This is a genomic window from Citrobacter sp. U14242 (genome assembly GCF_046555775.1).
Lineage (GTDB): Bacteria > Pseudomonadota > Gammaproteobacteria > Enterobacterales > Enterobacteriaceae > Citrobacter.
On record NZ_JBKGLW010000007.1, the window covers coordinates 1 to 57,671 of the forward strand.

Annotated in this window: 49 protein-coding genes (1 of these 49 running past the window's edge); 24 read left to right on the forward strand and 25 right to left on the reverse strand. The window is 51.7% G+C overall.

Annotated elements, in window-relative coordinates; translation table 11 throughout:
* Positions 1–77 precede the first annotated feature (77 nt).
* Entirely contained in the window at positions 78–527 is a 450-nt protein-coding gene (locus ACLJXE_RS12685; RefSeq protein ID WP_410751040.1) for an Hcp family type VI secretion system effector, read from the forward strand.
* Positions 528–584: 57 nt separating this feature from the next.
* Here ACLJXE_RS12685 and symE (ACLJXE_RS12690) read toward each other — a convergent pair whose 3' ends face one another.
* The gene (gene symE / locus ACLJXE_RS12690; RefSeq protein WP_410751041.1) at positions 585–947 is read right to left on the reverse strand and encodes an endoribonuclease SymE; all 363 of its coding nucleotides are present in this window, start codon (positions 945–947) and stop codon (positions 585–587) included.
* Positions 948–1,724: 777 nt separating this feature from the next.
* Here symE (ACLJXE_RS12690) and ACLJXE_RS12695 point away from each other — a divergent pair.
* The 3 genes from ACLJXE_RS12695 (at position 1,725) to pdxY (ending at position 5,419) form a co-directional block, all read left to right on the forward strand.
* Positions 1,725–3,095, forward strand: a complete 1,371-nt coding sequence (locus tag ACLJXE_RS12695; protein WP_016155590.1) for a tyrosine phenol-lyase — start codon at positions 1,725–1,727, stop codon at positions 3,093–3,095.
* Between the two features lie 189 nt (positions 3,096–3,284).
* Positions 3,285–4,550 carry an aromatic amino acid transporter gene (locus ACLJXE_RS12700; RefSeq protein ID WP_410751042.1) on the forward strand — a complete coding sequence of 422 codons (1,266 nt, stop codon included), beginning with the start codon at positions 3,285–3,287 and terminating at the stop codon, positions 4,548–4,550.
* A gap of 11 nt (positions 4,551–4,561) precedes the next feature.
* Positions 4,562–5,419 (forward strand): pyridoxal kinase PdxY, encoded by an 858-nt coding sequence (gene pdxY / locus ACLJXE_RS12705; protein WP_410751043.1) that lies wholly within the window; start codon positions 4,562–4,564, stop codon positions 5,417–5,419.
* Positions 5,420–5,876: 457 nt separating this feature from the next.
* Here the strand turns inward: pdxY and ACLJXE_RS12710 are convergent, their stop codons facing one another.
* Positions 5,877–7,430: an L-lactate permease gene (locus ACLJXE_RS12710; RefSeq protein ID WP_410751044.1), complete on the reverse strand. Its 1,554-nt coding sequence runs from the start codon at positions 7,428–7,430 to the stop codon at positions 5,877–5,879.
* A gap of 581 nt (positions 7,431–8,011) precedes the next feature.
* Here ACLJXE_RS12710 and ACLJXE_RS12715 point away from each other — a divergent pair.
* Genes ACLJXE_RS12715 through ACLJXE_RS12725 form a run of 3 tightly spaced genes read left to right on the forward strand, consistent with a single transcriptional unit; the run spans position 8,012 to position 10,857 of the window.
* A complete protein-coding gene (locus ACLJXE_RS12715; RefSeq protein ID WP_286630621.1) occupies positions 8,012–8,731 on the forward strand; it encodes a (Fe-S)-binding protein in 720 nt (239 codons plus the stop codon).
* Between the two features lie 10 nt (positions 8,732–8,741).
* Positions 8,742–10,169: a LutB/LldF family L-lactate oxidation iron-sulfur protein gene (locus tag ACLJXE_RS12720; RefSeq protein ID WP_286630622.1), complete on the forward strand. Its 1,428-nt coding sequence runs from the start codon at positions 8,742–8,744 to the stop codon at positions 10,167–10,169.
* A complete protein-coding gene (locus tag ACLJXE_RS12725) occupies positions 10,162–10,857 on the forward strand; it encodes a LutC/YkgG family protein (RefSeq protein ID WP_410751045.1) in 696 nt (231 codons plus the stop codon). Before ACLJXE_RS12720 ends, ACLJXE_RS12725 begins: the two co-directional genes overlap by 8 nt.
* A gap of 58 nt (positions 10,858–10,915) precedes the next feature.
* Here the strand turns inward: ACLJXE_RS12725 and gntP are convergent, their stop codons facing one another.
* Positions 10,916–12,259 carry a gluconate permease GntP gene (gntP, locus tag ACLJXE_RS12730; protein ID WP_410751046.1) on the reverse strand — a complete coding sequence of 448 codons (1,344 nt, stop codon included), beginning with the start codon at positions 12,257–12,259 and terminating at the stop codon, positions 10,916–10,918.
* 386 nt (positions 12,260–12,645) lie between these two features.
* On the opposite strand from gntP, the gene uxuA reads away from it, so the two are divergent.
* The 5 genes from uxuA (at position 12,646) to ACLJXE_RS12755 (ending at position 18,386) form a co-directional block, all read left to right on the forward strand.
* The gene (uxuA, locus tag ACLJXE_RS12735) at positions 12,646–13,830 is read left to right on the forward strand and encodes a mannonate dehydratase (RefSeq protein WP_286630624.1); all 1,185 of its coding nucleotides are present in this window, start codon (positions 12,646–12,648) and stop codon (positions 13,828–13,830) included.
* Between the two features lie 81 nt (positions 13,831–13,911).
* Complete coding sequence (locus tag ACLJXE_RS12740) at positions 13,912–15,387, forward strand: fructuronate reductase (protein WP_410751047.1); 1,476 nt, start codon at positions 13,912–13,914, stop codon at positions 15,385–15,387.
* Between the two features lie 177 nt (positions 15,388–15,564).
* On the forward strand, positions 15,565–16,338 hold the full coding sequence (gene uxuR, locus ACLJXE_RS12745) for a Uxu operon transcriptional regulator (protein ID WP_286630626.1): 774 nt from the start codon (positions 15,565–15,567) through the stop codon (positions 16,336–16,338).
* Between the two features lie 638 nt (positions 16,339–16,976).
* A complete protein-coding gene (locus ACLJXE_RS12750) occupies positions 16,977–17,186 on the forward strand; it encodes a hypothetical protein (protein WP_286630627.1) in 210 nt (69 codons plus the stop codon).
* A gap of 192 nt (positions 17,187–17,378) precedes the next feature.
* The gene (locus ACLJXE_RS12755; RefSeq protein ID WP_410751048.1) at positions 17,379–18,386 is read left to right on the forward strand and encodes a porin; all 1,008 of its coding nucleotides are present in this window, start codon (positions 17,379–17,381) and stop codon (positions 18,384–18,386) included.
* Positions 18,387–18,449: 63 nt separating this feature from the next.
* On the opposite strand, the gene ACLJXE_RS12760 is transcribed toward ACLJXE_RS12755, so the two are convergent.
* From ACLJXE_RS12760 to ACLJXE_RS12785, 6 genes are all read right to left on the reverse strand, one after another.
* Entirely contained in the window at positions 18,450–18,851 is a 402-nt protein-coding gene (locus tag ACLJXE_RS12760; RefSeq protein WP_410751049.1) for a hypothetical protein, read from the reverse strand.
* A 279-nt stretch (positions 18,852–19,130) separates the two neighbouring features.
* On the reverse strand, positions 19,131–19,382 hold the full coding sequence (locus tag ACLJXE_RS12765) for a DUF3343 domain-containing protein (RefSeq protein ID WP_271442259.1): 252 nt from the start codon (positions 19,380–19,382) through the stop codon (positions 19,131–19,133).
* The gene (gene yjiL, locus ACLJXE_RS12770) at positions 19,379–20,146 is read right to left on the reverse strand and encodes a putative 2-hydroxyacyl-CoA dehydratase activator YjiL (RefSeq protein WP_410751050.1); all 768 of its coding nucleotides are present in this window, start codon (positions 20,144–20,146) and stop codon (positions 19,379–19,381) included. The genes ACLJXE_RS12765 and yjiL overlap by 4 nt, the downstream gene beginning before the upstream one ends.
* A 9-nt stretch (positions 20,147–20,155) precedes the next feature.
* Complete coding sequence (yjiM, locus tag ACLJXE_RS12775; RefSeq protein WP_410751051.1) at positions 20,156–21,223, reverse strand: putative 2-hydroxyacyl-CoA dehydratase YjiM; 1,068 nt, start codon at positions 21,221–21,223, stop codon at positions 20,156–20,158.
* A gap of 144 nt (positions 21,224–21,367) precedes the next feature.
* Positions 21,368–22,648 carry a DUF445 domain-containing protein gene (locus tag ACLJXE_RS12780; RefSeq protein WP_410751052.1) on the reverse strand — a complete coding sequence of 427 codons (1,281 nt, stop codon included), beginning with the start codon at positions 22,646–22,648 and terminating at the stop codon, positions 21,368–21,370.
* A gap of 74 nt (positions 22,649–22,722) precedes the next feature.
* Positions 22,723–23,649, reverse strand: a complete 927-nt coding sequence (locus tag ACLJXE_RS12785) for a LysR family transcriptional regulator (RefSeq protein WP_271442254.1) — start codon at positions 23,647–23,649, stop codon at positions 22,723–22,725.
* A gap of 225 nt (positions 23,650–23,874) precedes the next feature.
* On the opposite strand from ACLJXE_RS12785, the gene ACLJXE_RS12790 reads away from it, so the two are divergent.
* Both ACLJXE_RS12790 and metC read left to right on the forward strand, forming a co-directional pair.
* Positions 23,875–25,107, forward strand: a complete 1,233-nt coding sequence (locus tag ACLJXE_RS12790) for a dicarboxylate/amino acid:cation symporter (protein WP_410751053.1) — start codon at positions 23,875–23,877, stop codon at positions 25,105–25,107.
* Between the two features lie 20 nt (positions 25,108–25,127).
* The gene (gene metC / locus ACLJXE_RS12795; protein ID WP_332669350.1) at positions 25,128–26,318 is read left to right on the forward strand and encodes a cystathionine beta-lyase; all 1,191 of its coding nucleotides are present in this window, start codon (positions 25,128–25,130) and stop codon (positions 26,316–26,318) included.
* A gap of 50 nt (positions 26,319–26,368) precedes the next feature.
* Here metC and mdtM read toward each other — a convergent pair whose 3' ends face one another.
* On the reverse strand, positions 26,369–27,610 hold the full coding sequence (mdtM, locus tag ACLJXE_RS12800) for a multidrug efflux MFS transporter MdtM (RefSeq protein ID WP_410751054.1): 1,242 nt from the start codon (positions 27,608–27,610) through the stop codon (positions 26,369–26,371).
* 499 nt (positions 27,611–28,109) lie between these two features.
* On the opposite strand from mdtM, the gene ACLJXE_RS12805 reads away from it, so the two are divergent.
* Complete coding sequence (locus ACLJXE_RS12805) at positions 28,110–29,060, forward strand: Rpn family recombination-promoting nuclease/putative transposase (protein ID WP_410751055.1); 951 nt, start codon at positions 28,110–28,112, stop codon at positions 29,058–29,060.
* Between the two features lie 43 nt (positions 29,061–29,103).
* Here ACLJXE_RS12805 and ACLJXE_RS12810 read toward each other — a convergent pair whose 3' ends face one another.
* Complete coding sequence (locus ACLJXE_RS12810) at positions 29,104–30,516, reverse strand: PLP-dependent aminotransferase family protein (RefSeq protein ID WP_410751056.1); 1,413 nt, start codon at positions 30,514–30,516, stop codon at positions 29,104–29,106.
* A 177-nt stretch (positions 30,517–30,693) separates the two neighbouring features.
* On the opposite strand from ACLJXE_RS12810, the gene ACLJXE_RS12815 reads away from it, so the two are divergent.
* The 4 genes from ACLJXE_RS12815 (at position 30,694) to ACLJXE_RS12830 (ending at position 33,598) form a co-directional block, all read left to right on the forward strand.
* Positions 30,694–30,858: a DUF1127 domain-containing protein gene (locus ACLJXE_RS12815; RefSeq protein ID WP_410751057.1), complete on the forward strand. Its 165-nt coding sequence runs from the start codon at positions 30,694–30,696 to the stop codon at positions 30,856–30,858.
* 147 nt (positions 30,859–31,005) lie between these two features.
* The gene (locus ACLJXE_RS12820; RefSeq protein WP_410751058.1) at positions 31,006–31,470 is read left to right on the forward strand and encodes a MarR family transcriptional regulator; all 465 of its coding nucleotides are present in this window, start codon (positions 31,006–31,008) and stop codon (positions 31,468–31,470) included.
* Between the two features lie 6 nt (positions 31,471–31,476).
* On the forward strand, positions 31,477–32,544 hold the full coding sequence (locus ACLJXE_RS12825; protein WP_410751059.1) for an HlyD family secretion protein: 1,068 nt from the start codon (positions 31,477–31,479) through the stop codon (positions 32,542–32,544).
* Positions 32,534–33,598, forward strand: a complete 1,065-nt coding sequence (locus tag ACLJXE_RS12830) for a DUF2955 domain-containing protein (RefSeq protein ID WP_410751060.1) — start codon at positions 32,534–32,536, stop codon at positions 33,596–33,598. Before ACLJXE_RS12825 ends, ACLJXE_RS12830 begins: the two co-directional genes overlap by 11 nt.
* 47 nt (positions 33,599–33,645) lie before the next feature.
* Here ACLJXE_RS12830 and symE (ACLJXE_RS12835) read toward each other — a convergent pair whose 3' ends face one another.
* The 5 genes from symE (ACLJXE_RS12835) to ACLJXE_RS12855 all read right to left on the reverse strand — a co-directional run bounded on the left by symE (ACLJXE_RS12835) (position 33,646) and on the right by ACLJXE_RS12855 (position 41,819).
* Positions 33,646–33,990, reverse strand: a complete 345-nt coding sequence (gene symE, locus ACLJXE_RS12835; protein ID WP_410751061.1) for an endoribonuclease SymE — start codon at positions 33,988–33,990, stop codon at positions 33,646–33,648.
* A gap of 222 nt (positions 33,991–34,212) precedes the next feature.
* Entirely contained in the window at positions 34,213–37,479 is a 3,267-nt protein-coding gene (locus ACLJXE_RS12840) for a type I restriction endonuclease subunit R (RefSeq protein WP_410751062.1), read from the reverse strand.
* Between the two features lie 94 nt (positions 37,480–37,573).
* Positions 37,574–38,980 carry a restriction endonuclease subunit S gene (locus ACLJXE_RS12845; protein ID WP_410751063.1) on the reverse strand — a complete coding sequence of 469 codons (1,407 nt, stop codon included), beginning with the start codon at positions 38,978–38,980 and terminating at the stop codon, positions 37,574–37,576.
* Entirely contained in the window at positions 38,970–40,589 is a 1,620-nt protein-coding gene (locus ACLJXE_RS12850; protein ID WP_410751064.1) for an N-6 DNA methylase, read from the reverse strand. Before ACLJXE_RS12850 ends, ACLJXE_RS12845 begins: the two co-directional genes overlap by 11 nt.
* 63 nt (positions 40,590–40,652) lie before the next feature.
* On the reverse strand, positions 40,653–41,819 hold the full coding sequence (locus tag ACLJXE_RS12855; protein WP_410751065.1) for a restriction endonuclease: 1,167 nt from the start codon (positions 41,817–41,819) through the stop codon (positions 40,653–40,655).
* A gap of 233 nt (positions 41,820–42,052) precedes the next feature.
* Between ACLJXE_RS12855 and ACLJXE_RS12860 the strand changes: the two genes are divergently transcribed.
* Positions 42,053–42,340 carry a BrnT family toxin gene (locus tag ACLJXE_RS12860; RefSeq protein WP_410751066.1) on the forward strand — a complete coding sequence of 96 codons (288 nt, stop codon included), beginning with the start codon at positions 42,053–42,055 and terminating at the stop codon, positions 42,338–42,340.
* Complete coding sequence (locus ACLJXE_RS12865) at positions 42,327–42,629, forward strand: BrnA antitoxin family protein (RefSeq protein WP_410751067.1); 303 nt, start codon at positions 42,327–42,329, stop codon at positions 42,627–42,629. Before ACLJXE_RS12860 ends, ACLJXE_RS12865 begins: the two co-directional genes overlap by 14 nt.
* 90 nt (positions 42,630–42,719) lie before the next feature.
* Here the strand turns inward: ACLJXE_RS12865 and yjiA are convergent, their stop codons facing one another.
* From yjiA to btsT, 3 genes are read right to left on the reverse strand one after another with little or no spacing between them, the layout of a single operon-like run.
* The gene (gene yjiA, locus ACLJXE_RS12870) at positions 42,720–43,676 is read right to left on the reverse strand and encodes a GTPase (RefSeq protein WP_410751068.1); all 957 of its coding nucleotides are present in this window, start codon (positions 43,674–43,676) and stop codon (positions 42,720–42,722) included.
* 12 nt (positions 43,677–43,688) lie between these two features.
* Positions 43,689–43,883 carry a YbdD/YjiX family protein gene (locus tag ACLJXE_RS12875; protein ID WP_003830038.1) on the reverse strand — a complete coding sequence of 65 codons (195 nt, stop codon included), beginning with the start codon at positions 43,881–43,883 and terminating at the stop codon, positions 43,689–43,691.
* A 50-nt stretch (positions 43,884–43,933) separates the two neighbouring features.
* On the reverse strand, positions 43,934–46,084 hold the full coding sequence (gene btsT, locus ACLJXE_RS12880; RefSeq protein WP_410751069.1) for a pyruvate/proton symporter BtsT: 2,151 nt from the start codon (positions 46,082–46,084) through the stop codon (positions 43,934–43,936).
* A gap of 366 nt (positions 46,085–46,450) precedes the next feature.
* Here btsT and tsr point away from each other — a divergent pair, with 366 nt between their 5' ends.
* Positions 46,451–48,115 carry a methyl-accepting chemotaxis protein gene (gene tsr, locus ACLJXE_RS12885; RefSeq protein ID WP_410751070.1) on the forward strand — a complete coding sequence of 555 codons (1,665 nt, stop codon included), beginning with the start codon at positions 46,451–46,453 and terminating at the stop codon, positions 48,113–48,115.
* A gap of 87 nt (positions 48,116–48,202) precedes the next feature.
* Here tsr and ACLJXE_RS12890 read toward each other — a convergent pair whose 3' ends face one another.
* The 3 genes from ACLJXE_RS12890 to ACLJXE_RS12900 all read right to left on the reverse strand — a co-directional run bounded on the left by ACLJXE_RS12890 (position 48,203) and on the right by ACLJXE_RS12900 (position 51,276).
* Positions 48,203–48,718, reverse strand: coding sequence for a GNAT family N-acetyltransferase (locus tag ACLJXE_RS12890; RefSeq protein WP_410751212.1), 516 nt, complete (start codon positions 48,716–48,718; stop codon positions 48,203–48,205).
* Positions 48,719–48,783: 65 nt separating this feature from the next.
* Positions 48,784–50,145: an MFS transporter gene (locus tag ACLJXE_RS12895; protein ID WP_286630649.1), complete on the reverse strand. Its 1,362-nt coding sequence runs from the start codon at positions 50,143–50,145 to the stop codon at positions 48,784–48,786.
* 216 nt (positions 50,146–50,361) lie between these two features.
* Entirely contained in the window at positions 50,362–51,276 is a 915-nt protein-coding gene (locus tag ACLJXE_RS12900) for a GntR family transcriptional regulator (RefSeq protein WP_286630650.1), read from the reverse strand.
* A 137-nt stretch (positions 51,277–51,413) separates the two neighbouring features.
* Here ACLJXE_RS12900 and ACLJXE_RS12905 point away from each other — a divergent pair, with 137 nt between their 5' ends.
* Complete coding sequence (locus tag ACLJXE_RS12905) at positions 51,414–52,436, forward strand: zinc-binding alcohol dehydrogenase family protein (RefSeq protein WP_286630651.1); 1,023 nt, start codon at positions 51,414–51,416, stop codon at positions 52,434–52,436.
* A 13-nt stretch (positions 52,437–52,449) separates the two neighbouring features.
* Complete coding sequence (locus ACLJXE_RS12910; RefSeq protein WP_410751071.1) at positions 52,450–53,895, forward strand: tagaturonate reductase; 1,446 nt, start codon at positions 52,450–52,452, stop codon at positions 53,893–53,895.
* 43 nt (positions 53,896–53,938) lie between these two features.
* On the opposite strand, the gene opgB is transcribed toward ACLJXE_RS12910, so the two are convergent.
* The 3 genes from opgB to dnaC form a co-directional block, all read right to left on the reverse strand.
* The gene (gene opgB, locus ACLJXE_RS12915) at positions 53,939–56,230 is read right to left on the reverse strand and encodes a phosphatidylglycerol--membrane-oligosaccharide glycerophosphotransferase (protein ID WP_410751072.1); all 2,292 of its coding nucleotides are present in this window, start codon (positions 56,228–56,230) and stop codon (positions 53,939–53,941) included.
* Positions 56,231–56,473: 243 nt separating this feature from the next.
* Positions 56,474–56,965, reverse strand: a complete 492-nt coding sequence (locus tag ACLJXE_RS12920) for a DUF2501 domain-containing protein (protein ID WP_410751073.1) — start codon at positions 56,963–56,965, stop codon at positions 56,474–56,476.
* Between the two features lie 70 nt (positions 56,966–57,035).
* On the reverse strand, positions 57,036–57,671 hold the 3' portion of the coding sequence (gene dnaC, locus ACLJXE_RS12925) for a DNA replication protein DnaC (protein ID WP_003019133.1). 102 nt of this gene lie beyond the right edge of the window; the window shows 636 of its 738 coding nt (coding positions 103–738); its start codon lies off the right edge, out of view; it ends in the stop codon at positions 57,036–57,038.

The window sequence follows — 57,671 nt, forward strand, 5'->3', positions numbered from 1 at the left end:
GCCACAGTCATCTCGGCGGGGTCAGTCCGGAGGCCTTTGAACAGGCCTCGTCGTGAGGTCAGGATATGTCTACAGTCATGGGGTCAGTCCACAGTGGAGGTTCAGATGTCCAGGGACGTGAAGGCAGTATTGAGCTACGTGGTCTAACATATAACCTTAGCATTCCAACAGATGGTGCCACCGGGAAGCTAACCGGTACACGCCAACATGGCCCATTTCTATTTGACAAAGAGAGCGATTCCTCCAGCCCATACCTTTACAAAGCAGTTGCGACAGGTCAGACACTTCAAAGTGCGGAACTTAAGTTCTATCACATAAACGACGCAGGCCAGGAAGTGGAATATTTTTATACCCTACTTGAAGGTGTAAAAGTTGTATCAGTGACACCAATCGTGCATGACACACGTACGGTAACGGGAACCGGGCATTTAGAAAGCGTACAACTGCGCTATGAAAAAATCACCTGGTGTATCGTAGATGGCAACATTCAATATACCGACGCCTGGAACGAACGTACTACGGCATAAAGCACAGATGGCGCAGTATCCCCTAAAAAAGCGCCTGCAGGCGCCTCAATCACACTCTCACCCCTTCACCGCTTTCCCCACGATTACCCCGATAAACTCCAGCACCTGCTTTTGCTTGCGTGCGGAGAGCTTTTCCACGGCGCGCAGGGATTTCATCAGTTCTGACTCTTCGGGTTCGACGGCGCGGGCGGTTAACACGATGCAGCCTTGCATTACGCGCACATCGACACTGGTGCCGGTGTCGAATCCGGCGGCTTTGAGCCACTGGCCTTTCATCACGATGGACGGAAACTGGACGTATTTTACCGGTGTGCGGCTGTAATCAGGATAACGACTCGCATAACCCACCTTCAGGCGACGGTTATCTGCGGCGTGCACTTCTGGATCAAATGAAACTGCAATACAATGCGTATCAGTCATGATGGCTATTCTCCGATAATAGTTACTGTGATTAGCGATGCGCAGGTGTTGGCGCACCTTCGCATCGCGCTAATAAAACCCCTGTAAATAACGCCAGTATCTTGGGTGAAGTCCAGATGTAAATAAGATGAAATAAGCGCGAATAGCACGCTTTCGGAATAAATAGAAAACTCCTTCACCCCAATAAATCCGGTATTATTCACCGTATAAATTCATTCCCCTTTGCACGCCTCAATATCGCCACGTTCCAGAAAACAACATCGGTTGGCATCTGGCAGAAATGAGATCTAACTCACTGAAGTAAATAGCAAACTCTGAAGCAACTACGTTTTGTACACTTTGCTTTACACTTTTAGTGATATGAATCACAAATATAAGTCCGTGAAGTGATCCGACTCTCACAAAATGGGGTGTACTCATTCACCAATACATAATGAGAACAGCCTGGAAAGTTAAGTTTTCAGTATTTCCCCTCTCCAGTGGCATGCAACGGTGAAGGGAAAATCAACACGCAGAAAAAAAGTTGTTGAATATGAATGGGTAAAAAAAAGCCATGTGATTTGTATCACTCACATTTACAGCTTTTTAAATTATTGCCAGTGATTAATGTTGACCGTGCTATTTCCATAATCAATCAAATCTTGCATAGTGCCTGCACATTATTTCTCCCCCTGGTTCAGGAGGCGAATAGTTATATTTCATCAAGGCTTACTGATGAACCCGATATGCTTTACTTCACATTAATACGTACATGACCACTGTTACTGGAGAAACAAAATGAATTATCCGGCAGAACCCTTCCGTATTAAAAGCGTTGAAACTGTATCTATGATCCCGCGTGATGAGCGCCTTAAGAAAATGCAGGAAGCGGGTTACAATACTTTCCTGTTAAACTCGAAAGATATTTATATTGACCTGCTGACCGACAGTGGCACCAACGCGATGAGCGATAAGCAGTGGGCCGGAATGATGATGGGTGATGAAGCCTACGCAGGTAGCGAAAACTTCTATCATCTGGAAAGAACTGTTCAGGAACTGTTTGGCTTTAAACATATTGTTCCTACTCACCAGGGCCGCGGTGCAGAAAACCTGTTATCGCAGTTGGCAATTAAACCGGGGCAATATGTTGCCGGTAATATGTATTTCACTACTACCCGTTATCACCAGGAAAAAAATGGTGCGGTGTTTGTCGATATCGTGCGTGACGAAGCACACGATGCCGGTCTGAATATTGCATTCAAAGGTGATATCGATCTTAAAAAATTACAAAAGCTGATTGATGAAAAAGGCGCAGAGAATATTGCCTATATCTGCCTGGCGGTCACGGTAAACCTCGCGGGTGGGCAGCCGGTCTCGATGGCGAACATGCGCGCGGTGCGTGAACTGACGGCAGCACACGGCATTAAAGTGTTCTACGACGCCACCCGCTGCGTAGAAAACGCCTACTTCATCAAAGAGCAAGAGCAGGGCTTTGAGAACAAGAGCATCGCAGAGATCGTGCACGAGATGTTCAGCTATGCCGACGGTTGTACCATGAGTGGTAAAAAAGACTGTCTGGTCAACATCGGCGGCTTCCTGTGCATGAACGATGACGAAATGTTCTCTTCTGCCAAAGAGTTAGTCGTGGTCTACGAGGGGATGCCATCCTACGGTGGTCTGGCCGGACGCGATATGGAAGCGATGGCGATTGGCCTGCGTGAAGCGATGCAGTACGAATATATCGAGCACCGTGTGAAGCAGGTTCGCTATCTGGGCGACAAGCTGAAAGCCGCTGGTGTACCGATTGTTGAACCGGTAGGCGGTCACGCGGTATTCCTCGATGCGCGTCGCTTCTGCGAGCATCTGACCCAGGACGAGTTCCCGGCGCAAAGCCTGGCGGCGAGCATCTATGTGGAAACCGGCGTACGCAGTATGGAGCGCGGTATTATCTCTGCGGGTCGTAATAATGTGACCGGTGAACACCACAGACCGAAACTGGAAACCGTGCGTCTGACTATTCCGCGCCGCGTTTATACCTACGCGCATATGGATGTCGTGGCTGACGGTATTATTAAACTTTACCAGCACAAAGAAGATATTCGCGGGCTGAAGTTTATTTACGAGCCGAAGCAGCTGCGCTTCTTTACTGCACGCTTTGATTATATCTAAATTATTTTTATGGCCCCATCACCTGATGGGGCTTTTTTGTTTTCTTTTTCCATGAACAGGAAGCCTTTGCGGTGCCCGTTACCGTGACATAACGAAAAGAAGCAAACCCTGACTCCGACATTTTTATTATCCGCATGATGTACAAATGACAGCTGTAATTATAACGAATAGTCTACAGGAACATTTATCATGGATATTAATGCCATTGAGCGACAGAGTAGTACCCCCGGACTGATTAGCGGAACCATGTTGGTTATCGCAACCGTTGTGGGTGGCGGGATGTTTTCCCTGCCGATTGCGATGGCCGGCGTATGGTTTCCCGGTGCCTCTGTTATTCTTCTTTTTATTGCTATCATGATGTTATTAACCGGTCTGATGCTGGTCGAAGTTAACCTGCATTATGGCGCTGGTGCCAGTTTTAATACCTTTACCCAGGATTTATTAGGCCGAAAGTGGAATATCGTGGTCGGTATCGCTTTCGGCTTTGTGCTGTATATTCTGACCTATGCCTATATTTCTGGTTCGTCGGCAGTGATGGCGCAAACCGTGTTCAAATACAGCGGCGTGCGCTTTCCGGCGAATATCTCGGTGGTGATTGTCAGTATGCTGGTCGGGGCGATTGCCTGGTACAGCTCACTGCTGGTCGGACGCATCACCACCGTGTTGATTATCGGTAAATTTATCGCGTTCTTTGCCACCTTCTCCGGGCTGGTAGGTCATATCGAAGTGGCGAAGCTCGTGGACAGCGTGGCGGTAGCGCTGCCGAATTCGCAGTACCTGCCGTACATTCTGATGACGCTGCCGTTCTGTATTATCTCGTTTGGTTTTCACGGTAACGTGCCGAGCCTGGTCAAACTGTATGGCAAGGGCGGTATCTCACATATTACGCGTTCTATTATCATCGGTACGCTGTTTGCCCTGCTGCTGTATATCTTCTGGCTGGGTGTCACGATGGGCAACATCAGCCGTTCCTCGTTCCCGCCGATTATCGCCAAAGGTGGCAATATTGACGTGTTTGTCGAGGCCATCAGCGGGTTGTTCACCAGCCGCTATATGGACCTGATCCTGACCTTCTTCGGCAACTTCGCCGTGGCCAGTTCCCTGCTGGCGGCAACCCTTGGTCTGTTCGATTACATCGCCGACCTGTTTCACTTCCCGGATAACGGCTTGGGCCGCCTGAAAACTGCGCTGGTGACCTACTTCCCGCCAGCCGCCGTGTGCTTCTTCTTCCCGAACGGTTTTGTGCACGCGATTGGCTACGCCGGTCTGGCCTTTACCATCTGGAGTGTGATCCTGCCGCCGTTCCTGGTGAAAGCCGCGCGGAAGCGTTTTCCGACGGCCACGTATACAGCGCCCTGCAACAACACCGTGCTCAACCTGGTGATTATCTGCGGAGCGGTTGTCTACCTGACGGTTGTTCTGGACGTATTGGGTCTGCTGCCAACGTTTCGTTAGACGGAGTCAAAATGAAAAACGTGTTGTCTGTTCAGTCGTCAGTCGTTTATGGCTATGCCGGGAACAAGGCCGCGGTGTTGCCGATGCAGCTCTCGGGGATCGATGTCTGGCCGTTTTACACCGTACAGTTTTCTAACCATACCCAGTACGGGATGTGGCAGGGGATGGCGATGCCGCCCGGTGAGCTGAGTGCGATCATCAGCGGGCTGGACGATCTGCAAAAACTCGCCCAGTGCGATGCCGTGTTGTCGGGTTATCTCGGTGATAAACGTCATTGCGAGGAGGTAAAGCACGCGGTCACCACTCTTCGTCAGCGTAACCCGCAGGCGCTCTACTTTTGCGATCCGGTGATGGGCGATCCGCAAAAAGGCTGCATTGTCGCGCAGGGCGTGGAGTCCTTTTTTGTCGATGACGCGATCCAACTGGCCGACATAATGGGGCCAAATCTCTATGAACTGGGTGTGCTGACGGGCAGACAGCTGCGTAGTTTTGACGAGGTGGTGGAAGCGGCGCAGCAGCTGGTGGCGTGGGGCGTGAAGAAGGTGCTGGTGAAACATCTCGGTGACTGCTCGCGTGATAAGCAGGCGTTTGAAATGCTGCTGGTGACGCCGGAACAGACGTTACACATTGCCAGACCGCTGTATACCTTTGCCAAAATGCCGGTGGGTGTTGGGGATCTGATTTGCAGTGTGATGCTGGCCTCACTGCTCAATGGTTATGCGGACAAGCTGGCGCTGGAGCGGACCACCAGTGTTGTCGATGCGGTGATGCGGCTGACGAAAGAGCGAGACTCGTATGAACTGCGGCTGATAGACGCGCGTCATCAGATTATGGACCCACAGGTTCGCTATCTGGCAACGGTGATCTGACGCCGCAAGGGGGGCTCTGTGTTTCTGACATTGCTGCGGTTTCAGCATCCGTTGGTCTACCGTTTTGCGTGGCTTCGTCTGTGGGTCAGGGTGTTAAGAGCGTGCAAACTGCGAAAGTGAAAGGGAGCGTGTTTACGCTGCTGCCGGATGCGGCGCTTGCGCTTTATCCGGCCTATACATGAGTGTGAAACGTAGGCCGGGTAAGGGAAGCGCCATCTGGCGTTACACGCGGAAGTAGCGTGGTGGAATCAACGCAGAGAAAGCGTCGAACTTCTTCACCATCTTTTTCCAGAACAACATAACAACTATCCTCGATTTGAAACATCGGCGCTATTTTAGTCAGCGCCGACAAATCGTAAAGCCAACGGCGTCGTTCCGATTTCAAGGCGGTGTAAACCTTTTTGGTCACGATGCCGTCAAAAACGATTGCCGCGAATTTGACGGGGTTGACAATGGATTACGCCATAAACCAGTAATAAAAGAGACCCACTTTCAGGCCGAGGATCACAATGTAGGCGCAGCAGTATTTCATGGTGCCGGACATTATCTGGTTAGCCTGACCGTCCATTTTGGTGGCCGAAACCGCAATGGCGATGCTTTGCGGCGAGATCATTTTCCCACCCGTTGCGCCAGAGGTGTTAGCCGCCGCCAGCCAGTTGGGATCGATATGCAGTTTACTGGCGGCAATGGTTTGCAGTTTACCAAACAGAATATTCGAGTTGGTGTCGCTGCCGGTCACAAACGTGCCCAGTGCGCCGATGACCGGGGCAAGGAAAACGTACGAACTGCCGGTCAGATCGACAATCGACTGGGCCAGCGTGGAGATAATCCCGCTGAGATCCATCACCGTGGCCAGCGCGACGATCGCCATAATCGCGACGATAGAGTTTTTAAGCTGGAAAATAGTTTTGATAAATACTTCCAGCATCCCGCGTGCAGATGCTCCCTGAATAAAACCACCGATAATGGTCGCAAAGATGATCAACATTCCTGGTGTGGTCACCCATTCCACTTTCAGCGCCAGGGTTTTGCCATCGGCCAGCGTGAAATGCAGCACGGAGGCCAGTTGTGACGCTGCGGCTTTTACTGACGGGAACAATGGTGAGCACAACAGGATAAACACGAAAATGAACAGATAAATAGAGCCAACGCGGAACAACACTTTTGCCGAGCGCGGTGTGGTTTCGCGGGTATGGCTGACTTCAATTCGCCACTCGGGATCGGTTTTCCCTTTGCGCAGGCGACTGGCAATGGCCACGGCAAACAGGCTGACCAGGCTACCGGCAAAGGCGGGTAATTCCGCGCCAAGATGAATAGCGACAAAATATTGCGGAACCAGCGTGGTGATGCCGCAAATCAGCGTGATCAGAAATACGCCGCGAATAGCTTTCAGGCCGCCGCCAATAATACAAATAATCACAAACGGCAGCAGGATATTAAACAGCGCGAGCTGCAGAATAATGGTTCCGCCTAAGGTATAAACCGGCAGGTTAACCTGTTCCGCCAGAATAGAAACCGGGATCCCGACTGCGCCGAATGCAGTGGGAACGGTATTTGCCACCAGAGAGGCAATCGCCGCCTTCAGCGGGTTGAATCCCAGCGCGATAAGAATGCCGATCGGAATGGCGACCGCCGTGCCATAACCCGCCGCGGCTTCCAGAAACCCGCCAAAACACCATGAAATCAGCAGCACCTGAATACGCTTATCTTCGCTAATGCTGGCGAGAATATCGCGCAGAATATCCAGCGCTTTGGTTGCCTGCATGACGTTATAACTAAAGATAGCGCCGAGGATCACAATCACGATCGGCCATAATCCCTTCAGTGCGCCATAGCCTATCGCGGCTTTCAGATTCTGTACCGGCATCGACCAGAATATCGCTGATAGCGCGGCGGTGAATACCAGAGAGATCAACACAGAATAATGGATGGGCATTTTCAATTTCAGTATTAAAAATACCATTAGCAGTAAGGGAGAGAGTGCAAGGGCAAACATAAAATATTCGTTCATTATTATTCCTGCTTGGTTCATTAAACCTGATTTATATTTATGGCGGAAAGGCTATATTGACGCATAAATAAAATATGCAAACTGAATCGCTTCAGTGAATAAAGTAATTATGATTAATGGTTTTGTAACTATTGTAATCTTTTAATTAAAAGTTGCTGACAGGTAAATATACTTAAGAGTAAGGCAAATACCTATAAGTAGTTATTTAATAACCCTTTTAATAATGGTAATGACGAGAGTAGTCATCATCTGAAACTGTTTTTAAGGTTTTAATAACGCTATGGTTCCCAATATAAAAATGTGAGCAAGGCCGAAAGAAATAAACATGGGTATTGCATATGCTTGTTGATTAGAGGATTATTTGGTTTTGTCATACAAATGAAAATACAGACGTTTGCGATTGTCCTGATATAAGAAGCGGAGAGTCGCCACCAACGGAAAACGATCCGGGCATCACTATGAACTCAGTCATTAGTAAAACCAAAAAAACCGAAAAACTGGGCGTGATACACGGCTGAACCTTTGCTTGATATAGCGATATCAAGCGCAATAAACAGAAATGAAGCAATGGAGTAGTTATTGTGAATGTAAATTTCTTTGTCACCTGTATTGGTGATGCACTGAAATCACGGATGGCACGAGACTCCGTATTGCTGCTGGAAAAACTGGGCTGCCGCGTGAATTTCCCTGAAAAACAGGGGTGCTGTGGTCAGCCAGCGATTAACAGCGGCTATATCAAAGAAGCGATCCCAGGGATGAAAAACCTGATCGCCGCTCTGGAAGACAACGACTACCCGATTATCTCCCCGGCAGGCTCTTGTACCTACGCGGTAAAAAGCTATCCGACCTATCTGGCGGATGAACCAGAATGGGCGCTACGTGCTGAGAACGTTGCCGCTCGTATGCAGGATCTGACCTCTTTTATCGTTAACAAACTGGGCGTGGTGGATGTCGGCGCCAGCCTGCAGGGCCGGGCGGTGTATCACCCTTCCTGTAGCCTGACCCGCAAGCTGGGTGTAAAGGATGAGCCGCTCACGCTGCTGAAAAATGTGCGTGGGCTGGAATTACTGACCTTTGCCGATCAGGACACCTGCTGCGGGTTTGGTGGAACATTCTCGGTCAAAATGGCTGAGATATCGGGCGAGATGGTGAAAGAAAAAGTCTTACATCTGATGGATGCGAAGCCGGAGTATTTGATCGGCGCTGATGTCAGTTGTTTGCTCAACATTGGCGGCCGACTGCAGCGTGAAGGGCAACCGGTCAAAGTGATGCATATTGCTGAAGTGCTGATGAGCCGCTGAGGGGAATGAGATGTCGATTAAAACCAGCGATGTAGAGTTTAAACTGCGCATTCGTCAGCAGATAGAAGATCCGATCATGCGCAAAGCCGTGGCCAATGCGCAGGAGCGTATCGGCGCGAATCGCCAGAAAATGGTCGATGAATTAGGCCACTGGGAAGACTGGCGCGATCGTGCCAGCCAGATCCGCGATCACGTTCTGAGCAACCTCGACGCTTACCTGTATCAGCTCTCAGAAAAAGTGACGGAAAACGGCGGTCACGTCTATTTTGCCAAAACGAAAGAAGAGGCCACCCGCTACATTTTGCAGGTCGCGCAGAGTAAAAATGCGAAGAAGGTGGTGAAGTCCAAGTCGATGGTGACTGAAGAGATCGGCGTCAATCATGTCCTGCAGGATGCCGGGATCCAGGTGATCGAAACCGACCTGGGTGAGTACATTCTGCAACTGGATCAGGACCCGCCTTCGCACGTCGTGGTTCCGGCTATTCATAAAGATCGTTATCAGATCCGCCGCGTGTTGCACGAGCGCCTGGGCTACGATGGCCCGGAAACGCCAGAAGCGATGACCTTGTTCATCCGCCAGAAGATCCGCGAGGATTTCCTGAGTGCTGAAATTGGCATTACCGGGTGTAACTTTGCCGTCGCGGAAACCGGTTCTGTTTGCCTGGTGACCAACGAAGGCAACGCGCGGATGTGTACCACGTTGCCGAAAACGCACATTGCGGTGATGGGGATGGAGCGTATCGCGCCGACGTTCGCCGATGTGGATGTGCTGATCACCATGCTGGCGCGCAGTGCTGTAGGGGCTCGTCTGACAGGCTATAACACCTGGCTGACCGGCCCGCGTGAGGCGGATAACGTTGATGGACCAGAAGAGTTCCACCTGGTGATTGTCGATAATGGCCGTTCGCAAGTGCTCGGTTCTGAGTTTCGCGATGTACTGCGCTGCATACGCTGTGGGGCCTGTATGAACACCTGTCCGGCCTACCGCCACATTGGTGGACACGGGTATGGCTCAATCTATCCCGGTCCTATCGGCGCGGTGATTTCTCCGTTGCTCGGCGGCTATAAAGATTTCAAAGATCTGCCGTATGCCTGTTCGCTCTGCACGGCCTGCGACAGCGTTTGTCCGGTACGTATTCCGTTGTCAAAACTGATCCTGCGTCATCGTCGCGTTATGGCTGAAGAGGGTATTACCCCGAAAGCCGAACGCCGGGCGATAAAAATGTTCGCGTATGCCAATAGTCATCCAGGGCTTTGGAAAGTGGGGATGATGGCGGGCGCGCATGCGGCGAGCTGGTTTATCAATGGCGGTAAAACGCCGCTCAAGGTTGGTGCGATTGGTGACTGGATGGAGGCGCGCGATCTGCCTGATGCTGACGGCGAGAGCTTCCGCAGTTGGTTTAAGAAACATCAGGCGCAGGAGAAAAAGAATGGATAACCGTACCGCGTTTTTAAACACTATCGCCCAGGCGCTGGACCGCCCGTTGCGCTTCGAACCGCAAGCGGATGCCGCGCCGGTGAACAACTATGCCAACGAGCGCCTGACCGAACTTAGCCCGCAGCAGCGCTGCGATGCGTTTATCCAGTTTGCCAGCGAGGTCATGCTGGCACATTGTGAACTGACCAGTGAGGCGCAGGCTGCGGAAACGGCATTACGGCTGTGTGCCGGGTTAGGACAACAACCGGTGGTGCTCAGTGGTGACAGCCGGTTGGTGGAACTGGGGATAACCGAACGCTTGCAGCAGGAATGCAACGCCGTGGTCTGGGAGCCGGCTCGCGGGGCAGAGAATATTACCCTGGCCGAGCAGGCGAAAGTCGGTGTGGTGTATGCCGAGTACGGCTTAACGGAGTCCGGCGGCGTGGTGCTGTTTTCGGCACCCGAGCGCGGGCGTTCCCTGAGCCTGTTGCCGGAGTCCTCGATTTTCGTGCTGCGTAAAAGCACCATCCTGCCGCGTGTGGCGCAACTGGCAGAAATTCTGCATCAGAAAGCGCAGGCCGGTGAGCGGATGCCGTCGTGCATTAATATCATTAGCGGGCCCAGTTCAACGGCGGATATTGAGCTTATCAAGGTCGTCGGGGTTCACGGCCCGGTGAAGGCGGTGTATCTGATTATTGAAGATTGTTGAGGCTGAATTGAGAACCGCTCTGGCAGTGACGCCAGAGCGGGAGAGTGATTTTATAGCATCAGGCAATCATGCTGATGATCAACACGATAATCAGGCCAACCACGGAGTTTACCAGCTCCAGCAGACCCCAGGTTTTCAACGTGTCTTTCACTGACAGGTCAAAGTAACCTTTGAACAGCCAGAAGGAGGCATCGTTGATATGCGTCAGGGTGTTAGAACCCGCCGCAGTGGCCAGCACCAGTAACGCCGGATCGACACCCACCAGTTGACCGGTTGCCGGGTCGAGGATTGCTGCGCTAATAATCCCCGCCGCCGTCATTGCCGACACCACACCCTGGCCGGTTGCCAGACGGATCAGCACGGTGATCAGCCACGCCATGATATACGGAGAAATATTGCCGTGTGACATCAGCATGCCGATCGTATCGCCAATACCGGTATCGATAATGGTTTGCTTCAGTACACCACCCGCGCCGATGATCAGGATCACCATGGCGATGCTTTTCACTGCGTTTTCAAAGGCGTTCATGACCCACTGCATGTCATGGCCGCGTGCGGTACCAAACAGCACGAAGGCGACAATCATGGCAATGAACATTGCGATTGGGGAAGAGCCTAAGAAGTTGACCACTTCCCACGCTGGTGTCCCTTTGACCAGCCAGATGTTAGCGATGGTAGTGGAAATCATGATGATCGCCGGGATCAGCGGTACCAGAATCGACACACCGAATGATGGCAGGTTGTTCTGGTCAACCGGTACATCGGCTTTCATAAATGAAGGCGTTGGGCGTTCAAGGTTACCGAGGAATTTCGGCAGGATCAGACCCGCGCAGATAACGCTCGGAATAGTGACCAGAATACCGTAGATATAGACCATACCCATGTCGGCACCATAGGCGTTTACCAGTGCCACCGGGCCCGGCTGCGGCGGAAACAGTGAGTGTGCGGTGGTCGCGGCTGCGACGGCCGGAATGGCCAGTTTCAGGAACGGGATCTTCGCTTCTGCGGCAATGACGATCACCAGCGGCGCCAGCATAATAAAGGCAACTTCGTAGAACATCGCCAGGCCGAAGATCAGGCCGATAATGATCACCGATAGCTGCACATAACGCAGGCCGAGTCGCGCCAGCAGCGTATGGGCAATCTGATGTGCCGCCCCGGAATCGACCATCAGTTTACCGATGACCGCACCGAACACCACGATAATGGCCAGTTCACCCAACGTACTGCCGAAACCGGATTTCATGGTGTGCAGCAGCTCCATTAAATCCATCCCCGCCAACATGCCGACGGAAAGTGCCGCCAGTAGCAGGGCGACCATTGAGTTTATTTTGAAACGCAAATTGAGCACCAGCATGAGGCCGATGCCGAATACAACCCACAGAATATTGAGAACGTGCATAAAACGTCTACCTTGTTTTGGTTGAACTATTATGATTTTGGTTGAGATGTTACACATATTGGTTAACCATTGATGCGATGAATGTCACAATCCATATTCAATGTTGACATTGATAGCAGACTGTTCCCTTTCAGGCCGCGCCTTGCAGGTCCTTTCCTCTAAACTTCATCACGTTACCTCACTGTTCGTGTCAGACCACTGATACCGTTTTTGTGATTTGGTTAACCAATTTTGTTGTTTAGGTTGACATGTAGGAGCGAAAGGTAGAATTTATGCACCATGTCGTCCGGTTTGCTGGCGTAATGCGTTGAGCAATCCGGCAGTTGAGTAAGTCGTGGCTCGCGGTGTTTACGTCGGGGGCCAACAATGTGAAGAGGTTAAAAAGCATGGAACAGACATGGCGCTGGTACGGTCCTAACGATCCGGTTTCTTTAGCAGATGTGCGTCAGGCAGGCGCTACCGGCGTTGTTACCGCATTGCACCATATCCCGAACGGGGAAGTGTGGTCAGTTGAGGAAATCGAAAAACGCAAAGCTATCGTTGAACAGGCCGGGCTGGTCTGGTCGGTTGTCGAAAGTGTGCCGATCCACGAAGACATTAAAACCCGTTCCGGTAACTATCTGCAGTGGATTGCCAACTACCAACAGAGTCTGCGCAACCTGGCGCAGTGTGGTATTCGCACCGTGTGCTACAACTTCATGCCAGTACTCGACTGGACGCGTACCGATCTGGAATATGTCCTGCCGGACGGCTCCAAAGCATTGCGCTTTGACCAGATTGAATTCGCAGCCTTTGAGATTCATATCCTCAAACGTCCCGGAGCAGAAGCAGACTATACCGCTGAAGAGGTCGCTCAGGCTCAGGAACGCTTCACCACCATGACCGAAGAAGATAAAGCGCGTCTGACCCGCAATATCATCGCCGGTCTGCCGGGGGCGGAAGAAGGTTATACCCTTGACCAGTTCCGTCAGCACCTTGAGCGCTACAAAGATATCGATAAAGCCGCGCTGCGCGAAAACTTTGCCGTCTTCCTGAAGGCGATTATTCCGGTTGCTGAAGAAGTCGGTGTGCGCATGGCGGTACACCCGGACGATCCGCCGCGTCCGATCCTCGGCCTGCCACGCATTGTTTCTACCGTGGAAGATATGCAGTGGATGGTTGATACGGTCAGCAGCATGGCGAACGGTTTCACTATGTGCACCGGCTCTTACGGTGTTCGTGCGGATAACGATCTGGTTGATATGATCAAACAGTTTGGCCCACGCATTTACTTTACCCACCTGCGTTCCACGCTGCGTGAAGATAACCCGAAAACCTTCCATGAAGCGGCGCATCTCAATGGTGACGTGGATATGTATGAAGTGGTGAAAGCGATTGTTGAAGAAGAGCATCGCCGTAAAGCCGAAGGTAAAGAAGATTTGATTCCGATGCGCCCGGATCATGGTCACCAGATGCTGGACGACCTGAAAAAGAAAACGAACCCAGGCTACTCCGCGATTGGTCGCCTGAAAGGGCTGGCGGAAGTGCGCGGCGTTGAGATGGCTATCCAGCGCGCTTTCTTTAGCCGTTAAATCAGACCGGCCGGCAACCTGTCGGGCCGGCTTTTTCTTTTCTCTTCCCGTCGGCATTTCCGACGGGTTCTGGAGTTCACGATGACAACGACAATTGCCAATAGCAACCTGCCGGTTGCGCGCCCTGCATGGGATAACTCGCGCCTGCAATCCCGTATTGTTCACCTGGGATGCGGTGCTTTTCACCGTGCACATCAGGCTCTGTACACGCATCACCTGCTGGAAACTACGGACAGTGACTGGGGGATCTGTGAAGTTAACCTGATGCCGGGTAACGACTGTGTACTGATTGAAAATCTGCAAAAACAACAGCTGCTGTATACCGTGGCGGAAAAAGGCGCGGACAACACCGTACTGAAAGTGATTGGCTCGATGAAAGAAGCTATGCACCCGGATCTTGACGGCTGCGACGGTATTTTGCGTGCGATGGCGCGTCCACAGACGGCGATTGTCTCGTTGACGGTAACCGAAAAAGGTTACTGTACAGATGCCGCCAGCGGTCAGTTAGATCTCAATAACCCGTTGATTAAGCACGATCTGGCGAATCCGGCTGCGCCGAAATCGGCAATTGGCTATATCGTGCAGGCGCTGCATCTGCGTCGTGAGCAGGGTCTGCCGGCATTTACCGTGATGTCCTGCGACAACGTGCGTGAAAATGGCCACGTGGCGAAAGTTGCGGTACTGGGGCTGGCGCAGGCGCGCGATCCACAACTGGCGAAGTGGATTGAAACGCATGCGACCTTCCCATGCACCATGGTGGATCGCATTGTTCCGGCGGCGACGCCAGAGACGTTGCAGGAGATTGCCGATCAACTGGGCGTTTACGATCCGTGCGCCATCGCCTGCGAACCGTTCCGTCAGTGGGTGATTGAAGACAACTTCGTGAACGGTCGCCCTGACTGGGATAAAGTCGGCGCGCAGTTTGTTGCCGATGTCGTGCCGTTTGAAATGATGAAACTGCGCATGCTTAATGGCAGCCACTCTTTCCTTGCGTATCTGGGCTATCTCGGTGGTTATGAAACGATTGCCGATACCATGACCAACCCGGCGTACCGCAAAGCCGCGTTTGCATTGATGATGCAGGAGCAGGCCCCCACACTGTCGATGCCGGAAGGCACCGATCTCCATGCGTATGCGACCCTGCTGATCGAGCGTTTCAGCAATCCATCCCTGCGCCATCGTACCTGGCAGATTGCTATGGATGGCAGCCAGAAACTGCCGCAGCGCCTGTTGGATCCTGTTCGTCTGCACCTACAAAACGGCAGCGACTGGCGGCACCTGGCGCTTGGTGTGGCGGGCTGGATGCGCTATACCCATGGCGTGGATGAGCAGGGGCAGACAATTGACGTTGTCGACCCGATGCTGGCGGAATTCCAGCGCATCAATCAGCAGTATCAGGGCAGTGAACGCGTTATGGCCCTGTTGGGATTAAGCGGGATCTTTGGCCATGATTTAGCGGAAAACGCTGATTTTGTGGAAGCAATTATCGAGGCTTATCAGCAACTGTGCGAGAAAGGCGCGCGCGAGTGTGTCGCAGCACTGCACGCTGACGCATAACCCCCGAACTATGACGGGTCAATCAAAATATCTGTTTGGTTGACCCGTTTTCTGTTTTTGGCTTGCCGCAAATGCTATAGTTCAGGCGACATAAAGGTTATTTGTAGGCCTGATAAGGTGCGTCCGCAGCCATCCGACCTACGGATCTGAATAAACGCATCTGACGGATAGAACATAATGAAATCGAACACTTCTCAGCAAAGACCCTACCAGGAAGTGGGGGCCATGATCCGCGATCTCATTGTCCAGACGCCATACCAACCCGGCGAGCGCCTGCCCCCGGAGCGTGAAATAGCCGAGATGCTCAATGTCACCCGTACGGTGGTGCGCGAAGCATTAATCATGCTGGAAATTAAAGGGCTGGTGGACGTGCGGCGTGGTGCCGGGATCTACGTTCTCGACAACGTTAACGCGCAGACAATCGACAGCACGGATATTAACCATTGCAATGATGCGGGGCCTTTTGAGCTGTTACAGGCACGCCAGCTATTAGAGAGCAATATCGCCGAGTTTGCTGCATTGCAGGCCACGCGCGAGGATATTGTCAAAATGCGCCAGGCATTGCTACTGGAAGAACGTGAGCTGGCCTCCAGCGAACCAAACGGCTCGGAAAGTGGCGACATGCAGTTTCACCTTGCCATTGCCGAGGCCACGCACAACAGTATGCTGGTTGAGTTATTTCGCCAGTCATGGCAGTGGCGTGAGAACAACCCGATGTGGATCCAACTGCACAGCCATCTTGACGATACCCATTACCGTAAAGAATGGATGGGCGACCACAAGCAGATCCTGGCGGCACTCATTAAAAAAGATGCCCGCGCGGCCAAACTGGCAATGTGGCAGCATCTGGAAAACGTTAAACAACGACTGCTGGAGTTTTCAAACGTTGATGATATCGACTTTGATGGTTATCTGTTTGATTCCTGGCCGTTGGATACTGTTAGCGCCTGATTTTTCTTCCCTTTTACAACGTGGGCCATCCCGGCCTGCGTATCACTTCCTGCTGATTTCCTCTGACTATTTTCCCCGTCTGGACGCGACGTAAAATAATGGTTCCATCAATGCAGATGGCGTTTTTTGCAGCGTAATCACGCGGCGAAAATTGACATATATCAATTAAAAACAACTTATTTTCGCGTGCAAAAAAATGCATCATTTACCTTATTTTTACCTTTTCGTGCTTATTTTTCGACAAAACAGGTCAATGCGAAGTGAGAATCACACTGATTTGCCCAACGGTTAGTGTCGTTAATATGTACTTAAAGGCGTATAAAAACAGAGGATTTAGATAAAAGTAGACATTAATCACGCTCTGTAACTTATTGGCCAGAATGATGTTTTGATTACGCAGGTTGATTACTCGTCCAGCCTCTCCCATTTTAATCAAATGAGTAAGAATAAATATTCGTAAAGTAAAAATTACATATTATTCTACAATCAAGTTATCTTTCACTTGAAATATCGTTCCACTTTTTTTGTGTTCATTAACAGTTTCATTACTATTGTGATTTTTTTTTGCCGTTGACATGTTTTTACACTGACTGCATATTTCATCGCCATAAGCGTGTTATTGCGTTCAGGAGTTAAAAATGCCTTCTCGAGATTATCCAGATATCCGAAAAGCCAGAGGAACCCGATCTAAAGATATGGTCCTTTTAAGTGCCCGTGTTGATACTTCTCTTTGGGAATATGTCCGAACACTGGCATTTGAAACGCGTAAAAGTAAACAAGATATTATTGCGGAAGCGTTAATGTTGCATCGCTCTATTAATGAGAGCAAAAGCGAAAGTTCAAAGTAGTCTCTCTCTGTTCGGGTTTTATTTAAAACCCAAAATAAAATATGTCTTGCCACTTCATTATTACCTTTATCGGTATGTTTTTTGGTGTGTTATTGGTGTTTCCCCTTAATCCATAGGGGACTTTTTTATGCAGGCGTTTCGCCTTCATAACAAAGTTGATAGCAAAATTCACAATTAAAAGTGAGTAACAACATGAAAAAGTCAGTAGTGGCATTAGCTGTAATGGCATTAGGGGTAACCTCCGTTCATGCAGCGGAAATTTATAATAAAGATGGCAACAAATTGGATCTGTACGGCAAAGTAAAAGCGGTACATTCCTGGACTGACGGTAAAGATGCTGATGGTACTTACGCGCGTCTGGGTTTTCGCGGTGAGACCCAAATTAACGATCAACTGACCGGTTACGGCCAGTTTGAAAGTCAGTTCGATGCTTCTAAGGCTGAAGGGTCACAGAATGGTGTTAATACCCGTCTGGCGTTTGCTGGTCTGGATTACGGCCATGACGTTAGTTTTGACTACGGTCGTAACTACGGTATCGCTTACGATGTGGGAGCTTACACTGACACTCTTTCAGAGTTCGGCGGCGACTCCTTTGAGGATACTGACCGTTTCCTTACTACACGCACTTCTGGCGTTGCAACACTCCGCACCAAAAATCTGTTTGGTGCCGTTGATGGTCTGAACATCGGCGCGCAATACCAGGGTCAGGATGATACCAATAGCAATCCGGCTAAGCAGCACGGCAATGGTTATGGCTTCTCCCTGGGCTATGACAATATTGCGGATTCCGGCGTTTCTGCCATTGCGACCTATACCACTAACTCCGTGACTGCTGTGCAGAAACGTAGCGGCTGGGAAGGTGACAACGCTGAATTCTGGGGCGCTGGCCTGAAATATGACGCGAATGCTATCTACGTTGCAACCCTGTACGGCGAGTCCCACAACCTGATTCAGGATACGGACAAAGCACAGCATTTTGAAGCGATGGCTGCCTATGTGTTTGATTTTGGCCTGCGTCCGAACGTGGCATACGTTCATGCGCGTGACAATAACAACACTGACCTGACCGAATACGTTGCGCTGGGTACTGATTACTACTTCAACAAAAACATGGTGGCCGATGTAGGTTATAAAATTAACCTGCTGGATGGCAAAAACGACGATAACCAGGTTGTGGCTGGTCTGACTTACCAGTTCTAAGTTTTTGTGATGATTGAAAAAGGCGTCTTTAGTAAGACGCCTTTTTTTATATGCTTTTAAGGCTCACATTGGTTGGTTTTGTTCCGGCTGCAGATCGCTAAATAGCCATTTCCAGATATCCACTTTTACCCATGCAACGGCACAGAGAATGAGGTAAAAAAGAGGATTATGCGTAATGGAGATACGCATGACTTCCATCAGGTCTACATGTAAGTTTCCGGCTATTGCCATGTTGATGACAAAAATAGAAGCAATAGCACTGGCCAGTAAAATAATAATGGCCTGTATTTTTGTTACCTCCGGAAACTTCCCGGAAGCCCACTGCCACAAGAAAACGGTTGTCAGCAGAAATATAATAAACAATCCGGCCGCACCAAATAGACCAAATTTTTTATAATCACCTACTGTGCTAATTAAACCAGCCAGAATAATCAACCCAAGTATGAGTTTTTTTAACCTCGACATGTACTCTTCCCGGAAGTGTTGTTGCAATTTAATTAATATGTCCATTTTTACGCATGTGCTATCAGAAAATGTATATACGTAAAAGTGAATTATAAAGTGTTTAGAGAGGTGTTTGACGGTTATTTACAGGTTATTAAATGCTGACATTTAATTGCAGAGCAATCTGATGAAGATATCTTTATGACGTTAGCGGAGTGATGATCTTTACAGACTATACGCTGTTGTTTATAGCCTGGATAATTCGAGTATATATCCGCGTTTCACGCTAATCCGGCATGTTCAGGAGGCGGGGAACGCGGCTATACAGCGCCAGTCTCCGTTTTCCTGGCGGTAGATAGATTCGGTATGACCTGGGATCACCCATTCTTCCTCCATACCAGCAACACAGTCTATGTAGATACAGAGTCCGCAGCCACCGCGTAGCTCGCGGGGAATATCCGCCACCCGAAAGCGGACTCCTGCGGCCTGTAGCGTCTTGCGCATTTTGATGACACCAACGGTGGAATGAAACAAGAACAGCGTTTCCTTCACTGACGTTTCCCCTGACGCTGGCCTATCAGCGCAGCCCCGATTGCTCCGGCAAACTGTGCGTCGGGGTGCGTGTGTACGGGAATGCCTACATGCTCTTCAAGCATACGGGCAAAGGCATGACAGTGGCTGACTCCTCCGGTAAATAACAGCGGTGCTTGTGCTGAAAGCCGCCCGATGAAGTTTGCGCTGCGTCTGGCCATCGCGTTGATCACGCCAGCCAGAATCGCCTCTGGCGCAATGCCCGCAGAGCGCAGGCTAATGACTTCTGACTCGGCAAATACGGTACACATGCTGGTGATAGCATGCGGTTCGACGCCAGCAGTAATCGTATCCAACTGCTCTACGCTGGCTCCGAGGGTGCGTGAGATGACGTCCAGAAATCGTCCGGTTCCGGCCGCACATTTGTCATTCATTAAGAAATCGCTGAGATTACCATCGTCATCCAACTGGATGACTTTACTGTCCTGGCCACCGATATCAATGACTGTGCGGGTACCGGCAGCCAGCAATCGCGCACCAAGTCCGTGGCAGGAAATTTCAGTGACCTGTTTGTCGGCATAATCGACGAGCTGCCGTCCGTACCCGGTGAGGGTTAAAAAAGGCCTGTTCTCCAGCCCAGCCTGCAACGTTTCCCATGCCTGCGCGATCGCGTCTGCGGGGCGAAAAGGCGTTGGGCAGAGGAAGCGGCGCCTGATGACGTTACCTTCCAGCAAAATGCCTTTCGTCGCCGTGGATCCAGAATCAATCCCAATTGAGTATGTCATCCGCGTTTCTCACAGCATTTCAATGAATGCGGCGACGCGGGTACTGAGCTGGCCGATATCTGCACTGGAGTAGTCGGTTTCAATCGCGATATAAGGAATGTTGTGCTGTTGGCGTACATGACGCTTTATCGCGAGCGATTCAACGGCGTAGGTATGGCAAGCCTGCAAAATGACATCGACGACGCCGTCAGCCTGGTACTCTTCAACCATTTGACTGAGCATTTTCAGACGTTGATCGTTAGGAGAAATACAGGAGCAGCCGATGGAAAGGTATTTATCAGTCAGCGCGTCGTAGACATCGCCGGTTTCCGCCACGCATTGTTCGGTGGCTTTTGCGCCGGTGCAGTTTTCATAACCCACGACCCAACCGCCGTTTTCTTCAATGGCACGAACGACTTTTTCTGCTGCACCGCCAATGGGGCAACCGGTGATCAGAATACGGGGTCGTGATGCCAGACGTTTTCCTGCCTGCCATTCCAGATGTACGCGCTCGGCCATGCTATTAAGCTCGTCGATCAACGCTTCTTTATCAAAGCGGAAGGTGGCGCCGTAGACGACTTTCAGAATGTCACTGCCGCTAAGTGCGGGGGGGTTAAGTTGACCCACGCGGTAGAAATTCGCCAGCGCCCGCCGTTCCTGGTTTTTGAGAATAACGGCTTCACGCAGCGCCGCATCGCTGGCGCTGTTGGGCAGTTGCATTACATGTACCGCTTTAAATTCGGCCATGTACTCGTACATTTTCTTTTTACCATCGCAGGTGGTTTCGCCCACTACCAGGTCAGAGAAATAGAAGTAGGGGCATTTGTCGGTTTTGCCAAACCCGTAGCTGCTTTTAATTAGCGGACACAGGTTCCGCGGCAGATCTTTTTCGGCTTCTTCAATGGTTTCATCAGAGGTCGAGCATAGGGAAACGACGACCGCGCCCGCTGCCATTGCAATCTCCTGCGGCATAAAGGTGCAATAGGTCCCCACGAGCGGAATACCTTGCTCTTTAAGATCCATGACGGTGAGAAAACCTTTCTGACGGGCGTCGGAGAATTGGTTGAAAATGGCGGGTAAATCAGTGATTAGCGACATGATTTTCCTTCCCCGTAACACGGGAGACAGTAAAAAGACGCCGCATTATAACCCTGCAATTCATGTGTATTTCTTGATCTTCCTCGCGATGTGTCACATTGATGTCGCTAAGTGACGGTCAGAGCCCTCTGTTCGTGGTTCTTCTTAAAAATTCGCCAGCGTTAGCAGGGAAGGAATTTGCGACAACAGGTATAGCACCAGTCCGATAGAGCCGCCAACCAGCGTGCCGTTGACGCGAATGAACTGCAAATCTTTGCCGATGTTCAGCTCAATTTGCTGTGACATATCGCGGGCATCCCAGCTTTTCACTGTGTCGCTAATATGGCGTGTCAGGAAGCTGGCGAACTCTGGCGCGACCTTCTGAGCGGCCTGTTCCAGATGCCCATTCAGCGACGCGCGCAGGGCACCGTCGGCAACCAGCGTTTCGCCAAACCATTGTCCGGCGCTGGCGATGCGCTGCTTCACGTGAGAATCGTCGGCGTTAATGTCGGTTTTCACCCACTGGCGTAGATCCGACCACAGCTCGCCGAGATAACGATTAAAGGCTTCGTCTTCTTTCAGATAGCTTTTGAGACTCTCTGCCCGGACGGCCATTTCCGGATCGTGTTTGAGCTTCCCGATAAGCCTTAATGTGGCGCGATCGAAGGCGTGGCGGATCTGATGTGCCCGATCGTGGCTGATATCATCCAGCAGGGAATTGACCGCATCAGAGACCAGTTCGGCGCTGTGTTCGCCCAGCCATTCGGTCGGCAGGATCTTCGCTTTGAGCGGGTGCTCGGTCTCCAGCCAGCGCACTACCTGCTGGGCGATAAATGCCCGTGAACTGTCGCGCTGGAGCAAGGCGATCAGTTGCGCAATTAGCGTATCGAGTAGCTCCTGATGGCGATTGTTTTTGGTCATGCTTTCCAGCATCAGTGCGCTGGTGCCGGAGAGATCCACTTTATCGATGGCCTTGTGCACCGCGCGTTTGATCAGCCGCTGTATGCGGGCGTCGTCGGTCAGTTCCAGAAAGCCGCTCATGATTTGCAGCAGATGCTGGCCGATGCGTTGGGCGTTTTCCGGCTGGCTAAACCAGTTCCCGATCAACAGCGCCGGTTCATGGCGACGGATCAGTGCCACCAGAGACTGGGTATCGAGGAATTTCTCTTGCACAAACTGCCCAAGGTTTTCGCCAATTCTGTCCTTATTGCGCGGGATAATCGCCGTATGTTGCGAGATAAATGGGATCGGCACCCGGCGAAAAAGTGCTACTACGGCGAACCAGTCCGCCAGTGCGCCCACCATCGCTGCTTCGGCAATCGCCTTGATCCCGAGCACCCAGAAGTTGGGCGGCAAAAACAGTGTGATGACGAACGTAGCGGCAGCGATCAGCAGCAGAGAGAGCGCCAGTCGTTTGGCGCGTTTGAGTTCAGCAATTTTATTCATAGGCTTAAGGATAGAGCCTGACGGCGGGATCGCGCAAAATTTGTGGTGTGCCTCCCATTTTTGATGGGAAGCGCTTATCCAGGGATCCAGTTATCCCAGGCCGGTAGCGGGCCAAGTTCTGCGACCAGAAAATCGATAAACGAGCGCACCTTCGGATTGCTGTACTTGCTGGGGAAATAGAGCGCATACAGGGCGTGAGTTTCACAGGTGATGGTGCCGTCGAGCATCAGCGGCGTAACCTCCTCTTTTTGAATATGATCGCCAATCAGATAGGTGGGTAAATACGCCACGCCCTGATCTTCCAGCACTGACTTCAGTAATACCAGACTGCTGTTAGCCTGGATAGGCATATGCAGCTTCAACTGATGCAGACGATCCTGTTCATCGGCCACCTTCAGCACCGGTGTGAGACCGGGGTAAACCAGGCAGTCATGATCCACCAGATCGCTGCGACGCTGGGGCATGCCTTTTTTGGCAAGATAGCCGGGCGACGCGCAGTACGCCCAGCGGATAGGCACCAGCTTGCGCATGGCATAGTTCTGCGGTGGTGCGGTGGAGATGCGCAGGGCGATGTCGAAATCTGTTTCATTCAGATTAACGAAGTTATCGTTGAGATCGATATACAGGTTCACATCGGGGAACTGTGAACGGTATTTATCCACCAGATTTACCAGCCGCGAATAACCAAAAGCAATGGAACAGGTTATGCGTAATTCGCCCTGCGGGCTGTGATAATAACCAGAGGTGGTATTCAGCGTTTCATCAAATTCTGTCAGTAACTTATTGGCGCGGTTAAATAAATATTGCCCGGCATCGGTCAGGGTAATACTGCGGGTGGTGCGTTTAATTAATGTCGTCCCTAGCGTATCTTCCATCGCCGTCAGGCTTTTGCTGACCGCTGACGGCGACACATTAAGCTGAGCGGCAGCCTCCGATAAACCTCCACAGTCGACGATTTTGACGAAAAACTCCAGATGCTTGAGTGAAATCGGCGTACTCATAGTTTCCTTTTATTCACAAGTGATTTGCAAAAACGGTACGAATAGGCCGTTACATTCGCATTTTAAACATGCAACTATTGAATCACAGGAAACAACTTGCTGGCAAAATGAAAAAATAACAACTTAAGTGAGTTGCGTCACAAAATATCGGGGGGCTAAGCAAAAACTCATCAAATTGTGAATTTAATCTCATTTAATATTATTTAAAATTAAAAGGTACCGATTATGTGGTCACGACTCGAACCCTACAGATCATCGATTATTTTATTAGTTGCTCTGGTGATTGGCGGCTTATTAGGTATTTATGCCCCGACGTTTGCCAGCAAGCTCCAGCCAATAGGTCAGATATTTTTAAACCTGTTATTTATGATTATTGTGCCGCTGGTGGGGATCAGCGTCATGTCCTCTATCGCCAGTATGACCGACCTGAAAAGGTTGGGACGTATTATGGCGATCATTTTTATTGTTTCGATCGCGATGGCCTTTATTCCGGCTGCCGGGATCGTGGCGCTGGCGCTATGGTATAACCCGGCGCAGGGTGTCACTATCGATCTCTCGCAGTCTGTTCAGGCGGGCAGCGGTAAGATGGATTTTGTCAGTATGATCACCACCAGTGATTTTATCGGACTGTTTTCTAAGTCCAATATTCTGGCCCTGATCGTAATGGCGATTATTGCTGGTGTGGCGATTGGGCAATCGGATCAGGCAGGTAAACGTATTGCGTCGCTGCTGGAAGATGCTAATACCGTGATCATGAAGATCGTCTCGATCATTATGAAGGTCGCACCGATGGGGCTGGGCTGCTATTTCGCCGCCACTATGGCCAGTCAGGATTCTGCTCTGCTGTTAACCTTTGCCCGCGCCATCGGCCTGTTTATGGTTGCCACGCTGGTCTACTTCATTTTCGGATCCATTCTCTATTCGTATATAGGCGGTGGTATCCCGGCGGTTAAAGCCTTCTGGCGTAATGCGATTGAACCCTCGGCTACCGCGCTGGGGACCTGTTCTTCGCTGGGGACGTTACCTGTAACGCTGCGTGCCGGTAAGGCGATGGGGATCAACCCGGAAATCGTTGATGTGTCCATTCCGCTGTTGGTTAACCTGAATAAAGGCGGCGTGGCGATGATTGCCGCGCTGAAAATTGTCTTTATCTATTCCGTGCTCGGCATGGAGTTCACCACCGAGACCTTCTTCCTGACCATGCTGATTGCGGTGTTGTCCGCCATTATTGTCGGCGGTGTACCGGGTGGGGCGTTCCTCGGTGAAATTTTTATCGTCACTACGCTCGGCCTGCCGATGGAAGCGATCCCGATGCTGGTGGTACTGGGCACCATTACCGATGCGCCAGCCACGCTGATTAACGTTATCCACGATTTGAATGCGGCACAGATTGTCGAACGGTTCGCTGGAAAAAAGCAGACCAACGCTGAACTGAATTCTACTGCCGCCGTTGTATAGATTAAGAAACAGGAGATGTTATGAAAGACGCAATGAAGCTTGAGACACAATTGGTGGTTGCAGGTCGCGACAAACGTTACACCCAGGGCGCGGTGAATCCGGTTATCCAACGCGCCTCTTCACTGGTGTTTGATACCGTGAAGGACAAGAAATTTGCCACCGCCAATCGTGCGAATGGCGAACTGTTTTACGGCCGTCGCGGCACTTACACGCACTTTGCTTTCCAGAAAGCAATGAGCGAACTGGAAGGGGGAGTGGGTTGTGCGTTATACCCGTGCGGGGCCGCGGCAGTGACCAATGCGATTCTGGCGTTCGTCCAAAGCGGCGATCATATCCTGATGACCGGAGCGGCCTATGAACCAACTCAGGATTTTTGTAATAAGATCCTGAGTAAATTCAACGTTGAAACTACCTATTACGATCCGCTTATAGGCGCAGGCATTGTCGATCTTCTGCGTCCTGAGACGAAAGTGGTGTTCCTCGAGTCTCCCAGCTCAATCACCATGGAAGTGCAGGATGTGCCGGGAATGGTGAAGGCGATCCGCGCGGTGAACCCGGAGATCGTCATCATGATCGACAACACCTGGGCGGCAGGCGTGCTGTTTAAAGCGCTGGATTTTGGCGTGGATATTTCTATTCAGGCAGGCACGAAATACACCATTGGCCATTCGGACGGCATGCTGGGGACGGCGGTGTCCAATGCCCGCTGTTGGGATCGTCTGCGCGAGAACTCCTATCTGATGGGGCAAACGCTGGATGCCGATACGGCCTACAACGGTAGCCGAGGGCTGCGTACCCTGGCGGTGCGTCTTAAACAGCATCAGGAAAGCAGCATCCATATTGCCCGCTGGCTGTCGGCAAGGCCGGAAGTGGCGCGGGTGAACCATCCGGCGTTACCGGAGTGTCCGGGGCACGAGTATTTTCAGCGTGACTTTGCCGGCAGCTCGGGCCTGTTCTCGTTTGTGCTGAAAAAGCGACTGACCGACGAGCAGATGGCGGATTTCCTCGATAACTTCTCGCTATTCCATATGGCCTATTCGTGGGGCGGATTCGAGTCGCTCATTCTGGCCAACCAGCCGGAAGAGCTGAACAGCATTCGCCCGGCCGGGGATGTCGATTTCAGCGGCACGCTGGTCAGGGTGCATATTGGCCTTGAGGATATTGGCGACCTGATTGCCGATCTTGAAGCGGGATTTGCGCGCATCGCATAACGTAATGTGATTAATGCCGGATGCAGTGTTTGCACTGCATCCGGCAAGTTTTAATTCTCGGTGGCTAGCGCTGTTGCCTCGTGCTGGCGTACACGTCTTAATAATTCTGCCAGCGTGAAAACAACGGCAATACCCGCCACTACTGCCAGCAGGTGAAATGAAACCCTGCCGCCGTTAAACCACAGCCAGCGTCCGATTTCGACCGATACTGCCATCACCGTCAGGATCACCATATTCAGCGATGCGGAAACCGTACCCTTTGGTAAGTTGTTGGAAAAAAGCGTAAAACGAAACAACGTCGGGAAGATCATCCCAATGCCAAACGCATACAGGCTGGTTCCCAGCACTGACCACAACCACACATGTGGCCACAGTAAATTGCCAACAATCAGCACCGCCAGTCCGCTTAGCTGAATGGGAGCTGCGCGCCAGATGAACCGCGGTCGGGTCGGGTCCTTCACAAAACGAACCACCACCATATTGGCCACGATCACTGCGCCAAACACCGGAGCCTGCGCCCAGGCAAACTGCGATGTGGTCATGCCGCCTGCATCAATCAGGATCACCGGTGAGACCGCTACCCAACTCATCATCGGGATATAGCTTAACGACAGCGTGGCTGCGCCAAACAGGAAAACCCGGTTGCGGAAAACGTCGCGGAAATCACGCAGTACGCTGCGCGCGCTGAATGGCACCGCGCTGCGCTGGACGGTTTCCGGCATTGCCAGCAGCAGGCCAACAAAGGCGATAAGCCCCATGGCGGCAATAATGGCAAACAGAATCTTCCAGTGGACAAAGTGCATCAGCGCCGCCCCGGAGAGCGGGCCGATCACCGGGGCAACCAGCACAATGGAGGTGATAATCGCCATCAGCTTGATGGCTTTTGTCTGACCAAATGCCTCCTGCACCGTGACATAACCCACAGTGGCGATAAAGCAGATGCTGGTTCCCTGAATGAAACGCGCAACCAGAAATTGTGTCATCGAGGTGGTGAACAACGTAGCCGTGCAGGCGAGCGTAAAGATTAACGCCCCTGCGATCAGCACTGGTCGGCGGCCAATCCGGTCGGAAAGCGGGCCTAACAACCACTGTAACGCCATCCCGCCTGCCAGATAAAGGCTGACCGCAGCCGGTGCCAGGCTGACATCGGCGTTGAAATCGCGCACGACATTGATGATGCCAGGCTGGATCAAGTCCGTCGACAGATAGGCGGCGAAATCGTACAGGATCAGCGCGATGGGGAAAAATAGCGTCGTGGCGCGTTGAGCGAAAAACGCGAGAATCCGTTGCATAAAACAGCTCCTTGTCGGGAGAAAACCCTCAACGGGAATAGCGAAATTCAATACCGTCTTTGAGACGTCAGACCGATGACAGAAAAAAGCAGACTGCAAATGTACTGAATTTCATGTAATCAAAAACGCTGCCTGCGCGAGGCGCAAACAGGAGAAACGTTCTCAGACTCAGGTCAGAAAACGTAACGATTACAGGTAATCATCAGCACATCGCACCTCGGGAATAATAAGTTGAACGGATAATAGTCATCCGCAGTGTAATGCGGACTGGATATTAATTAAACGAGTTTATCGGGTTAATGCGTAGAAATTAAAGGGACTTAACGCGGGAATGTGCATTGAAATCGCGCTTCTGCGTGAGGCATTCCAGACAAATGCACACGTTACAAAGGGATGTTTTTATCTCTGATAACGCCTCGCAAAGAGAAAATATCACAGGTGAGAGTGCGATTTTCTGACGCTACAGTCATGGCATCTTATTTCCAGGTGACGGATCGCCATGAATACAGCACCGACTTCCACGCCGCATGATGCGGTTTTTAAGACGTTTTTACGTCACCCTGAGACCGCGCGGGATTTTCTGCAGATTCATCTTCCTGCTTCGTTGCGTGAAATGTGCGATCTTCAGACGCTGAATCTCGAGTCTGACAGTTTTATTGAAGAGGATTTACGTGCGTACTATTCCGATGTGTTGTGGTCGGTGAAAACGACGGAAGGGGATGGATATATTTATGTGGTGATTGAACACCAAAGTACACCGGATGCGCATATGGCATTCAGATTGATGCGCTATGCGATAGCGGCCATGCAGAAACATTTAGATGCCGGGCATCAGCAATTACCGCTGGTGGTACCGATGCTGTTTTATCACGGTGCTAAAAGTCCGTATCCCTGGTCATTATGCTGGCTGGACGAGTTTGCTAACCCGAGGCTGGCACGCCAGCTGTATGCTGCAGCGTTTCCGCTGATAGATATTACGGTCATCCCTGACGATGAAATTGTGCAGCATCGACGTATGGCATTGCTGGAGCTAGTCCAGAAACATATCCGTCAGCGCGATCTTATGGGGTTGGTCGAACAAATTGTTTCTCTGCTCGTTACCGGGTCCACTAATGACAGCCAGATCAAGACACTGTTTAATTATATTTTGTGCACCGGCGATGCACCTCGCTTCAATGAGTTTATCCGTGAGGTTGCCGAACGTTCACCACAACATAAGGAGAATTTGATGACGATTGCAGAAAGGCTGCATGAAGCAGGATTACAAAAAGGCAGGATGGAAGGTCGACAAGAAGGTCGACAAGAAGGCCGAGAGGAAGGGCTTATCGAAGGTCAACGCGCTGAAGCACGGCGTATTGCTCGCACCATGCTGGCTGATGGTATCGAGATCAGTACGGTACAAAAAATTACCTGCCTTCCCACTGATGAGCTTTATAACCTGAGCCATTAGGTATTACGGAAACGGCGTACTCTTATGCTACCGGGCATCCAATTTATTCTATCGCCACCTTTACCGCTTCGCCGAGCTTTTGCATCACTTCCCGATGCTTCTCGTTGGGTGGCAGCGCGCAGTTGATGCGCACACAGTTGCGATATTTTCCGGATGCGGAGAACAGCGATCCCGGTGCGACCTGTATTTTCAGCCGACAGAGTTGTTTAGCTACGCAGACCATATCGACCTGCAATGGCAGTTCGACCCAAAGCATAAAGCCGCCTTTTGGTCGGGTGACGCAGATCCCGCAGGGGAAGTATTCGCGCACCCAGCAGGTATAGATTTCCATATTTCGCTGGTAAATCTGACGAATACGGCGGACATGGCGATGATAGTGGCCCTCGCGCACAAAGGTTGCCGCTGCAAACTGCGTGGCGGGAACGTTGGTGCCGATAACGGCGTATTTTTTATGCAGAAGTTTGTCATGGTAGCGACCCGGAATAACCCAGCCCACGCGCAGGCCCGGGGCCACAGATTTGGTAAATGAACTGCACAGCAGCACTCGACCATCAATGTCCCAGGAATGGATTGTACGCGGACGTGGGTATTCGGTTGCCAGCTCGCCATACACATCGTCTTCAAAAATCACAATATCGTGGCGCTGGGCGAGGGCGAGGACCGCCCGCTTACGTGCATCCGGCATAATAAACCCGAGTGGATTATTGCAATTAGGGACCAGGATCACCCCTTTGATCGGCCACTGATCCAGCGCCAGCTCCAGCGCTTCAATGCTGATCCCGGTATCCGGATCGGTCGGGATTTCAATAACCTTAATCCCTAAGCCGCGTAACAACTGCATTGTGCCGTAGTAGGCGGGTGACTCGACGGCGACGATATCTCCTGGCTGGCAGACCGTCAGCAGCGCCAGCGACATTCCGCTCTGGCTACCGTTGGTGATGATAATGTCATCCGCATTGACCACCGAGCCGCTGTCCAGCATCAGACGGGCAATCTGGTTACGCAGCTCTCGGCATCCAGCCAGTTCATCGTAGCCCAGTACCGCTCCTAAATTGTGCTGCACTACGCGGCTTAATTCGCGCCAGAGCGGTTTCAGGCTGGGTTGATTGATATCGGGGACGCCGCTGCTGAAAGGAATTATCGATTTGTCTGCATGACCTGCCAGCATGTCCAGCACCTGATCCCACTGGGTTATCTCTACCGGACGCTGGACCGGGCGCGACATCAGTGGTACGGGAGGCTGCGCTTTTTGCGGCGCGACAAAGTAACCGGAACGCGGCTGCGGGGTGATCAGCTGCCGCTGTTCCAGCATCTGATACGCCTGCTGTACGGTACTGATACTCACCCCGTGTTCCTGGCTCAGGCTGCGCACCGACGGCAGTTTCTCACCATGGCGATACAACCCCTGCTCAATGCGTTCGGCCAGTAGTGTGGCCAGATGTTGGTAACGCGTCATGCTGTATCCCTCATTGTTGCCATACAGATGGATAAACCAATACAGAACGATGGAAAAAACCGTATGCAGATGCTGTTTTAATCAATCTGTATGTTAAATAAAAGTACTTTTTGAGTCTGTATTGTACCTGGCCAAATCCGTGAAGATAAAGCCTCTGGCAAGACGGGGAGGTAAGGTATGGAATTTCACGAGAATAAAGCTAAGCAGCCGTTTATTGGATTTGTGCAGATTTGGCAGGCGATAAAACGCTGGCACCTGCGGGCGCAAACGCGGCGTATATTGCAGCAGATGAGCGACGAGCGGCTGCGGGATGTCGGGCTGCGACGCGATCAGGTGGAATGATTTTTCTTCCGATGACAAAGGCCGGTGGTTATCGCCCTGGCTTTTTTATATTCACGATATTTATCAATTCATGCTTCTGGTTAGTTCGTTTCTTGATACTTACCCTGATAAGTATTATTTTCTTATCAGTGATGAGGGGAAAGTAAGATGACTGAAGATGAACTGTTTGCCCGCCGACCGATGGGGATGCGCATGGCAATGGTGGTACGCCAGTGGCGGGCCATTATTGATGCTGCCATCACCGATACTGGCCTGACGCAGTCAAGCTGGACGGTACTGATGCAGCTGTATCAACTGGGAGACAATGTCTCGGTCAGTGAACTGGCACAAATGTACGGCATTGAACTGCCGCCGCTGATGCGCACCCTCTCGCAGCTGGAAAAGCAGGGGTATCTGCTGCGTTCCACATCGCCTTATGACAAACGCATCCGCCTGCTAACGCTGACCGCTCAAGGTCGCTTAAGGCTTGAAGAACTTAACCGGGTGATTGAGACATACCAACTTCGCGTCACCTGCACCATTCCTGAAGCGGAGCTTGCCTCCTTCAGCGCGACCTTAAATCAACTCGCCTGCAATTTGCGGACAATCCGCGAAGAAGACAATCAACACTAAAAAACTATGATGACCCCAGAACAAAAATTTGCCCGTTGGGTAAGGGTGAGTATTGCCACTTTCCTGGTAGTATTCGCCTGGTTTATCGTTGCCGATATCTGGATCCCGCTGACGCCGGACTCCACGTTGATGCGTGTGGTAACGCCTGTTTCCTCACGCGTTTCCGGCTACGTCTCGCAGGTGCATGTACACAATAATAGCCAAGTGAAGAAGGGCGATTTGCTGTACGAACTGGATCCGACGCCGTTTATCAATAAGGTCGAGGCTGCGCAAATCGCCCTTGAGCAGGCGAAGTTGAGCAATCAACAGCTGGATGCGCAGATAGCCTCCGCGCGCGCCAACCTGCGCACCGCGCAATTCAACGCCCGTAACGATAAGACCACCTTTGACCGCTATCAGCGCCTGAGTGCCATGCAGAACGTGTCGCAATCCGATCTCGACAAGGTGCGCACCGCCTGGCAAACCAGCGAGCAGTCGGTGGCGGCACTTAATGCCAGTATTCAGAACCTGCTGATTCAGCGCGGTGAGCGCGATGATAAGCGTAACGTGACGTTGCAAAAATACCGTAACGCGCTGGAAGAGGCGCAACTGAACCTCGGCTGGAGCAAAGTGTATGCACAGACCAACGGCACGGTGAGCAACCTTCAGCTTAGCCCCGGACTTTACGCGACCGCCGCCACGCCGCTGCTGGCGCTGGTCAGCCATCAGACTGATATCGTGGCCGACTTTCGCGAGAAAAGCCTGCGCCACACTCGCGTGGATACCGATGCCGCCGTGGTGTTCGATGCCATGCCGGGCAAGGTTTTCTCTGCTCGCGTTACCAGCAGTGATGCCGGTATTCTGGCGGGTCAGGAGCAGGTTAACGGCCAGTTGTCGCAACCGGAGCAGTCTACCCGCTGGGTGCGCGATGCCCAGCGTATGCGCATTCACGTAGTGCTGAACGAACCGCTCGACACGCCGTTACCGACCGGGGCACGCGCCACGGTACAGCTGTATAACAGCGAGGGGATGTTCGCCCGCACCTTTGCCGGGGCGCAGATCCACCTCGTCAGCTGGCTGCATTATGTCTATTAATACTCTGGCCCACGTCTTTACGCCGCACGGGAATATTGTCTACACCGCCAATGATTTTCGCCAGACCTTGCGTATCTCCGTTGCTGGGACGATAGCGCTGAGTATCTCGACCTTCTACAACGGGCAGTACGGTGTGTTTTTTGTGGTTTATCCGCTGATGCTGCTGTCGCTGGTGCCGGTATTCAACCGCCATGTGGCAACACAGTTCGTGTTCAGTGCGGCGGTGAACTGCGTTGAAATGGTGCTAATCGTTGGCTATCTCTCGCAGTGGCCGCTGATTATGACGCTGGTGGTGTTCGGCCTGTATGTGATGCGTTTTCGTTTTATGAGCAAAGGGCCGCTGTTTCTACTCGGTTCGATGGGCGTGGTGTGTCAGAGCACGATGCTCAACTTTATGAGCTATCCCACTACCAACTGGCATACGCTGATGTTTTCCAATATGGAGGCCTGCGTAATGGCGGTGGCGCTGAGCGCGCTGCTGAATTATCTGATCCCGGACGTAGAACCCCGCCAGCCGCCGCCGCGCATTGAGAAAGATGCCGCCCGGGTCCGCCATGAATCGCTGCTTTCCGGTACGGTGGCGACGATGATTTTTGTCATCTTCCAGATCTGTGATTTGAGTGATTCGTTGTCGGCGCTGATGGCAGGCATTTTGATCTTGTTTCCGATGCACTACCGCGGCGCGGTGATTAGCTCGATTTGGCGCGTGGTCGGCGTGGTGCTGGCCTGCCTGTATATTCTGCTGGTGCAACTGCTTATCTATGATTTCAGCAACCATATGGTGCTGATGATGCCGCTGATTGGCCTCGGGCTGGCGTTTAGCGCCCGCCTGCACGTAATGGAAAAGGTCGGCGCGGGCGTGGGTTTTGCCAGTATCACCACCATCGGCATTATGTTTGGCCAGAATCTGCACCCGGATCAGGACCTGGTATTCAGCGATCTGTACCGCATCACCTCCGTCACCGTCGCGCTGGTGGCAACATTAACGATGGTTTTTCTGGTACACCGGATCCTGAACGGCTTTGCCGCGACGCGGTTTGTGATTACGGAGTAAGTGGTGTTCGGTGCCCGACAGCGCAGTGCCATCGGGCATCCGGGCGGTTATTTCTGCCTGCGCGGCTTCGCCGAAATCACCTCGATAAACTCCTGTACCTGCTGTTGCTTACGCGCGGACAGCTTGCACACCCGACGCAGCGACTGTAGCAGCGCCGGTTCTTCTGGCTCCGGCAGTTTTGTTGTCAGCACAATGCAGCCTGGCATCACTCTGACATCGAATTTGCAGCCAGTGGTAAAACCGGCGGCTTCCAGCCACTGGCCTTTCATCATAATTGCCGGAACATGTGCGTAATCCGGATAACGACTCGCATAAGTCACGGTGCCCAGACGATTATTTGCCGGGGAGACTTCTGGATCGGTGAATTCTGCAATAGAATGCGGGGTAGTCATGATGGCTATTCTCCTAAAATAGTAATTGTGATTAGCGAGGCGCCCGTGTTCCACCACGGGCGTCTTGCGATAAATAACACCTGTAAAAATAACCAGTAAATAAAAATAAAGCCAGCTAAAAATAGACAATAATAAACACGTAACTGGAAATATAAATACGGGAATTAAATTGAGGGGAAATATAAAGTAGCCGGATAAGCAAAGTGTTATCCGGCAATAAAATTAATGCAGTGTAGTAATATGGTGCTGCTTAAAATTCTCCGCCTGCGACAGCACGCCCATATACACATCATCATTCGCCACCGGCGGGAACTTGTGTTTGTGCAGCAGCAGGATCAGCTCCACCTTCAGCTTCGCCTTAATGTCATCACGCTTGCTCCAGTCTGGATACTTCGAGGTGTTATCGACCACCGCCTTCATCTCTTTCGCCAGCGCCAGCATCTTGTCATCCTCATAGGTGAACTGATACTTATCGCGCATATGCGCCAGAATGTCGTAAAAGGCTTTCTCTTCGATATCAATCCCCATCTCGGCATAGGTGCCCATCTCGGTTTTAATATCGTAGATAATATCGGTCATCTCCTGGCTGAAGGTATCAAACTCTTCGCCGTTGAGGACGTCATCTTCCCGGCGCTCGTTATATTTATCCATAATCGACTGGAAACGACGGGTGAAATTAATCCCCTGAAGCTGGTTGATCTGTTTAAAGTCGCTGATGGCTTTTTCCAGCAGCTTTTGCAGCAGCTGAATTTTGGTTGCCGGTAGTTTGATCTTATTAATGCGCGCCAGATAATCGTCGTCGAAAATATCAATCGACTCCGCTTTCTTGTCGCCAAGGAAAAATAGCTCTTCCACGCCGTCGGCTTTCAGCGCTTCGGCGATCATCTCGCGCACGCGGGCGTTCATCTGTGTGACGTCCGGCGCGTCGCCTTTGGTCAGCTTGAAGACGATAGAGCGCACGGCAATATAAAAATGGATATGGTCGCGCTCGGCCTGCGACAGCGCTTCGCTGCCGCAGCTGACGTCATAGGCCGCTTTCAGCCGCTTCACCAGCCCCATAAAGCGGCGCTCTGTCTTCTGGGTGCGCATGACAAATTCTGCCGCGAAGTTCAGGCAGGCAAGCTGCGCCTGCGGCTCGCCGCTGAAATAAGGGCGGCTGTCGAATTCGTGAAACACCTGTGCCAGCAGATCGAGATGATTTTTCACCTCGATCACCGACTGCTGAATATCCTCAAAGTTGGTGGCATCGATGCGTGAATACATCGCCAGCGCCTGGTTCATCTGGCGCTTAATACCGATATAGTCGACGACCAGCCCTTTGCTTTTGCCTTCCAGCTTGCGGTTAACGCGGGAGATGGTCTGGATCAGGTTATGCTTTTGCAGCGGCTTATCGATATAAATGGTGTCCAGCTCCGGCACGTCAAAACCGGTCAGCCACATGTCCACCACGATGGCGATTTTGAAATTCGACTTCGCGTTTTTGAACTGTTTATCCAGCTCTTTGCGGTACTCTTTACTGCCCAGCAGCTCGTACAGTTTCGCGTCATCGTCTTTGCCACGCGTCATCACCATCTTGACCATTTCGGACGGCGGCAGCTCTTTCTCTTCCTGCCCGGTCAGCTCAATCCCATCCGGGGTCTGCTTAACCTCAAACCATGCCGGACGAAAGTCTTTCAACTGACGATAGAAATCCCAGGCAATCTCACGGCTGGCGCAAACAAACATCGCTTTGCCTTTCACCGTTGAGCCTTCGGCGACACGTTTTTCATAGTGCTTCGCAAAGTCTTCCGCCAGCGCTTTCAGGCGATCTTCATCGCCAAGAATGGCGTTCATGGTGGCGCTGGCTTTTTTGCTCTCGTCGATTTGCCACTCGTTGGTACCGGCGTCAGCGCACTCTGCGTAGTACTTTTCCACCTCTTCCAGCTTGTGAGCATCAAGAATCACTTTTGCGGCGCGGCCTTCGTAGACGATGCGCACGGTGATCTCATCCTGCACGGATTCGGTCATGGTGTAGCTATCGATGATGTTGCCAAAGACTTCCATCGTGGCGTCGATAGGCGTGCCGGTAAATCCAACGTAGGTGGCCTGCGGCAGTGAGTCGTGCAGATATTTGGCGAAACCGTAGGTTTTGCGCACCCTGCCGCTCTCTTTATCGACGATCACTTTCTGATCGAGGTTGACCTGGCTGCGGTGCGCTTCATCGGAAATACAGATGATATTGCTGCGCCCGGAGAGCAGTTCGGTATCTTCGGTAAATTTATGGATGGTGGTCAGGAAGACGCCGCCGCTGTTGCGACCGGCCAGTTTTTCCCGCAGATCGTCGCGGCTGGTGACGGGTACTACAGTGTCGTCGCCGATATAGTTTTTGGCATTGCACATCTGCGCTGAGAGCTGATCGTCGAGATCGGTGCGGTCGGTGATCAGCACGATCGTCGGGCTGGCGAACTCGACGCTTTTCATCAGCAGACGGGTTAAGAACTGCATGGTGTAGCTCTTGCCGCAGCCGGTTGCGCCAAAGTAAGTGCCGCCCTTGCCGTCACCGAAAGGTTTACGCGCCCGTTCGATGCTGTAGTAAAGCTTGCGCGCCGCATAGTACTGCGGGTAGCGGCAGCAGATTTTCACTTCGTGTTTGGCTTTATCCGGGAAACAGATAAAGTTTTTGATCACGTCCAGCAGGCGGACCGGGTGAAACAGCCCCTGAATCATCGAGTGCAGGGAAGGGATGCCGTCCTGCTCGCGGTTTTCATTGCCGGTGACTTTGCGCCACGAGTAGAAATACTCGTACGGTGCAAACAGGTTGCCCATGCGGTTATTGACGCCGTCGCTGATAATGCACAGCGCGTTATAGACAAACAGCTGCGGTATATCGCGGCGATAGCGGGTGCAGAGCTGTTTATACGCATCGCCAATATTGGCTTCGTGCTCGCGCACCGCACTTTTAAATTCAAAGACCACTAACGGCAGGCCGTTGATATAGAGGATGGCATCCGGAATGCGCGGCTGGTTTTCTTTGCCGGTGATGGTCAGCTGATTGACGATTTTCACCCGGTTCAGCGGCTGGGTAAGATGATAACTTGCCGGCGTTTCCGCGGCCTGTTGCAGCGGAACCTCTTCGGTATCGAACAGTTCACGCAGCGCGGCGGGCAGGTGTCTGGTATCGAGCAGTTCGATATAGAGATCTTTCTGCTGGCGATCGTCACGTTTAAACAGGAAACCGTTGGCCAGCCAGGCGCAGAAAGTTTTATTGCTTTCGTAGAGATCGGAGGCGGGCAGGGTGGTGAACTGTTTGATCAGCCGCTGGATCTCCTCTTCGGTGATGCCGTCGGCCTGATAGCGCGCGGCGAGGTAATGACGAAGATCGTCTTCGATAATCACCTGATCGAGGCTGGAACGCGGCACATTATCGCCGATCAGGTGCTGATAGCCCTGATCCTGTAACAGTTCAATTATCGCCTGTTCTAACTTCGCTTCACTGAATGAGAGATGCATATCTCGCTCCGGCCCTGGCTGATTTTCTGGTAAGGGTTCCTGTAACAGAGAAAACCTTAACAGAAAGCCCCTGATTTTTCAGGGGCAAAATGCGTTATGCGGGTTCGGTTTGGTTGACTAAATCTGGCAGATCCTCCAGGGACAGCTCGCCGGAGATAAGTTTGGGGAGCAGGGTGTCGCGGAGGGCGGTTAGGGCCAGTGACTGCTCTTTGCAATTCATGAATTTTTCTAGTATCACTTCAAATTCATTGTCAAAGAGTTTATGCAGTGATAATGGTGGGTTTATGAAAGTTATTTTTTTTAAATGGGTTGATGGACGAGCTATAGAAGGAACACCCACCTGAGAAGCATTGGAGAGTAATGCTTCCTGACCAATTCTAGATTTTAAAAAATGTATCATATAAAAAGGTGAACATTTTTTCCTATCAACTCTTAAGTAGAATTGGCTCTGAGAGATTACAAATTTTTCATTTCCCTTTCTTTTTGGTATTAATGAAACTTGACCAAGTGTGCCACGATGAGTTAGCACAATGTCGTGTTCATATACTAATGAATTCTTGAGGATATTTGCATGATCATCAGTAATATAGTTGATAAAATTTTCTTCTAAAATAAACCCTTTAAGTTGTTGACCATTAATGATTGGGATACCGCTACTTACAAATTGTGATGCTTTAATATTTGAACCAAACGGCCCCATGCCAATTTTTATAGCAATATCTTCAGTTTTTACGACATCCCAACCTTTAGGTACCCAACCCAGCTCTGTTTCTTCAAACTCAGCTGGGAACAACGCACGAACATCCGCCGGAAGTGATTTAAAATCTGCACTACTTCGTACTTTTTGACGTAGTTCGGCGCGAGATTGCAGCGTTTCCGGGATTGGGTTTCCCGCATCCAGAGCGTTGTCAATCACCGGATCGAAATCCACAAACCAGGATTTGAACAGGGTTTGGGACATTTGTTCCAGGGTTTGGTTGATTTTATTATTCAAATCAATCTTTTTATCAAGGCATTTTAATTGATGCGAAATTGATTTTTGTAAAGCGGTTGGAGGCAATCTTAATATTATCTCTCTAAGCTCAGATTGCTTGATCCCAGTAACAGTGCTTCCGGAGGCTCTTCCATCAAGCTGGTTCTGGACAAAAGAAGACTGTAAAAGATATAAAAGATAATCATTTTCCAAGGTCCCTTTTTTACCCCTCAGAGTAATAACTCGTTGAGCTAAAGCCACTTTACGTGCATCTAATTGCGCTACTTCGCCTAGTGGAGCCTCTGTTGTTAGTACGACGTCACCTTCCAAAGGTAACCCTCGAACCATCCAATTGTCATAATCATCAATAGCAATAAATTCACTAACTTCTTGAATTCTACCATTTTTGATAATTTTGGCTGTGATTAGAGGAATGCCATTATCAACTTTTTTTGGGGTTTTACCTCTGTAATCAATAATAGCGTCCATGCAATCTTCAAGACGCATTTCTATATAATTAATCGCCATAACCCAACCCCTCCAGGTTCTGGCGAATGGCTTTATCTAGTTCTTCTGCCTGCTTCATCTGCACGAACAACGTCTGCGACAACTCGCGCATTTTGGTTTCAAACGCCACGCCGTCGTCTTCCTGCTCGGCGGCGCCCACGTAGCGGCCCGGGGTCAGCACATAGTCGTTAGCCTTCATCTCTTCAATGGTGGCAACCTTGCAGAATCCGGCCAGGTCTTCGTATTGTTTCAGCTTGCTGTCGCCGCGCTTAACGCGCTCGGCCAGCTCTTCCGGCGTGCTGCGCCATGCATGGTAGGTGTCGGCGATGGTGGCGATATCGTCCGCCGTCAGCTCTTTGGTGGTGCGGTTCATCATGGTGCCAAGGTTACGCGCATCGATAAACAGCGTTTCGCCCTGACGGTTACGATAGCCTTTGGCCGGATCGGCTGCTTTCGACTTGGTCATAAACCACAGGCACACCGGGATCTGGGTGGTGTAGAACAGCTGGCCGGGCAGGGCAATCATGCAGTCGATCAGATCGTTTTCGATCATCTGCGCGCGGATCTCACCTTCGCCGCTGGTGTTGGAGCTCATCGAGCCGTTCGCCAGCACAAAACCGGCGGTGCCGTTAGCCGACAGCTTGGAGAGCATATGCAGAATCCAGCCGTAGTTGGCGTTACCGGTCGGCGGCGTGCGGTAGCCGGCAAAGCGCGGATCTTTGGTCAGCTCGGCGTCGTTGCGCCAGTCTTTCAGGTTAAACGGCGGGTTTGCCAGAATATAGTCGGCTTTCAGGTCCGGGTGCTGGTCGCTGAAGAAGGTGTCCGCCGGGCGCTCGCCAAGGTTGGCAGAAAGGCCGCGAATCGCGAGGTTCATCTTCGCCAGCTTGTAGGTCGTCGCCGTCAGCTCCTGGCCGTACAGGGCGATATCACGGCTTTTCCCTTGGTGGCTTTCAACAAACTTCACCGACTGCACAAACATCCCCGCTGAGCCGCAGCAGGGGTCATAAATTTTGCCCTGGAACGGTTCAAGCATTTCGGTCAGCAGCGTGACCACGCATTTTGGCGTATAGAACTCGCCGCCGCCTTTACCTTCGGTGGCGGCAAACTTGCCGAGGAAGTATTCGTACACGCGGCCGACCAGGTCTTCTTTCGACAGCGCTTCCACGTCGGTTTCGTGGGCCAGCGTTTCGATGTTATCGATGGTGTCGATTAGCGACGCCAGCTTCTTGGTTTCCAGATTCTGACGGCTGAAGTAGTTGTCCGGCAGCGCGCCTTTCAGCGTCGGGTTGCGCTTCTCAATGGTGGAGAGCGCGGTATCAATGCGCACGGCAATATCATCCTGCTTGGCGTGCTGTTTGATGAACGACCAGCGCGCCTCTTCCGGCAGATAGAAGATGTTGTCCTGCTGATAGAAGACTTCCAATTCGAGGAAATCGCTCTGGCCTTCGTCTTTCATTTTCTGACGGCGGGCTTCAAACTTATCGCTGATAAATTTGAGGAACACGAGGCTCAGCACCACATGCTTGTACTCGGAGGATTCTACGCTGCCGCGAAGCTGGTTCGCTGTATCCCATAATGTGTCTTCAAAGCCTTTCTTTGCTTTGGCTTTTTTCGTTGGTGCTTTGGCCATGATGAACTCAATCAGGAAAAATGGGGTGGCTATTGTAACGGTAAAAGCGGTGAAGTTCGCCCTTTACTCAAGCTCGGGTTCGTCAAACAGCTGTAAATCGACATCCAGCAGTTCGACCGCATTGCTGCGTCGAATGCCGACGTTATTTTCAATCAACATTTCCAGCAGGCGATCGCCGTCAATCAACGTGATAGGGGCAGCACCCGGAAACAGCGCCGCTTCCGCGCATTTGGCGGCAAACTTGCCGGTGGTGATCAGCGTGCCGCGAATGGCTTTATGATAGGGCAGTGCGCCGCGCAACTGATCGATGTATGGGCGAGTAATGGTATTTTGCATTCGCTTCACCTGTACGACTTCGGTGATGGTGGTGATGCCCACCTGAACCTGACCAATCACATCCACGCCTTTATCGCCGGAGGCTTTGGTGACCTCGACCTCTTCATAGCCCATCGCTTCAAGAAGCTGCGCCACCAGATGCTCAAATTTGTAGGGGTTCATGGTGGAGAGCTGTTCGCGCAGTACCTCTTTTTGCTGCTCGTTGTAGCGTTTTACCGCATCGAGCAGCGCCTTACGCGGGTCCGCCTTTTTAGTTGGCAGCGCTTGTGTCAGCCACTGTCGACCTGAGTCAGTAATGCGGTAGCTCATCCCTTCTCTGGTCGCCAACTGGCGGTCAATCAGGTTATACAGACGCGAGTAGAGCGTGCTTTTTGCCGAGCGGTCGGAGGCAAATTTAGAATGCTGATGCAAAAACGCCAGCCATTCTGGCAGCAGATCCCCACGGCGCGACATTTCACGACCGGCGAGCAGTTCCAGCAACTGTATCAGCCCTTCCTGATCGTCCAGCCAGCGCAGCGTTTCGTCGTCGTCTTGCAGAAAACGCTCGCCGCGAGCGGTCGGTGCCCAGATGTCATCGGCGGTACTTTCCATCAGTTCAAACAGCGGGTAGTTGAGGAACAGGTAGCAGCCGTAGCTGTGGCGTGGGTTCAGAATATGATTGTCGGTTTGCCAGATACGCAGTGCAATTTCGGCATCCTCACCGCTTAAGCGCTCGTTGATCCATAAATCAGGTTCTGACCAGTCAACCGGGTTTTGCGGGGTACCGGTTTGTTCAAAGATGGCTGTAATCATGCTGCGTACCGATTTCAGGGAATAGCCTGAAACGGCTTTCATCATCGCTTTTACCTGGGCGTAGGTCGGAAAAAGCGGGGTAATCACTTTGTAATTTTTCACGTTGGTCCCTTAACAAGTGCAATGGCAATAGCTTGCCACAGCAGGTGAAAAATTCCATGGGATGAATCACTTATCGGAATGAAAACTGCCTGTGCCGGATGGCGGCTGCGCCTTATCCGGCCTACAAAATTCACCCTATGATTGGTAAAACGTGAGGCTATTTCCAACAATTTCGCTATAATCGTAAGATAATTGTATATACTTTTTTGTATATACAATCAGGGATGAAATTCATGCCAACGGAGTCTGAGTGGGATGCAAACAAGGCACAAAGTAACCACCGTAAACATGGTGTTCGCTTTGAGGATGCTGTTCTGGTATTTGACGATCCCCGGCATTTGTCGCGTCAGGACCGTTATGAGAACGGTGAGTATCGGTGGCAGACCATTGGAATGATGCACGGTATCGTGGTTATTCTGGTTGCACATAGCGTCCGGTTTGAAAGTGGGAATGAAATTATTCGCATCATCAGCGCCAGAAAGGCAGACAGTAAAGAGAGGAATCGTTATGAGCATGGTTAAACATAAACGCGGCAGCGTATCCGCGCTGAATGCTCAGCATGAGGCTGAACTGAAGGTGCTGGCGAATAAATTGGATGATGATATTGATTACAGCGATATTCCCGCGACCGAAGATGAGCTGTGGTCAGAGTCCGGGCGCGGTAAGTTTTTTCGCCCGTTGAAAACGCAGGCGTCCGTGCGTATTGATGCCGATGTGATGGAATGGCTGAAACGTCCAGGGAAGGGTTACCAGACGCGGTTGAATGCGATCTTGCGCGAAGCCATGCTGCGGGAGCAAAACAAGAAATAGTTAGAATGTGCGGGTCTGTGATTGCCGGATGGCGGCGTAAACGCCCGCTCTGACCTGGAGGCCATCATCTCGTGATGGCCCTGATACACATTACTTCTTCAATCCCGCAAACGCTGCTCTGATCTCGTCTTCCGGCAAATTAATGCCGATAAACACCAGCTGGCTGTGCGGTTGTTCATCGCCCCATGGGCGGTCCCAGTCGGCGCTGTACAGGCGTTGGACGCCCTGGAACAGCAGGCGGTTTGGCTCGCCTTCAATCCACAGCATGCCTTTGTAACGTAGCAGTTTCTCGGCGGATTCCAGCAGCAGGTTTTCCATTACCCGCGACACGTCGCTGATGTTCACCGGGTAATCCAGCTCGACGACGATTGAGGAAATATCATTTTGCTTGTCGGCGATAAAGTGGAAGCGTGGTTTGGCGCTGACGATATTCTCTTCCAGCATAAAACCGTTGGTGTTGAACAGCAGGGAGAGGTCGATGTCGCCATGGGTCACGGTATACACCGGAGCGCGAGCGTTGATACGCGCCAGGCGCTCACGCAGTTTTTCGCTAACGCCAGCCACGTCGGTTTTGGTCAACAGGATGCGGTCGGCGTAACCAACCTGCGACTGGGCGATGGTGAACTGGTTCATCTGCTCGTCGGCATGTACCGCATCAACCAGCGCAATCACCCCGTCCAGCAGGTAGCGTTCGCAAATCACTTCATGGGAGAAAAAGGTCTGAATAATCGGGCCGGGATCGGCCATGCCGGTACACTCAATCACCAGGCGGTCAAAATTGATGGTGCCTTTGTCGAGGTTGTCGAGCAGATCGAGCAGCGCGTCTTCCAGCTCAGTGGAGCGGGTACAGCAGATGCAGCCATTGGTCAGCGTTTTGATCTGCGTGGCGCGGTCGCCAATCAGCTGATCGTCCACCGAGACTTCGCCGAATTCGTTTTCGATAACGGCAATTTTGTAACCGTGCTGCTCGTTGAGAATATGGCGCAGCAGGGTGGTTTTACCTGCGCCAAGAAAACCGGTGAGTAGGGTAACTGCAATCGGGGTCATTCACATCTCCTTCTAACAGCAACTGCTTCCGCCGCTACCGTAGCGGGCTTCCTGGCGCTCGCGGAAGAATTCTTCGTAGGTCATGTACGGCTTATCGGGATGGTTGGTCTTCATGTGCTCGACGTAGTTGTCGTAGTCCGGAATACCAATCAACATCTTTGCCGCCTGACCGAGATACTTTTTTGCCTGACCTAAAGTACCAAACATAAACAATCCTGATAAGCGAAAAGCCCCGCCGGAGCGGGGCTGATTACATCTTAGTGGTGTGAAGAGGTCTTCACGCCGCCTTCCGGCACCGGTACATACGGTGTCTCTTTATCAGAGCGACCGTTGATGGTGCGGGCTTTCTGCCAGGTGCGGAACCCGTAGAAAATGATGCTGTACACCACCACCAGGAACAGAATACTCAGGCCTGCGTTGGTGTAGTTGTTGATGACGATATGGTTCATGTTGGCAATCTGCTGTGCGGTCAGTTCGCCACCGTTGGCAATCTTCTCTTTGTACTGATTCGCCATGAAGAAGAAGCCTTCCATCTGCGGGTTGGTGCTGAACAGTTTCAGACCCAGCGCCCAGGTGGTGCAGATCAGCAGCCATACTGCCGGAACCACGGTGACCCAGATGTATTTGGTGCGCTGCATTTTAACCAGTACCACGGTGCCCAGAACCAGCGCCACAGCGGCCAGCATCTGGTTAGAGATACCGAACAGAGGCCACAGGCTCTTCACGCCGCCCAACGGGTCAACCACACCCTGATACAGCAGGTAGCCCCACAGGCCTACGCAGCCCGCAGTACCAACGACGCCTGCAACCAGAGAGTCAGTTTTCTTCAGGAACGGGACGAAGTTACCCAGTAAATCCTGCAGCATAAAGCGGCCAGAACGGGTACCTGCATCCAGCGCGGTCAGGATAAACAGTGCTTCGAACAGGATACCGAAGTGGTACCAGAAGCCCATGTCAGCCATCGGCAGCACTTTGTGGAACACGTGGGCGATACCGACAGCCAGCGTTGGTGCGCCACCTGCGCGGTTCAGAACAGACGGTTCACCGATGTCTTTCGCGGTTTGCAGGATCTGCTCAGGCGAAATCACGAAGCCCCAGGAACTGACGGTTGCCGCTGCGTGTGCGGTGACGTCTTTCAGTTGCGCCATAATCAGTGGTGCATTTTCACCCCCCATTTCATGCAGGTTCGGCATGGTGATGCCAAGGCCCGCAGGCGGGGTGTTCATTGCAAAGTACAGACCCGGTTCAATGATGGAAGCAGCAACCAGCGCCATAATTGCGACGAAGGATTCCATCAGCATCGCGCCATAACCAATGAAACGCGCGTCGGTTTCACAGGCCAGCAGCTTCGGCGTTGTACCGGAAGCAATCAGCGCGTGGAAGCCAGATACCGCACCACAGGCGATGGTGATAAACAGGAACGGGAACAGCGCGCCTTTCCACAGCGGACCGGTACCGTCAATGTACTGGGTCATCGCCGGCATTTTCAGCTCAGGGTTAAGGATAACGATACCTACCGCCAGGCCGACGATAACGCCGATTTTCAGGAAGGTGGCCAGATAGTCGCGCGGAGCGAGGATCAGCCATACCGGCAGCAGCGCAGAGATAAATGCGTAGCCGATAAGCGTAAAGGTAATGGTGGTGTCTTTAAAGGTCAGTGCCGGGCCCCAGTACGGGTCGTGCGCAATCACGCCGCCGAAGTAGATTGAGGCTACCAGCAGCACAATACCAATCACTGACACTTCACCCACACGTCCTGGGCGCAGGAATCGCATGTAGATCCCCATAAACAGCGCGATAGGTACGGTTGAGCAGACGGTGAACACCCCCCACGGGCTTTCTGCCAGCGCTTTTACCACGATCAGCGCCAGTACCGCGAGGATGATGATCATGATTAAGAAGCAGCCGAACAGCGCAATGGTTCCCGGCACCGGGCCCATCTCTTCTTTGATCATCTCACCGAGAGACGCGCCGTTACGGCGTGAAGAGATAAACAGCACCATGAAGTCCTGCACCGCACCAGCCAGTACCACACCGGCCAGCAGCCACAGCGTACCGGGCAGGTAGCCCATCTGCGCGGCCAGTACCGGTCCAACCAGCGGACCTGCACCTGCGATAGCGGCAAAGTGGTGACCGAACAACACGTTACGGTTGGTTGGTACGTAGTTCAGACCATCATTGTTGATGACCGCCGGCGTGGCACGCGTCGGGTCAAGTTTCATCACCTTTTGAGCGATGTAGAGACTGTAGTAACGATAGGCCACCAGATAAACAGAGACAGAGGCGACCACGATCCACAGGGCGCTGATGTGTTCACCCCGACGTAATGCCACTACCGAGAGGCAGAATGCACCGATGATTCCGAGAATCACCCAGGGTATGTGCTTGAATATCTTTTTCGTATCCATAGTAAAACCTGGTATTAGATTAATAATTGGCCGAAGCCGTGTGGGTTTGATTGTGTGTTTGAGGAGATAAATTGACTGCTATGTTGCCGAGGATCTTGCCAGAGAGTTACGCGCGTAAAGTAAGGTAAATAAGTGAGTGGTTGTATGTCAGCTTAAGCGGTCCCAAGTGTCAGCGAGCGGTTCCTGGTGCCGGTGAGTGGGGATAATTATGTGATTGAGATCACTAACAAACGCCTTTCGATCCTTGGTTGACTGCGGACATCGACGAATCGTCGATGCTGAGATCGATTCAGTTAGCACGAATTCCATAAAGTTTTCCCTTTCCAGGCCGAAAATTCTGACATCTGTCTAGCGGAAAGAGAAAACATGTTAAAACGAATGAAGATTGTTACCAGCTTACTGCTGGTATTGGCGCTGTTTGGCGTTTTACAACTGGCCTCGGGCGGGTTGTTCTTTAACTCACTGAAGAATGACAAAGAGAACTTTACCGTTCTGCAAACCATTCGCCAGCAGCAGTCTGCGCTGAATGCCACCTGGGTTGAACTGCTGCAAACGCGAAACACCCTTAACCGGGCGGGTATTCGCTACATGATGGATCAGAGCAATATTGGCAGCGGTGCGACCGTTGCTGAACTGATGCAGGTAGCGAGCAGGGCGCTGAAACTGACGGAAAAAAACTGGGCGCTCTATGAGTCTCTCCCGCGTGACCCGCGTCAAAGTGAAGCCGCTTTCCAGGAGATCAACCGCACCTATGACATCTACCACGGTGCGCTGGCGGAGCTGATCCAACTGTTGGGTGAAGGGAAGATCAACGCATTCTTTGATCAACCGACACAAAGCTATCAGGATGGTTTTGAGAAGCAGTATGTCAATTACATGCAGCAGAATGACCGTCTGTATGACATCGCGGTTGAAGATAACAACAGCTCTTACAGCCAGGCGATGTGGGTACTGGCATGTGTGCTGATTACCGTGCTGGCGGCGATTGTTGCGGTCTGGTTCGGTATCAAACTTTCTCTTATTTCTCCGATGAACCGTCTGATTGACAGCATTCGCCATATTGCCAGCGGCGATCTGGTAAAGCGCATTGATGTAGAAGGGTCCAACGAGATTGGGCAACTGGCAGAAAGCCTGCGTCACATGCAGGGTGAGCTGATGAACACCGTGGGTGATGTGCGTAATGGTGCTAACGCTATCTATAGCGGTGCCAGCGAGATTGCGATGGGTAACAACGATCTCTCTTCACGTACCGAGCAGCAGGCCGCTTCTCTGGAAGAAACTGCGGCCAGCATGGAACAGCTGACGGCGACCGTGAAGCAGAACGCCGAAAACGCCCGTCAAGCCAGCCATCTTGCGCTGAGTGCCTCAGAAACGGCGCAGAAAGGCGGCAAAGTGGTGGATAACGTGGTGCAAACCATGCGTGATATCGCTTCCAGTTCGCAGAAAATTGCCGATATTATCAGCGTGATCGACGGCATTGCCTTCCAGACCAATATCCTGGCGCTTAACGCAGCAGTAGAAGCTGCGCGTGCAGGTGAGCAGGGACGTGGGTTTGCGGTGGTGGCGGGTGAAGTCCGTAACCTGGCCCAGCGCAGTGCGCAGGCTGCCCGCGAAATCAAAAGTCTGATTGAAGATTCGGTAAGTCGTGTCGATGTGGGCTCAACACTGGTAGAAAGCGCCGGTGAAACCATGGATGAGATCGTTAATGCGGTGACCCGTGTGACTGATATCATGGGTGAAATCGCTTCTGCGTCTGACGAGCAGAGCCGTGGTATCGACCAGGTGGGCCTGGCCGTTGCTGAGATGGATCGCGTGACGCAGCAGAACGCCTCGCTGGTGGAAGAATCCGCTGCTGCCGCTGCGGCACTGGAAGAACAGGCCAGCCGTCTGACTCAGGCCGTTGCGGTGTTCCGTATTCAGCATGATCAACAGCGTGCGCGCGATGTTGCGACCACAAAACCCGCTTCAGCAACTGTACAGCCACGCAAAGCCTCGGTAACGGATGCCGGTGATAACTGGGAAACGTTCTAAGCCTGTGATGCCGGATGGCGCTGGCGCTTATCCGGCCAACGGGGAAAGGTTACGTAGGCCCGATAAGGCGGAGCCGCCATCGGGCAATTAGCGCAATATCAGGCGCATGGCACAGCGTAATTCATACGCCAGACCACGCGCCGCTTCTTCCTCTCTCTTCTGGCGCAGTGTTGGCATTAGCCCTTCATCGGCCAGCATTTCAAAGCCTAATCTTGCATAGAATGGGGCATTCCACGGTACATCGCGGAAGGTAGTCAAAGTGAGTGAGGTGAAGCCTTTCTCACGCGCGTGCCCGGCGACATGGTCAATTAATCTGCGACCAATCCCTTTTCCCTGCCAGTCCAGATGCAAAGAAATCTCGGCAATAAATAGTGAGGAGTCCAGTGCTTCCGCCAGCAAAAAACCGACGGGATAATGATTCACCAACGCCAGCCAGCTCATCTCTTTTTCCACGTATTGTCTGTGTTGCGCGGGCGAAAGAGGACGCTCGTCGGCGATCCATGCAAGCGAGGGGATGTCTCGGAAACGTTCTCCTGCTGAACATTCGATGTCAGGCAGGGTCGCGATATCAGTCAAGGTTGTGGGGCGCAGAGAAAGATTCATGAGGGAAGTATAGCGGGCTTTGGCGCAGGTCCGGTAATGTACAATTACCGGACCCTTACAGAGCATCACTCCTGACGCGGGTCGCTGATTGGCTGGCGAACCAGGAAGATATAGGCGAGCGCGCCTACCATGGTTACGCAACCGCAGATGATCAACGCCAGGCGGAAAGAGTTGGTGGTATCAACAATAAACCCGGTGACGATCGGCGCGAACGATGCGCAGATAAAACTGGCAAAGTTCTGGATACTGCCCACAGAGGCAGTCATACGTGAAGCGACAGCGACGTGGATCAGCCCCCAGCAGGAGGTGCCGGCGAAGTGAATGCAGAACAGCGCCATACCGATCAGGAGTACCGCAGCCATTGATGTTGTTGCCTGTGGTACGACAAACGTGAAGGCAGCTGAGCAGAACATCCCGGCAATAATACAAATCTTACGGCTCTTAATCGGTGCCATACCGCCTTTCACCAACCCGTCGGTGACAAAACCGTTGATCAACATCCCGGCTGCGCCAAACAGGAACGGAATGGCAGCCATTAATCCGGTGCTTTTTAAATCCAGGTTGTAGGACGTTTGCAGATAACCAGGCAGCCAGGCCAGATATAACCATGCCGTGTAGTTGATACCGCTAAAGCCCAGCATCATGCCCCACATGGTACGGTTGCGGAACAGGCTGCGCCATTCGGCAAAGCTCAAAGGATCACGACGCGCGTTGACACTGCCGGCGTTCAGGTACGCCTGCTCGGTGGCGCTCAGTTCAATCTGTTCGCGGTTGCGGTACAGCATGTACCAGCCGATAGCGAGGAAAATACCCAGCACACCGATGGTGATGAACATCCAGCGCCAGCCCATGACCAGCATCATGGCAGCCAGAATTGGCGGACTAATGGCAACCCCGATCGTTGAAGCGGCGTTGAATAACCCCATCGGACGACCGCGTTCTTTGATGTTAAACCAGTCGTTGATGACCTTTACACCACATGGGTTCATTGGCGCTTCGCCAATCCCCATCCCGATACGTACCAACACAAACTGGGTGAAGCTGTGCACCATGCCAGACATCGCCTGGAACAGCGACCAGAAGAACATCCCCAGTCCCAGCATGATGCGCGGACCTTTACGATCCAGTAGCGGGCCGCAGGGAAGTTGCGCAATACCATATGCGAGAGAAAACACCGACAGCAGCACGCCGATTTGTGTGGCGCTGAGCCCCAGTTCTTCGCGAATGGTTAAGTTTGCTACTGACAGTGAGCTGCGGTCGAGGTAATTAATCACCGCAGCAAAAAATAATAAAATCATTGCTGTGGTCTGAATGCGCTTTATTCGACTACTGCGTTGCACCATGCCTTCTGGCGGAACATTAATATCCGCAGATGACGAGGTGCCAAACGAAGAACTCGGGTCGAGGGTAATATTATTTTTTTCCACGCCGGACTCCTGAACCTCAATAATTTATTTTTTACACAGCGGCTGGCTGTGCTGTATTGAAAAAGTACCGGTGATAAATCAATTTTTTCATCACCGCTCACGAAAGTTTTTTAATGCAGTCGACTTAGCGTGAGCATAGGCAAGAGGTATTTTTCTGGCGTTTTTATTTTTATAAAACCGTGCTCCCGGTAATGGTTTGCTGTTTTTAATCTGTTCTTAATGAGCATTGTGGCAACGTTGGTTGATGGAGCGAATCATCGATTGTTTGGCTGAATTCAAATGGTTACAAAGCGCCAGGGTAGCATCCAGGTCACTGCGGCAAATCAGCGCGCTGAGGATGGTCATATGTTCATCGATGGCAATGATGTTGCGTTGCTTGAGGTCGCTTTCATCCCACTGATAGTGAAAGTGGAAAATCACAGAAATAATCTCAAGTGACTGATTAAAAAATATATTGTCGGCTGCGGAAAGCAGTAGAGCATGGAATTCCCGGTCCAGCTGCGAGAACATGCGAAAGCTACTGCCGATGCTGTCACGCAGTATCCGGTGGCGCTCCAGCAGCGTTTTGGCCTGCAGCCAGCGAGGATCATCGTCAGGCAGGTTGAGGAAATGCTGCAGAGAGTGAGTCTCCAGCATTTCTCGTAGTTCGAACAACTGCTCGGCATAGGCCTGATCGAACTGCTTCATGCTCCACTGACCGCGCTTTTCATTTTTAATCAGATTGTAACGCTCGAATTTTAAAAGATATTCCCGTACAACGACCGGGCTGACCCCCGCGGCCCTGGCCAGTTGCAGTTCAGAGAAGCTTTCACCCGCACGCAGTTGGCGCTGGTTAATCATGGTGAAAAATGCCTGCTCAAAAATCCGGTTTTGCTCGGTCATGGACGCTGTAGTACACGAAAAACCGTCATCATGGTTCGGTTTGCGTACAATAACGTAGTGACTACCGACTTGCGTCAGTACGCCGCATTCACCTAAATGGCTCAGCATGTGGCGCACGGTGGTCCGGCTGATGTTGTACATTTCTGCCAGTGCGCTTTGCGAAGGCAAAGGGGAAGGGATATGACCACGCGCCATATCATCAATTATTTGGTTAATCACGTTGTGGCGTAAGTTCTGCGAACGGCTCATGGTTTCTCCTTTTTGACTATTAAAACCCGATTTAAAACATTTTTATGCGTTGAGATTCACAGATTATGTTTCCGCTTTCTCCGGCGTTTTTATTTTCGTTGATATCTGAGGCAACAAAAAAACAGGAGAGCAGAATCATGTCTACGATGAATACGTTGATTTGCCAGGAACCTAAAAAATTAGTCTGGAAAGAACGTGAAATACCTATTCCGGGGGAGGGCGAAGCATTAATTAAAATTAAATCCGTAGGGATTTGCGGAACCGATATTCATGCCTGGGGCGGGAATCAACCTTTTTTCAGCTATCCACGTGTGTTAGGCCATGAAATATGTGGAGAAATTGTCGGGCTGGGAAAAAATATACAAGATCTGAAAAATGGTCAGCAGGTAGCCGTTATTCCTTACGTAGCGTGCCAGCAGTGTCCGGCGTGCCAGAGCGGGCGTACCAACTGCTGCGAGAAGATTTCGGTGATCGGTGTGCACCAGGATGGTGGCTTTAGCGAGTACTTATCCGTTCCGGTGACGAATCTACTGGATGCGCAGGGGATTGATCCGCATGCCGCGGCATTGATCGAACCTTATGCCATTAGCGCCCATGCGGTGCGTCGGGCAGCGGTGGTACCTGGCGAACATGTTCTTGTTGTCGGTGCAGGTCCGATTGGCCTCGGTGCCGCGGCGATAGCCAAAGCGGACGGTGCGCAGGTGGTTGTCGCGGATACCAGCCCGGCACGCAGAGAGCATGTGGTTTCCCGTCTGGGGCTCCCGGTTATCGATCCGTCTGCTGAAGATTTTGATGCGCAGTTGCGCACACAGTTTGGCGGTTCGTTGGCGCAAAAAGTCATTGATGCTACGGGGAATCAGCACGCGATGAACAACACGGTGAATTTGATTCGTCACGGCGGCAGCATCGTTTTTGTCGGGCTGTTCAAAGGTGATTTACAGTTCTCCGATCCCGAGTTCCACAAGAAAGAAACCACCATGATGGGCAGCCGTAACGCCACCCCGGAAGATTTCGCCAAAGTGGGGCGTCTGATGTCGGAAGGCAAACTGACGGCTGACATGATGCTCACGCACCGCTATGCGTTTGACACGTTGGCAGAGATCTATGAACGGGATGTGATCAACAACCGTGAACTGATTAAAGGCGTGATTACGTTCTGATAGGGAGAGTGTGATGAAAACATTGAATCGACGTGACTTTCCTGGGCGCAACTATCCAACACGAGTGATCCAGTTTGGCGAAGGAAATTTCCTGCGTGCGTTTGTTGACTGGCAACTGGATATCCTGAACGAGAAAACGGATCTGCAGGCGGGAGTCACTCTTGTTCGTCCGATCAATACCGATTTCCCACCGTCGTTGAACACTCAGGACGGGCTGTATACCACGCTTATTCGTGGCCTGAACGAACAAGGTGATGCAGTGAGCGAAGCGCGACTGATCCGCTCGGTCAATAACGAGATCAATCCGTATCAGGACTTCGCCGCGTATCTGGCGCTGGCGCACAATGCGGATATTCGCTTTGTGTTTTCAAATACCACCGAAGCCGGGATTAGCTATCACGCAGCCGACAACGTTGATGATGCGCCACCGATCAGCTTTCCAGCTAAACTGACACGTCTGCTGCTGGAGCGTTTTAACCACTTTGCCGGTGCGGCGGATAAAGGTTGGGTAATTATTCCTTGTGAGCTTATCGACTATAACGGTGAGGCGCTTAAAGCCCTGGTGTTGCAATATGCGCAGGCCTGGCAGCTTCCTCCGGCATTTACCGATTGGGTGGAAACAGCGAATACCTTCTGCTCCACGCTGGTGGACCGCATTGTTACCGGCTACCCACGTGAGGAGGCCGCTACGCTGGAGGAAACGCTGGGTTATCACGATGCCTTTCTCGGTACCGCCGAACATTTTTACCTGTTTGTTATTCAGGGGCCAGAGTGGTTGGTCGGGGAGCTGAAACTGGCGCAGTGTCCGCTGAACATCCGTGTAGTGAGTGATATCAAGCCGTATAAAGAGCGTAAGGTTGCCATTCTAAACGGCGCACATACGGCGCTGGTGCCAGTCGCCTGGTTGTGTGGGCTGGATACCGTGGGGGAGGCAATGCAGGATGCTGACGTGCGTCGCTTTGTTGAGCAGGCAATTGGTGAGGAAATTATCCCGGTTCTGGATCTTCCGGCTGATGAACTGCGTGAATTTGCCAGTGCCGTGAGTGGACGTTTTCAGAACCCCTATATCCGCCATCAACTGCTCTCCATTGCGCTTAATGGTATGACAAAATTCCGTACCCGTATTTTACCGCAACTGCTGGCTGGTCAGCAGAATGGGCGCTGGCCTGTACGGTTAACGTTTGCACTTGCTGCATTGTTGGCATTTTATCGCGGGGAACGCGCGGGCGAACGCTACCCACTACAGGATGATGAGCAGTGGATAAGCCTGTATGCCAGTCTGTGGCCGCGAGTCGGCAGCGATCTGACGCTACGTGAACTGGTGGACACTGTGCTCGGCGATGCGGCTCACTGGGGGGAAGATCTTACATTGCTGCCAGGGCTTGCTGAACAGGTGACGGCAAACCTGGAAAGTATTCTGGTGCAAGGGATGCGTCAGGCGGTAAACAGTCTGGAATAAGGTTGCCATGCAGCGCCCGGTGCGGTGTTGGGCGCTGTTTTTTTTACCCTTGCACATCCACGACTTTAATTTCAACCATCCCGATCCCCAGCTTACGTGGCGAGTGACCCAGAATGTTGCCCTCGTTGGTGGCGACGGGATCGGGTGGGACAATCACCAGCGTGTCGGCGGATGTCGGGTTATCAAAATGCAAGATGGTTGTGCTGACCTCCTGGCTTAATACCAGCGTTTGTTCCTGGTTGCCGACGCGTACGGGAATAGGGCGATTAGCGTTGTCACCAAAGGCTTTCGCGGTGATAACCAGATCGAATTTCTTCGGCAATGGAGCCTTATATTCGATTTTCACTTCTTCGCTCAGCTGTGCGTTAGACCAGCGTCCCCAGGATTCAGGGCGTGAAATTCCGCTAAACTGTTTCACCTCTTCCGGTGCGCCCGCTACGTTGAAAATGAAACTGTCAGCTTTGTAGCGAATATCGTTATCGACAATTTTGAGTGTATCGACGTTACCTTTATAGCGTTCGATGTCGATGACTGTGTCTTTAAATGTCGTCTTCCCTTTCCAGTTGGCTTTATCGACATGCTGCACGATCTGCTGCCCGCCCAGTTGCCCCTGTGATACGCACCAGTCGGTGGAGAGTGCCAGTTCCGGTGCCCACAGCTGCGCCATTTTGTAACAGCGGTCTATCCAGACAAAGTTGTCACGCGGGGCGAAATCAGCCAGCTGGAAGCGCAGCGGGGCTGAGTATTCACTTTCCGGCAATGGTTCGACGCGTTGATCCGACACCCGGAGCAGCAGCGGCAGACGGAAATGACTCCCTGAGAAAGAGATCATCTCTTTGTCCCGATCGATGGTGAATGCTTTCATCTCTTTCGGGAAATTCCACAAACGGATGATGTTGGGCTTCCACGCCAGCATTTTCTCTTTGATATTCAGGAACACTTCCGATACGGATTCGCTGGACAAGCTGCTGCGTCCAAGGCCGATAAAATTATCGCCGCCCAGAATATCCAGTACGGTAGCACCGTTATCCATGGTATTACGCTTCACCGCCAGGGTCTCCTGCTGGGGGTGATCGCCGCGTAACACGAAGAACAGGTTGTTACGATCTTGCTTGTTGAGATACTTCCAGGCGGTGTTGTTCATTGCCAGATGATCGGAAGAGACGACAATCACGGTATCTTTAAACCACGGTGAGGCTTTAATTTTATTAATAAACCTGGCGATATTTTCCTGGCTGCAACTGACCGCACTGAAGGACTGGTTGGTTTTACCGTCAATAGCATAACGCTTACGGTTACAGCTGCGTGAGATGAAACCGTCCGGGTGGTGAGTATCAACGGTCAGGGTAAACAGCGAAAAACGCTGCCCTGAACGTGACAGTTCTTCGAACTTTTTCCACGCTTCATCCAGTACGGTGTCATCATAAAAGCCCCAGTCGTTACGATAAGCAGGGTCTGCAACGACGCCTTTTAACTCTTCCGCGCCGTACAGATGATCAAATCCGTGGGATTTCAGGAATACATCTTTCCCGGCAAAGCGCAGGTTTGCACCCTGCACAAAATAGTTCTGATAACCGGAGTTCTTCAGGATATCGCCCAGACAGATATTGTTGGGAAAGAAGCTGGAAACCGATGCCGAGGCGTTGCCTTCAAATGGCGCAAACAGCGGAATGCCACACTGTGAGGCGACCATGCCGGCGATGGTGTAATCCGTACCCGGCAGCTGCATGGTGTTGCTGAAATCCAGACCTTCGTTTTTCAACGCGCCGAGTTCCGGAGTCAGCTCCGGGAAGGCGTCGTTGTTAAAATAAGTACGCTCCAGACTTTCGCCGTAGATATAAACCAGATTCAGCTTCGGATTGGGGATCGTTTTTGATGGTTCTTTGTAATAGGTCGCAAAATCGGGATCGCCATCGCGTGACTGGGATTTGACCAGTTCAGTTATTTGGTGGAAAGCAGGACTGGCATCAACAGAAGCCAGCGCCAGCAGCAGAGCCAGCAGACTGTAACCGACATGATGCGGATGATGGCGACGGCGGCGCAGTATCCAACCCAGCGTGACAAAAACGGTGGTCAGCGCCAGGGCGATCCCAACGCCCGGCAGGATATATTTTCCGATACCCGCGCCAGTCAGGCTGTTGGTCAGGGTGTACAGTACCGCATCGTTAATGCCGTCACCTGTGAAATAGTCACTGGCATACAGCGTGATGTGTAAGACAATAAAGAACCCCAGCACCGTTAACGTGGCGGCGAACCACCAGGTGTTGCGACCCGCTTTCCAGGCATAAATCAGTACCGAAGCGAGAAACAGAGTGATGGAGAGCAATTCTGACAACGGTCTATCCTCAGTAACACCGGGCAATTGCCTGGCAGGCTAATCATTTTTTTGAGAGTACAATGTAATAGCGTTGTTATATTGCTGCAATTGTAGTGACATTAAATGAGATTGTTATTCAGAATTGGTTTAGATATGCGGGTTTTTGCGGGCAATCACTACTCACCTGGCAGGTAAATATCTTCGTGGAATTGAATGACGCCGCGCCGGTGGTGAAATGGCCGGGGCGCGGCATTTGTTGTATCAGGAAATGAAGTTCATACCCTGTTTTAATACCAGATCGCAGGCCTTGGCTTTGACCTTCTCGGCCAGCGGTGTGCTGCCAATGTTACTCAGGTTAAGCTGCTGACCATCTTTGGTATTGAGCATCCCCTGAATACCATCCAGATAGTTGGTATCTTTTTTCTGCTCAGCCGTGCTCAGACCCAGTTTATCCAGCACCTGGTTTTTGACGTTTTGCGCGTCAGTGACCGAAGCCAGTTTCTGTTTCGCACAGTATTCCAAAATCCCTGCTGCGTTATTCATGCTGCTGGACGTCAGGGACTGATTGCTGCCATTTAGCAGGCTGGTCAGGGAAGAAATCGAGGAACTGCCCTGCGAGGTGGAGCTTTGTTTACTCAGTTCGCTGGCTGCGCTGGAGAGCGAATCTTGCCAGGATGCGGCAAAAACGCTGGTGGAGATGAGCGTGCTGGCGGCAACCGCGCAGCACAGCAGACGTTTGGTAGTTTTCATCATTATGTGTAACTCGTGTTATGCATTTTCAGCGCAGTATAGCGCTGGCTGTCTTAGGAGTGTTCCCAATACGCTAATACTCTTTGCCGGTGACCCGACTCCGGTAGCTTTCCCAGTTAAAGATCACCCACAGGCTGTTGCCCAGACGCATACGATCCATCACCCGTTCGCCGAGCAGTTTGTTCATTTCATCCATATTGCTGTTTGTTAACATGCCGGTTGGGCGTTTAGACGACGAACGGCGATCGACAATCTGGTTGATGATCACTTTTTCGTAGCGGGATTCTGTCTGCATGCCGATCTCGTCGATCACCAGTAGATCCACATTGCTGAGATCGTTGAGCAGTTGCTCTTCACTGGTCTCACGATTGCTGAATGTTTCTTTCATCGCCGACATGATGTCGGCCACGGTAATAATCAGTACCGACTTGCCGCGCAGCAGCAGTTCGTTGCAGATGGCAGCGGCAAGATGGTTTTTACCCGTACCGGGTTTGCCGGAGAAGATAAAACTGGCGATGTTGCCGTCAAACTCTTCAACGTATTGGCGGGCTTTGCTCAGGGCATTCATTTGACCTTCGCACTCGACGCGATAGTTCTCGAACGAGCAGTTCTGGTGTAGTGGGCGGATACCGGAACGGTTGAAGGTCCTTTGCATTTTCATGGCCCGGTTTTCACGCGCCAATGCAGCGGCACGAATTTCACCTTGCTC

Bases quoted from the DNA above. Each gene is read 5' to 3' on its own strand.
- ACLJXE_RS12760 (WP_410751049.1), bottom strand. From the start codon at position 18,851: ATGTCGAGGTTAAAAAAACTCATACTTGGGTTGATTATTCTGGCTGGT.
- ACLJXE_RS12785 (WP_271442254.1), bottom strand. From the start codon at position 23,649: ATGAGTACGCCGATTTCACTCAAGCATCTGGAGTTTTTCGTCAAAATC.
- ACLJXE_RS12700 (WP_410751042.1), top strand. From the start codon at position 3,285: ATGGATATTAATGCCATTGAGCGACAGAGTAGTACCCCCGGACTGATT.
- yjiA (WP_410751068.1), bottom strand. From the start codon at position 43,676: ATGACCCCGATTGCAGTTACCCTACTCACCGGTTTTCTTGGCGCAGGT.
- metC (WP_332669350.1), top strand. From the start codon at position 25,128: ATGAAAGACGCAATGAAGCTTGAGACACAATTGGTGGTTGCAGGTCGC.
- yjiM (WP_410751051.1), bottom strand. From the start codon at position 21,223: ATGTCGCTAATCACTGATTTACCCGCCATTTTCAACCAATTCTCCGAC.
- tsr (WP_410751070.1), top strand. From the start codon at position 46,451: ATGTTAAAACGAATGAAGATTGTTACCAGCTTACTGCTGGTATTGGCG.
- ACLJXE_RS12845 (WP_410751063.1), bottom strand. From the start codon at position 38,980: ATGGCGATTAATTATATAGAAATGCGTCTTGAAGATTGCATGGACGCT.
- mdtM (WP_410751054.1), bottom strand. From the start codon at position 27,610: ATGCAACGGATTCTCGCGTTTTTCGCTCAACGCGCCACGACGCTATTT.
- ACLJXE_RS12840 (WP_410751062.1), bottom strand. From the start codon at position 37,479: ATGCATCTCTCATTCAGTGAAGCGAAGTTAGAACAGGCGATAATTGAA.
- pdxY (WP_410751043.1), top strand. From the start codon at position 4,562: ATGAAAAACGTGTTGTCTGTTCAGTCGTCAGTCGTTTATGGCTATGCC.
- ACLJXE_RS12900 (WP_286630650.1), bottom strand. From the start codon at position 51,276: ATGAGCCGTTCGCAGAACTTACGCCACAACGTGATTAACCAAATAATT.
- ACLJXE_RS12790 (WP_410751053.1), top strand. From the start codon at position 23,875: ATGTGGTCACGACTCGAACCCTACAGATCATCGATTATTTTATTAGTT.
- ACLJXE_RS12860 (WP_410751066.1), top strand. From the start codon at position 42,053: ATGCCAACGGAGTCTGAGTGGGATGCAAACAAGGCACAAAGTAACCAC.
- symE (WP_410751061.1), bottom strand. From the start codon at position 33,990: ATGACTACCCCGCATTCTATTGCAGAATTCACCGATCCAGAAGTCTCC.
- ACLJXE_RS12695 (WP_016155590.1), top strand. From the start codon at position 1,725: ATGAATTATCCGGCAGAACCCTTCCGTATTAAAAGCGTTGAAACTGTA.
- btsT (WP_410751069.1), bottom strand. From the start codon at position 46,084: ATGGATACGAAAAAGATATTCAAGCACATACCCTGGGTGATTCTCGGA.
- symE (WP_410751041.1), bottom strand. From the start codon at position 947: ATGACTGATACGCATTGTATTGCAGTTTCATTTGATCCAGAAGTGCAC.
- ACLJXE_RS12710 (WP_410751044.1), bottom strand. From the start codon at position 7,430: ATGAACGAATATTTTATGTTTGCCCTTGCACTCTCTCCCTTACTGCTA.
- ACLJXE_RS12820 (WP_410751058.1), top strand. From the start codon at position 31,006: ATGACTGAAGATGAACTGTTTGCCCGCCGACCGATGGGGATGCGCATG.
- ACLJXE_RS12810 (WP_410751056.1), bottom strand. From the start codon at position 30,516: ATGACGCGTTACCAACATCTGGCCACACTACTGGCCGAACGCATTGAG.
- ACLJXE_RS12750 (WP_286630627.1), top strand. From the start codon at position 16,977: ATGCCTTCTCGAGATTATCCAGATATCCGAAAAGCCAGAGGAACCCGA.
- ACLJXE_RS12890 (WP_410751212.1), bottom strand. From the start codon at position 48,718: ATGAATCTTTCTCTGCGCCCCACAACCTTGACTGATATCGCGACCCTG.
- ACLJXE_RS12905 (WP_286630651.1), top strand. From the start codon at position 51,414: ATGTCTACGATGAATACGTTGATTTGCCAGGAACCTAAAAAATTAGTC.
- ACLJXE_RS12875 (WP_003830038.1), bottom strand. From the start codon at position 43,883: ATGTTTGGTACTTTAGGTCAGGCAAAAAAGTATCTCGGTCAGGCGGCA.
- ACLJXE_RS12685 (WP_410751040.1), top strand. From the start codon at position 78: ATGGGGTCAGTCCACAGTGGAGGTTCAGATGTCCAGGGACGTGAAGGC.
- ACLJXE_RS12740 (WP_410751047.1), top strand. From the start codon at position 13,912: ATGACAACGACAATTGCCAATAGCAACCTGCCGGTTGCGCGCCCTGCA.
- ACLJXE_RS12920 (WP_410751073.1), bottom strand. From the start codon at position 56,965: ATGATGAAAACTACCAAACGTCTGCTGTGCTGCGCGGTTGCCGCCAGC.
- ACLJXE_RS12825 (WP_410751059.1), top strand. From the start codon at position 31,477: ATGATGACCCCAGAACAAAAATTTGCCCGTTGGGTAAGGGTGAGTATT.
- ACLJXE_RS12910 (WP_410751071.1), top strand. From the start codon at position 52,450: ATGAAAACATTGAATCGACGTGACTTTCCTGGGCGCAACTATCCAACA.
- ACLJXE_RS12720 (WP_286630622.1), top strand. From the start codon at position 8,742: ATGTCGATTAAAACCAGCGATGTAGAGTTTAAACTGCGCATTCGTCAG.
- ACLJXE_RS12830 (WP_410751060.1), top strand. From the start codon at position 32,534: ATGTCTATTAATACTCTGGCCCACGTCTTTACGCCGCACGGGAATATT.
- ACLJXE_RS12755 (WP_410751048.1), top strand. From the start codon at position 17,379: ATGAAAAAGTCAGTAGTGGCATTAGCTGTAATGGCATTAGGGGTAACC.
- ACLJXE_RS12805 (WP_410751055.1), top strand. From the start codon at position 28,110: ATGAATACAGCACCGACTTCCACGCCGCATGATGCGGTTTTTAAGACG.
- ACLJXE_RS12780 (WP_410751052.1), bottom strand. From the start codon at position 22,648: ATGAATAAAATTGCTGAACTCAAACGCGCCAAACGACTGGCGCTCTCT.
- ACLJXE_RS12865 (WP_410751067.1), top strand. From the start codon at position 42,327: ATGAGCATGGTTAAACATAAACGCGGCAGCGTATCCGCGCTGAATGCT.
- uxuA (WP_286630624.1), top strand. From the start codon at position 12,646: ATGGAACAGACATGGCGCTGGTACGGTCCTAACGATCCGGTTTCTTTA.
- ACLJXE_RS12725 (WP_410751045.1), top strand. From the start codon at position 10,162: ATGGATAACCGTACCGCGTTTTTAAACACTATCGCCCAGGCGCTGGAC.
- ACLJXE_RS12815 (WP_410751057.1), top strand. From the start codon at position 30,694: ATGGAATTTCACGAGAATAAAGCTAAGCAGCCGTTTATTGGATTTGTG.
- uxuR (WP_286630626.1), top strand. From the start codon at position 15,565: ATGAAATCGAACACTTCTCAGCAAAGACCCTACCAGGAAGTGGGGGCC.
- yjiL (WP_410751050.1), bottom strand. From the start codon at position 20,146: ATGACATACTCAATTGGGATTGATTCTGGATCCACGGCGACGAAAGGC.
- gntP (WP_410751046.1), bottom strand. From the start codon at position 12,259: ATGCACGTTCTCAATATTCTGTGGGTTGTATTCGGCATCGGCCTCATG.
- ACLJXE_RS12850 (WP_410751064.1), bottom strand. From the start codon at position 40,589: ATGGCCAAAGCACCAACGAAAAAAGCCAAAGCAAAGAAAGGCTTTGAA.